Annotated in this window: 39 protein-coding genes and 1 other RNA gene (2 of these 40 running past the window's edge); 20 read left to right on the top strand and 20 right to left on the bottom strand. The window is 62.9% G+C overall.

What is annotated here, in order from left to right; genetic code table 11:
* The 7 genes from HG800_RS13490 to HG800_RS13460 all read left to right on the top strand — a co-directional run.
* Nucleotides 1-1,138, top strand: partial view of an efflux RND transporter periplasmic adaptor subunit gene (locus HG800_RS13490; RefSeq protein WP_169977133.1) — the 3' portion only. The gene continues 377 nt to the left of window position 1, outside the view; the window shows 1,138 of its 1,515 coding nt (coding positions 378-1,515); the start codon falls outside the window, past its left edge; its stop codon occupies nt 1,136-1,138.
* A gap of 9 nt (nt 1,139-1,147) precedes the next feature.
* Complete coding sequence (locus HG800_RS13485; RefSeq protein WP_169977132.1) at nt 1,148-2,476, top strand: tetratricopeptide repeat protein; 1,329 nt, start codon at nt 1,148-1,150, stop codon at nt 2,474-2,476.
* A gap of 18 nt (nt 2,477-2,494) precedes the next feature.
* On the top strand, nt 2,495-5,932 hold the full coding sequence (locus HG800_RS28240) for a glycosyltransferase family 39 protein (RefSeq protein ID WP_169977131.1): 3,438 nt from the start codon (nt 2,495-2,497) through the stop codon (nt 5,930-5,932).
* A 273-nt stretch (nt 5,933-6,205) separates the two neighbouring features.
* On the top strand, nt 6,206-8,746 hold the full coding sequence (locus HG800_RS13475) for a DUF1553 domain-containing protein (protein ID WP_169977130.1): 2,541 nt from the start codon (nt 6,206-6,208) through the stop codon (nt 8,744-8,746).
* 27 nt (nt 8,747-8,773) lie between these two features.
* Nucleotides 8,774-10,087, top strand: a complete 1,314-nt coding sequence (locus HG800_RS13470; protein WP_169977129.1) for a DUF1501 domain-containing protein — start codon at nt 8,774-8,776, stop codon at nt 10,085-10,087.
* Between the two features lie 304 nt (nt 10,088-10,391).
* Complete coding sequence (locus tag HG800_RS13465; protein ID WP_169977128.1) at nt 10,392-12,164, top strand: DUF885 domain-containing protein; 1,773 nt, start codon at nt 10,392-10,394, stop codon at nt 12,162-12,164.
* Nucleotides 12,165-12,562: 398 nt separating this feature from the next.
* On the top strand, nt 12,563-13,363 hold the full coding sequence (locus HG800_RS13460; protein WP_169977127.1) for a hypothetical protein: 801 nt from the start codon (nt 12,563-12,565) through the stop codon (nt 13,361-13,363).
* A gap of 31 nt (nt 13,364-13,394) precedes the next feature.
* Here the strand turns inward: HG800_RS13460 and HG800_RS13455 are convergent, their stop codons facing one another.
* From HG800_RS13455 to HG800_RS28235, 5 genes are all read right to left on the bottom strand, one after another.
* Complete coding sequence (locus HG800_RS13455) at nt 13,395-14,576, bottom strand: tetratricopeptide repeat protein (RefSeq protein WP_169977126.1); 1,182 nt, start codon at nt 14,574-14,576, stop codon at nt 13,395-13,397.
* 316 nt (nt 14,577-14,892) lie between these two features.
* Nucleotides 14,893-15,942, bottom strand: a complete 1,050-nt coding sequence (locus HG800_RS13450; RefSeq protein ID WP_169977125.1) for a DUF1559 domain-containing protein — start codon at nt 15,940-15,942, stop codon at nt 14,893-14,895.
* Nucleotides 15,943-16,101: 159 nt separating this feature from the next.
* On the bottom strand, nt 16,102-16,296 hold the full coding sequence (locus tag HG800_RS13445; RefSeq protein WP_169977124.1) for a hypothetical protein: 195 nt from the start codon (nt 16,294-16,296) through the stop codon (nt 16,102-16,104).
* A 597-nt stretch (nt 16,297-16,893) separates the two neighbouring features.
* Complete coding sequence (locus tag HG800_RS13440) at nt 16,894-18,060, bottom strand: hypothetical protein (RefSeq protein ID WP_169977123.1); 1,167 nt, start codon at nt 18,058-18,060, stop codon at nt 16,894-16,896.
* A gap of 227 nt (nt 18,061-18,287) precedes the next feature.
* Entirely contained in the window at nt 18,288-22,025 is a 3,738-nt protein-coding gene (locus HG800_RS28235; RefSeq protein WP_169977122.1) for a protein kinase domain-containing protein, read from the bottom strand.
* A gap of 259 nt (nt 22,026-22,284) precedes the next feature.
* Between HG800_RS28235 and thrS the strand changes: the two genes are divergently transcribed.
* The gene (gene thrS / locus HG800_RS13430) at nt 22,285-24,459 is read left to right on the top strand and encodes a threonine--tRNA ligase (RefSeq protein ID WP_169977121.1); all 2,175 of its coding nucleotides are present in this window, start codon (nt 22,285-22,287) and stop codon (nt 24,457-24,459) included.
* A gap of 40 nt (nt 24,460-24,499) precedes the next feature.
* Here the strand turns inward: thrS and HG800_RS13425 are convergent, their stop codons facing one another.
* The 6 genes from HG800_RS13425 to plsX all read right to left on the bottom strand — a co-directional run bounded on the left by HG800_RS13425 (nt 24,500) and on the right by plsX (nt 30,745).
* Nucleotides 24,500-25,768 carry a polysaccharide pyruvyl transferase family protein gene (locus HG800_RS13425; protein ID WP_169977120.1) on the bottom strand — a complete coding sequence of 423 codons (1,269 nt, stop codon included), beginning with the start codon at nt 25,766-25,768 and terminating at the stop codon, nt 24,500-24,502.
* A gap of 37 nt (nt 25,769-25,805) precedes the next feature.
* Nucleotides 25,806-27,050, bottom strand: a complete 1,245-nt coding sequence (fabF, locus tag HG800_RS13420; protein WP_169977119.1) for a beta-ketoacyl-ACP synthase II — start codon at nt 27,048-27,050, stop codon at nt 25,806-25,808.
* Nucleotides 27,051-27,147: 97 nt separating this feature from the next.
* Entirely contained in the window at nt 27,148-27,381 is a 234-nt protein-coding gene (gene acpP / locus HG800_RS13415; RefSeq protein ID WP_152053128.1) for an acyl carrier protein, read from the bottom strand.
* A 356-nt stretch (nt 27,382-27,737) separates the two neighbouring features.
* Nucleotides 27,738-28,514 carry a 3-oxoacyl-[acyl-carrier-protein] reductase gene (gene fabG / locus HG800_RS13410; protein WP_169977118.1) on the bottom strand — a complete coding sequence of 259 codons (777 nt, stop codon included), beginning with the start codon at nt 28,512-28,514 and terminating at the stop codon, nt 27,738-27,740.
* Between the two features lie 188 nt (nt 28,515-28,702).
* Nucleotides 28,703-29,623, bottom strand: coding sequence for an ACP S-malonyltransferase (fabD, locus tag HG800_RS13405; RefSeq protein WP_169977171.1), 921 nt, complete (start codon nt 29,621-29,623; stop codon nt 28,703-28,705).
* A 60-nt stretch (nt 29,624-29,683) separates the two neighbouring features.
* The gene (gene plsX / locus HG800_RS13400; protein ID WP_169977117.1) at nt 29,684-30,745 is read right to left on the bottom strand and encodes a phosphate acyltransferase PlsX; all 1,062 of its coding nucleotides are present in this window, start codon (nt 30,743-30,745) and stop codon (nt 29,684-29,686) included.
* A 556-nt stretch (nt 30,746-31,301) separates the two neighbouring features.
* Here plsX and dps point away from each other — a divergent pair.
* On the top strand, nt 31,302-31,808 hold the full coding sequence (dps, locus tag HG800_RS13395) for a DNA starvation/stationary phase protection protein Dps (RefSeq protein ID WP_169977116.1): 507 nt from the start codon (nt 31,302-31,304) through the stop codon (nt 31,806-31,808).
* 165 nt (nt 31,809-31,973) lie between these two features.
* Here dps and HG800_RS13390 read toward each other — a convergent pair whose 3' ends face one another.
* Together HG800_RS13390 and HG800_RS13385 are read right to left on the bottom strand one after the other, a co-directional pair.
* Nucleotides 31,974-34,850, bottom strand: a complete 2,877-nt coding sequence (locus tag HG800_RS13390) for a hypothetical protein (RefSeq protein ID WP_169977115.1) — start codon at nt 34,848-34,850, stop codon at nt 31,974-31,976.
* A 609-nt stretch (nt 34,851-35,459) separates the two neighbouring features.
* Entirely contained in the window at nt 35,460-36,242 is a 783-nt protein-coding gene (locus HG800_RS13385) for an apolipoprotein A1/A4/E family protein (protein ID WP_169977114.1), read from the bottom strand.
* 278 nt (nt 36,243-36,520) lie between these two features.
* On the opposite strand from HG800_RS13385, the gene HG800_RS13380 reads away from it, so the two are divergent.
* Nucleotides 36,521-37,651: a YncE family protein gene (locus HG800_RS13380; protein ID WP_169977113.1), complete on the top strand. Its 1,131-nt coding sequence runs from the start codon at nt 36,521-36,523 to the stop codon at nt 37,649-37,651.
* Between the two features lie 37 nt (nt 37,652-37,688).
* A complete protein-coding gene (locus HG800_RS13375; RefSeq protein WP_169977112.1) occupies nt 37,689-39,056 on the top strand; it encodes a right-handed parallel beta-helix repeat-containing protein in 1,368 nt (455 codons plus the stop codon).
* Nucleotides 39,057-39,144: 88 nt separating this feature from the next.
* On the opposite strand, the gene HG800_RS13370 is transcribed toward HG800_RS13375, so the two are convergent.
* On the bottom strand, nt 39,145-39,324 hold the full coding sequence (locus HG800_RS13370; RefSeq protein ID WP_169977111.1) for a hypothetical protein: 180 nt from the start codon (nt 39,322-39,324) through the stop codon (nt 39,145-39,147).
* 31 nt (nt 39,325-39,355) lie between these two features.
* Nucleotides 39,356-40,498 carry a DUF1559 family PulG-like putative transporter gene (locus tag HG800_RS13365; protein WP_182830370.1) on the bottom strand — a complete coding sequence of 381 codons (1,143 nt, stop codon included), beginning with the start codon at nt 40,496-40,498 and terminating at the stop codon, nt 39,356-39,358.
* Nucleotides 40,499-40,780: 282 nt separating this feature from the next.
* Here HG800_RS13365 and HG800_RS13360 point away from each other — a divergent pair, with 282 nt between their 5' ends.
* The gene (locus tag HG800_RS13360; RefSeq protein ID WP_169977109.1) at nt 40,781-41,332 is read left to right on the top strand and encodes a hypothetical protein; all 552 of its coding nucleotides are present in this window, start codon (nt 40,781-40,783) and stop codon (nt 41,330-41,332) included.
* A gap of 296 nt (nt 41,333-41,628) precedes the next feature.
* Here the strand turns inward: HG800_RS13360 and HG800_RS13355 are convergent, their stop codons facing one another.
* Nucleotides 41,629-44,325, bottom strand: a complete 2,697-nt coding sequence (locus tag HG800_RS13355) for a M16 family metallopeptidase (RefSeq protein ID WP_169977108.1) — start codon at nt 44,323-44,325, stop codon at nt 41,629-41,631.
* A gap of 1,168 nt (nt 44,326-45,493) precedes the next feature.
* On the opposite strand from HG800_RS13355, the gene HG800_RS13350 reads away from it, so the two are divergent.
* From HG800_RS13350 to HG800_RS13315, 8 genes are all read left to right on the top strand, one after another.
* Nucleotides 45,494-46,225, top strand: coding sequence for a YceH family protein (locus HG800_RS13350; protein ID WP_169977107.1), 732 nt, complete (start codon nt 45,494-45,496; stop codon nt 46,223-46,225).
* A gap of 22 nt (nt 46,226-46,247) precedes the next feature.
* Nucleotides 46,248-46,535: a hypothetical protein gene (locus HG800_RS13345; RefSeq protein ID WP_169977106.1), complete on the top strand. Its 288-nt coding sequence runs from the start codon at nt 46,248-46,250 to the stop codon at nt 46,533-46,535.
* 194 nt (nt 46,536-46,729) lie between these two features.
* An RNA gene (gene ffs, locus HG800_RS13340) (signal recognition particle sRNA small type) lies at nt 46,730-46,827 on the top strand.
* Between the two features lie 162 nt (nt 46,828-46,989).
* Nucleotides 46,990-48,945 (top strand): DNA polymerase III subunit gamma/tau, encoded by a 1,956-nt coding sequence (gene dnaX / locus HG800_RS13335; RefSeq protein ID WP_315852032.1) that lies wholly within the window; start codon nt 46,990-46,992, stop codon nt 48,943-48,945.
* 113 nt (nt 48,946-49,058) lie between these two features.
* On the top strand, nt 49,059-49,406 hold the full coding sequence (locus HG800_RS13330; protein ID WP_169977105.1) for a YbaB/EbfC family nucleoid-associated protein: 348 nt from the start codon (nt 49,059-49,061) through the stop codon (nt 49,404-49,406).
* Nucleotides 49,403-50,044: a recombination mediator RecR gene (gene recR, locus HG800_RS13325; protein WP_169977104.1), complete on the top strand. Its 642-nt coding sequence runs from the start codon at nt 49,403-49,405 to the stop codon at nt 50,042-50,044. The genes HG800_RS13330 and recR overlap by 4 nt, the downstream gene beginning before the upstream one ends.
* Nucleotides 50,045-50,326: 282 nt before the next feature.
* Complete coding sequence (gene rpoN, locus HG800_RS13320) at nt 50,327-51,754, top strand: RNA polymerase factor sigma-54 (RefSeq protein WP_169977103.1); 1,428 nt, start codon at nt 50,327-50,329, stop codon at nt 51,752-51,754.
* A 149-nt stretch (nt 51,755-51,903) separates the two neighbouring features.
* Nucleotides 51,904-53,400 (top strand): ATP-binding response regulator, encoded by a 1,497-nt coding sequence (locus HG800_RS13315; protein WP_169977102.1) that lies wholly within the window; start codon nt 51,904-51,906, stop codon nt 53,398-53,400.
* Nucleotides 53,401-53,422: 22 nt separating this feature from the next.
* Here HG800_RS13315 and HG800_RS13310 read toward each other — a convergent pair whose 3' ends face one another.
* From HG800_RS13310 to HG800_RS13295, 4 genes are all read right to left on the bottom strand, one after another.
* A complete protein-coding gene (locus HG800_RS13310) occupies nt 53,423-53,857 on the bottom strand; it encodes a helix-turn-helix domain-containing protein (RefSeq protein ID WP_169977101.1) in 435 nt (144 codons plus the stop codon).
* A 509-nt stretch (nt 53,858-54,366) separates the two neighbouring features.
* Nucleotides 54,367-55,431 (bottom strand): polyprenyl synthetase family protein, encoded by a 1,065-nt coding sequence (locus HG800_RS13305; RefSeq protein WP_169977100.1) that lies wholly within the window; start codon nt 55,429-55,431, stop codon nt 54,367-54,369.
* Between the two features lie 210 nt (nt 55,432-55,641).
* A complete protein-coding gene (gene moaC, locus HG800_RS13300; RefSeq protein ID WP_169977099.1) occupies nt 55,642-56,145 on the bottom strand; it encodes a cyclic pyranopterin monophosphate synthase MoaC in 504 nt (167 codons plus the stop codon).
* 98 nt (nt 56,146-56,243) lie between these two features.
* Nucleotides 56,244-57,671, bottom strand: the 3' portion of a protein-coding gene (locus tag HG800_RS13295; protein WP_169977098.1) for an ArnT family glycosyltransferase. Its footprint extends 225 nt past the window's final position; the window shows 1,428 of its 1,653 coding nt (coding positions 226-1,653); its start codon lies off the right edge, out of view; it ends in the stop codon at nt 56,244-56,246.

Here is a 57,671-nt window from a genome sequence, read left to right as displayed (position 1 = left end):
CCATGCCGATCTGGGGGATCCAGTGACCAAGGGTCAAGTGCTTGTCGAGATCGACCCACGCCGTGCCCAGGTCAAAATCAACGCCGCGCAGGCCGCCATCACCATCGCGCTGGGCGAGCTTGAGCGAACCGAACTCGGTTCCTCCTACATCCTCGCTCAGGAACGCCCAGCGTTGGAACGGATCCGACACAAGTACGCGGAGCTTCGCGCTCAGGTGAACAACGAAATCATGGCCATGAATGTCGAACTGCTCCGTCGCAATGCCTCAAACCGAAAAAATCTCTTACTCGACTCGCTCAGTCAGCTCGAGGCGATGGCCGATCTTGAACTGGAAAACGTTTCACTGGGCATGGCAGAGGCTGGGGCCGAGGCAAGTGTCCGAATCGCCAAGGCGAAAATTGAGGAGGCAAAACTAGCCCTTCAGCATCGCGAACTCGAACTGGAGGACTACACCGTCCGATCGCCTGCCGATGGGGTGGTCGAGCGGCTCCTCGTCCATGAAGGAGAGTACAATCAGGACCCCGGCAAGCCTGCCATGCTGCTGGCCAGTGGTGTCTGGTTCGAGGCCCGGATGGACCAGACCAGCATCGGCCGATTTAGCCCCGGTACCCCGGCTGCGGTCCATCTTGAATCGTATCCTGGACAGCCAATCCCAGGTACGGTCACGAAGATCCTCCCAGTCGTCACTTACGACCTGGGTGGTCCCGAGGCAACCCGTCCCATCCGTCCGCTCGGCACCGGGGCGCCAGAATGGCCCTCAACCTTCGGAGTGCAAATTACCTTGCACACCGAGGAACTGCTGATCGTCCCTGGCCTAACCGGCTTCGCCCGGATCGAGTCGACCCACGCCGGCCCCTCAATTCCCAATGCCGCACTCGTCGCTCGGTCCGGGCGTACGGCATTCGTTTATGTGGCTGACGGCGATCAACGCAAAACGAAAGAGGTCGTCATCGGCGCCTCGGCAGGTGGCTATACCGAGATCCAAGCCGGGCTTGAACCAGGTCAGATCGTCCTCATCGATGGATATCAGATCCTTGAAACCGGAGACAGCGTCCAGATCGAAACGCTCGACGGTGAGCCACTGGATCCCCCTCGTGTCCTCTCCGATGCCGCACCCTCTGAACCAAAGCTCCCCTGAATCGTTGCCATGTTCAAACGCTTTGTACTTTGCTGGGTCGTCCTCGGAAGCCTCGGGCTGCTTGGGCTCGCCTCCCGAGCTCCCTGGTGGCGGATCCCCAACGGTTTCTCCTTCACTGACAATGGTTCACTCAAGGCCCTCCTCGAAGAGCCTTCCATTGTTCGCATCTACCAAAACGGCTGTCTGGCGATCGTCGGATTAATCGTGCTCCTAGGGGCACTCAGGCGGATGGGCGGACGCTCGGTTCGGCGGATCGCCACCACGGCGTTGACGGCCTCGCTCCTGTTCCCCTACGCCGTCACCGTCTGGCAGCCAGGCCCCTCGGCCCGAGCGGCCTGGCTCCACATCCAGCATGAGAATCTCACCTGGCTCGGGGGTGACCTCTACATGAATGGCGAGTTCACCGACACCCCACTGAAGGCCGGCAACTACGCGGTTGACACACCGAGACGTGTCCAGATCTTTGATCTCCCACTGAATGAGCCCTGGAACCTCGACCTGAACCGATTACCCGACATGCTCGACTGGCTCGGTTTCACTGAGCCGTTCTGCCAGTTCATCGGCAAGGGCTGGGTCTTCGCAATGCTCGGTCTGTCGGGCCTGCTCACCGCGACCTGTGTGGCCGATAGGAATGTCCATCGCGAGCGCATCACACACGCTGTCCGTCTCATAGTCTCACAGCTCATTCCCGCCGCGGCCCTCGCCTGGACATTGCCCTTTCTCGCCGGCCACCAGGTCATCGCCGCTCAGGCGGCGTGTCGAAACGCCAATTACGCCGAGGCGCTCCGCCTCCTTGAAGATGCCGGCCAATCATTTCCAATCTTGCGCGAAGATACGTACTACGTCGTTCAGGTCGGAGTGCTCCAGCACCTTCTCGGCAACCGCGATTGTCTTGAGGCCCGTCTTTACCTCGCCAACCTGATGGAACGATCCGGTCGTTTTTTTGAAGCGTCGGAACGCTACACGAGTCTCTTGCGCGATGCCCCTCCTGAATCTCCTTGCTCGCGAGAAGCGGGCCGAGCCTTGCTCCGCTGTGCCATCCACGACCTGAACTCCGGGCAGGTTGAATCTGCAATTCGAGGACTTGAAGCCATCCTCCATCGCGAACCCAACAACCTCAAGGCGAACTTTACCCTCCAGCTCGCCTATCTGCGCACGGGACGAGGCGACGAACTCGCCCGACTTGTCGAGGAATTGACCGCAACCTACTCCTGCTTCCAGTCTCCATCGAAGAAGCCCATTCTGGCCTTCGCTCACCACAACCTCTTCGTCGCCGCGCTCGACGCGGGCCAGCCCGACGACGCCCTACAGCATTACCGCAAATCGCTCCGCCCCTGACTACTCCAGGAATCTCCCGTGCTCAGCCGTCCCCGCTCCTCCCGAGCCGCGATGCTCATGCTGATCCTCATCTGGTCAGCAAGCATGGGGTACGCCCTGGTTCGGCTTCAACTTTCCTGGAAGGAGCCGCTCCGTCCCTTCGAGCCCGAGGGGCTTTGGATCGCGTCTCCCGATCGGGCCGCCTTCACCGGCTATTTCCGCACCGAGTTCATGGTAACCGGCCAGCCGAAGCATGCCTGGATTGTGGTCTCAGCTCGCAATGCCTTTGAAGTCACGGTCAATCGGAACCCAGTCGGCCGCATCTATCTCTGGCGGCCGACACGGCCCTACCAGAACGGCACCAGCGATCCTGGACAGCGAATCACTCACCCCGAACCCGTGATGGCCCTGAACTTTCCTCGCGAGTATCAGTGGTCTGATCACGATAACGCGCGCGTGCCGTTGTTTATCGATCTCAGCGAATACATCCGTCCTGGGCGAAACGTGATTGGGGTCCAGGTCGAGGCCCGACACCCGCAGCCAAGCTTCCAGCTCTCCGGTGCTGTTGAGTTATGGTCAGGTGAGGTGATCCCGATTCAGAGCAACCCCTCCTGGCGTGCCGAACCAGTTCCTCCGGGACTTCAGACTCTCGACTGGACCGAGCCGAATTATGTCGATGCTCAATGGCGAACCGCCATCACGGTCGATCCTCCCCATCGGCCAAGACTCCGAACCCTCCCACCTCGGACCTACTCGACCCCCTTCCGAGGCGATCGTATTGCTGACCCTCGCGTCGATTCCGACCAGGCCGTGGTGTTCGCGACCGACTGGGAACTGCCAAAAGCTCCCGACGAGGCCTTTCTCCGCGTCTTCAGCAATCGACCGTTCGACCTGACCATCAACGGCACCGCACTTGGTCCGACCATCCCTTCCCCCCTCGACCTCGACCGCGGCAACTGGATCATCAACGAACGCCGCGCCTGGGACCCCTTCAGCAAGCCCGAGCTGCTTGATCCGGACGAGATCGGCTCGCTGTTCGTCGGTAAGGACTTCCTCAACCCGAGACACTCCGACCCTACGTACGATCCGGTCGAACAGTACCGGAACATGGTCAACGTCACCCCCGACCAACCTCGGGCGACCAATCGGAGCGATTTACCCGGCACTTACGACCCGAAGACTCCTATCGAGGAAACGCGTCGGACCCCCGAGAAACCCGATCGATTCCCAGAGCCCGTTCCACCCAAATCCTTGACTCGGGATCGTTCGGAGCTTGCCTACTACGCCTATACAATCGGCCCGTTGTTGAAAGCGGGCTCCAATCGTATCGAGATTCGCCTGGCCGAGCCCTGGACCGTCGAGCCCCCCAACTGGGGTCCTCGACTCGCCATCGATGGAGAGGCAACCCTGACCGATGGTCGCCTGATCCCCCTCGAATCAGGGTCTGACTGGTTCAGTCATCCCTGGATGGGACCCGAGAACACTCCCTCCTGGCAATCGGTCCAAACGCTCGGCCCCGCGCTGACTCCCGACACATCACTCCCAAGACTCACGTACCGAGGCAGACAGAACTCGGCTCAATCCTATTTCGGTCCCCTCATCAACGCCTTTCTCGGTGTCCTGCTCGTGACGATCGCGGCCGGAGTACTGGTGAGCCGGAATCCTCGATGGTCTTGCGGGGCCCGTGCAGGATTAATCCTTGCAACCACGATTGTCCTGCTCACGCTCGGCCTCGATCTCTCGTTTTACGAGCGGCACGAACATCTCCAGTTCCTCATGCCCTGGCCCTGGCTCGTCATGTTCGGTGCCGTTGGCACCGCTCTGGCCACCGGATTCTCAGGGGCCTTTGCCAGCGAACCCGGCGCACGATCACGGACAATCCTCCAGAAGTTCCGAAACCTCCCCAGTCAACCTGTCTGGAGCTTTCTGATTTCCTGGATATTGATCGCAAGCGCATTTCTTCGGATCTACAAGCTTGACTATCAACCCCTCGACGATGACGAATACGCCTCGGTTCAGGCCGTCCTGGCAATCGCTCGCACCGGCGTTCCGGAATTCGAGGTTGAGGGGGTCTACTACACACGCAGCCCTCTGTATCACTATCTGGCCGCCATCTTTGTCCTGATCTTTGGAGAGAACCTCTGGGCCCTCAGAGGTCCCGTAGCAATGTTCGGTGTTGGAACCGTCTGGCTGACCTATCGCTATGGGGCCAAGGTTCTAAGAAGTCCCTGGGTGGGCCTCGGCGCGATGGTGCTGATGGCGGTCCATCCCTTCACGCTCTTCACCGGACACGTTTCCCGCTTTTATCAACAACAGCAATTCTTTGCGATCTTGACTGCCTACTGGTTCTGCAAGGGCTTTGTGACCGATCAGGACCAGAGCCGTCGTGAACTAACTGTGCTGGCCTTCCTTTGTGCAGTCCTTAGCCAGGAGATCACGATGGTGGCGGGCCCCCAGCTTGCGCTCGGCTTCCTTCTGTTCGCCCGCGATCTGGGTTTCCGTGCCAACCTGCGCCTCGTCGCCGCTGGCGGGATCGCGATGGCCTGTATCTTTATTGACTGGCTTGCCTTCCAGACGCTCTGTCTTACGCGTACCGAAGGAGTCTCGCCGAATCTTGAGGCCACCGTCAAGCCTCACTTCTGGCAACCGTTAGCCATGCTTTCCCTAATCATCGGATACTCTCGACTCCACATCTTGCTCAGTGTGTTCCCCCTGCTCGATCTCGTCTTGCGCTGGCGAACCCATAACCGAGCCTTCATCGCAACGGTCTTCCTGCTCGTCTCGGGAGTGGTCATGACCGTGGTCCTCGTCACCCATCCTGGGCTTCGCTACCAATATTTTCTACTTCCCCTCTGGATCTTGGTCGGCGTCGAGGGGATCCGACGCGTTGCAGTCCGCCTCAGTTCGCTGGCTGGCAACCCGTCCCAGCGCCGCCATCGACCGGGTCTACTGGCGGTCGTCCTCTCCGCAGTGATGTTTACGGCTGTCTTACTCTCCTGGTCCCTCTGGCGCGTTCCCGGCTCGTATGATTTAAAACTCCTCCCCGATTCCACCGGAGCTTTCCGATACGTCGCCGCTCATCTCCGAGAGGGCGATCATGTCCTTGCCACCGAACCTCACCCACACGCCGGCATCCTTGAAATCGGCCGGATTGATTATGACCTCAGCGTTCCTCGCTTGCTCGACTTCCTCGTTCTCAAGGACGGCCAACTGATCGACCGCAACGGTGGTGCTGTCTCGATCGGAAATCTCGACGAATTGATGGACGCCTGCGAGGCGCACGATCGCCTCTGGCTCCTCATCTACAAGGAAAAATTCCGGACCCGGGGCAAAAACATGCGATGGGAATATCCAGGTGCCAGAATCGAAACCTTCATCCGGCAGAATATGGAGTTAAAACACCAGACTTATCTCTGGCACGTCTACCTCTGGGATCGCTCCCAGGGGCATTTCCGTCCCTTCAGACCCTCGACCTGACCCCTCGTCCATCTGATTCAAAGCAGATCCGCGTAGCCAACCATAGATTAAAATTTTAATTACATGATTAGTAAAACAAAATCTCAAGCTCGCTGCACATCAAGACCTAGATCGTTCGGCTCACTCGCTCGAATCCCACACAAATCTTCCTCGATTGCGGTCCCTCCATCGACATAGAGTCATGGTTGACCTGATTCGGCACCGAGGTTAAGTTGAGTGATTGATGAATTTTTCTCTTTGCCTTTCATCTGCCCTCGATCCGCGAGGTGGACCATGCCTGCAATCCGTTTCTGGTCAATCTCCGGCATCCTGTTGGCATCGCTCGTTTGGGGAGTGAGCCCTTCGGCAGGCGACCTCGTGCAGGTTGAGGTCTGGGAGAACCTTCCCGAATCCTGGGACTGGCAAGCCCCGGCCGACTCCCCGGCCGATCGCTTCGAGGTCCCTGCGTTGGGAATCCCACACGTTCCGGCAAAATACTCGGATCGGGGAATCGAGCTTGATCGATCCGGCCCGTTCGCACTCCGAGCCGAGACAACGCTTCAGGTCCCTCCGGGGGCTTATCGCCTGATCCTCCGATCGCGGTACGCCTCGCAACTGCGGCTCGATCGCGAGCTCGTGGCCGAATGTCAATTCCTCGCCATTCGGAATGATGGTCACGACGTGGTTCGTGGCTTCCCTCCCCACAACGACCCTCCCCGTCGTCCGCTCCGTCCGGGCGACAACGAACAGATTCTCGACTGGACCTCTGACGGTCTGCCACATCAGGTCGAGCTCTGGGCAATTGTCGGCGGAAAGAACCTGCGGCCCGAGACGAGCGAGCTTTCTGTCAGCATCGCTGCCCCCGGCGAGCCACCCGTCCTGATCGGCGGCTCCGATCGTATTGAGCTCACGGACCCTGGCTGGCGGGCCTACGAGGAGTCCGAGGACCTTCGGATCGAAGCCCTGAACACCACTCGACGTCGCCAAGCCGCACGCAGTGAAGACCGATTCTGGCAAAAGCGCCACGAACTCGCACGTCTTCATGCCGAGAAATCCCCCTCTCCCGAATGGCCCGGCGATCCCTCAGAAAACCTCATCGACCGCTACGTCAGGCACACCGGAGTCAAGCTGCCACCCCTCACCGACGACCTCGCCTTCTTCCGCCGCCTCTCGCTCGACTCGACAGGTGTCATTCCCACCCCCGACGAGGTCAAGGCCTTCCTCGCCGACAACCGTCCCGACAAGCGAGCCCGGGCCATCGAGGCCCGACTCGCCGACCCCCGCTGGGCCGATTCCTGGATGGGCTACTGGCAAGACGTCCTGGCCGAGAACCCGGGCATCCTCAAGCCCACCCTCAACAACACAGGCCCCTTCCGCCGTTACCTCCACCAGGCTTTGCTCGACAACACACCGATCGACCGCCTCGTCACCGACCTGGTCCGCATGGAAGGCAGTGTCTACGGTGGCGCTCCGGGTGGCTTCCGACTTGCCACGGAGAACGATGCACCAATGGCCGCCAAGGCCCACGTCCTGGCCCGCGCCTTCCTTGCCGCCGACCTTCAGTGCGCCCGATGCCACGACGCCCCCACCCACCCCTTCTACCAGGAAGATCTGTTCGGCCTGGCCGCCCTGCTCGAAGGAAAGCCCGTCACTATCCCCGCCACTAGCACCGTCCGGCAACAGCCCGGCGGCCGGGTTCCCTCGGTTTCCATTTCGCTCGCCGCGGGCGACGCCGTTGAGCCGCACTGGAACCTCACCACCATTGCCTCCGACGAACTCGCCGACACCTATCTGCCCGAAGGGGCCGACCTCCGCGATCGCCTCGCCGCCTGGATCACCACTCCCGAGAATGGCCGCTTCGCCCCGGTCCTCGCCAATCGCGTCTGGCAGCGCTACCTCGGCTCGGGACTCGTCAATCCCGTGGACGATTGGGACCTGAACACCACCCGACGCCATCCGGAACTGCTCGACGCTCTCTCTCGCGAATTCATGTCCAACGGTTACGACCTGAAACACCTCGCCCGGCTCATCTTCGAGTCGAGCGTCTACCAGGCCCAGGTGCCGCCCCACGCTGACTCCTCCGTCCAGGCCGACCCGCTCTTGCCCGCTCGCCGACGCCTCTCTGCCGAACAAGTGGTCGATTCCCTCTTCCAGATTGCCGGCAAGCCGTTCCACACCGAGGAGTTGAATCACGACATCATCGGCCGTCGACCACCCCGAGACTTCCTCAACTTCGGTCGGCCTCGTCGCGCCTGGCAATTCGTTTCGAATTCGACCGACCGCGACCGCCCCGCATTGATCCTCCCCGTGGCCGAAAGCATCCTCGACGTCCTTGTCACCTTCGGCTGGCGACCCACGCGGCAAGATCCGATCAGCGTCCGGGACGAGGAGAGTACCCCCCTCCAACCGGCCATCCTGGCCAACGGCGTTGTTGTATCCTCACGCATCGCCAGGCTCTCCGACGACAGCGCCCTGACCGACCTCTGCCTCGACGAAGAGACGGCACCCGAGCTCATCCACGCCGTCTCCCTCCGCATCCTCTCCCGACCTCCCATTCCCGCCGAGCGCGATCGCCTGGTCGCGTATCTCGGTGAATCGTTCAACGATCGGATCGTCCCCGGAGCCGAACCTGCGTCCCCGACCCTCCCCCTTCCCCGACTCGTCTCCTGGGCCAATCATCTGAACGCCGAAGCCACAGAGATCCAGCTTGCCAACCAGCGCCTTGCACGGGTCGGCGACCCGCCAACCCCCCGGCTCACCCTCGAGTTCCGCGAACGCATGGAAGATGTTATCTGGGTCATGATCAACAGCCCGGAATTCGTGTTCCTCCCCTGAGCCTCCCCTCAGCCGACGGATGCCGCTATGATCACTTCCCCATCGACACGCCGAGACTTCCTCCGCACCAGTTCCGTCGGCCTCGCCTCGGCCTCCCTGGCCGCCGCCTCGGCCCCTCGCCTTGCCGCCGCAGCCAGCCCACCGCTCCGCGGTTCGGCCAAGGCCTGCATCATGCTCTGGCTCGGCGGCGGCGCGGCCCACATCGACACCTTCGACCCGAAGCGCCGCGGCGACGGGAAAAAGCAACCGGGCTCGTACTACGACGCCATCCCGACGGCCATCCCCGGTGCCTCTGTCTGCGAGCATCTCTCCCGGGTCGCCGACCGACTCGACCGCTGCGTCCTGATCCGTTCGCTCCACCACAGCGTCATCGACGAACACGCTGCGGCCACGAACATCATGCACACCGGAAGGTTGACCAGCGGGACGGTCGTCTATCCGTCGATGGGATCGGTCGTCTCTCACCAGCTTGGTCCTGGCGGCGACGGCGTCCCGTCCTACCTGCTCGTCGGCCATCCCAGCGTCAGCCGAGGGCCGGGCTTTCTCGGAGCAACGCATAGCTATGTCTATTTGACCGACACCGAATCAGGCCCGACCGGCCTGACGCCCCCAGACAACGTTTCCCGGTCCCGTCAGCAGCGGCGTGAAGCCCTGCTTGACACAGCACGCGACGAGTATCACTCCCGCCACCCCGGCGATGCTCGCATCGCCGACTACATTGCCGCCAGTCGAGAGGCCGCCCGGCTGGCCGGTCCCGATTTCGCCCGGGTCTTCCAGCTCGATGAGGAACTCGCCTCCATTCGAGATTCTTACGGCGGCGAGTTCGGCCAACGCTGCCTGCTCGCCCGCCGTCTGGTCGAGGCCGGCTCGCGCTTCGTCGAGGTCTCGCACAACCTGAATTTCATCAACGGCACCGGCTGGGACACCCACAACCAGGGGCAGTTGCGCCAGCATGAGCTGATCGGCGAACTCGACCTGGCCCTCTCGGGACTCCTCGACGACCTTGAACGCCTGGGACGGCTCGACTCGACCCTCGTCATCGTCGCCACCGAGTTCGGCCGGCCGCCCGAATTCGACTCCGGTGGCGGTCGCGGGCACCAGTCACAGGCCTTTAGCGGCCTGCTGGCCGGCGGCGGACTTCGGACAGGGCAGGTCATCGGCGAGACGGACGAGCTGGCCAAGACCATCGTAGATCGACCCGTCTCCGTCCCCGACCTCTTCGCCACCATTTACTCGGCCCTTGGCATCAATCCCGCCCTCGAACTCCACGCCTCCGGCCGACCCGTCCCGGTTACCGACCACGGTCGACCGATCTCGGATCTGTTCAGCAATCCCGTCTGAGAGACTTCTCGAACCCTGCCACTCCTTGCCGGACTCAGCCGACCGCTCCTGGACTCCCCAGACCGTCGTCAGAACGGCCCGGCGGTTCGGTCCCGCCAAAGCCAAGGACCAGGCGGTTGACGCCATCTACGACTGACGCGACGATGCTCGGCAGAGAAGCCCGGAAAGGTAGAAAACGCACCGGCCTCCCCTGGAGCCTGCCCGGGATGACCTTGCCAGGGCAAAGCGAGTCGCGGCACGGCCGCCGTCCTGTCAAGCAGCTCGACCTTGATCCGATCCCCCGATGATGAGGAGTCCCTCGACGATGACCGTGCGCTTCACCTGGATCGTCCTTGCGACTCTGGCCCTGGCACCGTCCCCCGCTCGGGCTCAAGAGCAGGCAGATGCCGCCCTGGAATCACTCTTCCAGGAGTATCTCGACGCCTGGTTCGCCGACGAACCGCTGACAGCGACCCGGCTGGGCGATCATCGCTTCGACGATCGGCTTGAGGATCTGTCGGCCGACTCGAGGGCCAGATGGGTCGAGCGTGACCGCCGGTTCCTGACCGAATTGCCCAAGCGCGTTCCTTACGACGCTCTCAGTCGTGACGGTCAAATCGATTTCGAAATCTTCCGGCATCACCTGGATTACTCCCTTTGGCTCTCCGAGCACTTCCAGCCGTTCGAGGATGACCCGAGGATCTATGTCGGCTATACGACCGAAGGGGTTTATCTGCTACTCACGCAATCCACCCTTCCCGAAGCCGAGAATCTGGCCAACGCCATCGAGCGGATCAAGGCAGTCCCTCGAATTGTCGAGACGGCCCGTGCCACACTCTCCGGAGCCCCTCGCGTGAAGGTCGAGACGGCCATTCTGCAGACCCGAGGCGCGATCGGCTTCTACACCGATGATCTCTTCCTCTTCGCCAATCGTCCTCGTGATGAGGGCGAACTGGCTAAGGTCGCTGCCGAGGCCGCCAAAGCCTTGCAAGACTATCTTGATTTCCTCACCAACGAGCTCCTTCCAAAGGCTGGCGACGACTGGCGGATCGGTCCCGAGATCTTCGCCGAGAAGGTGGCTCGGGAGCTGAATTCCGGCCTGACCTCCGCTGAGGTCCTTGCCGAGGCGAACGCCGAAGCCGAGCGGGTCGAGCAAGAAATGGCCATCATCGCCCGGCAACTCTGGTGGGACATGTTCCCTGGCATCCCCGTGCCGCCGGACGACCCGCAAGGACGCCGTTTCCTAATCCGGAAGGTGCTGGAGCAGATCGGCCTGGAACACGGATCACCCGAAACCCTTGTCTCCGACGCGAAGTCCACCGTCGAATCCATAAAGACATTTATCAATGACCGAGGTATCCTTGAACTCCCGGAACCGGATCGTTGTGAACTGATCGAGATGCCCGAATTCATGCGAGGCAACTCGGTCGCCTATCTCAACCCCGCTCCCCCGCTCGACCCCGATGGCCGCAGTGAATACGCGATCAGCCCCCCGCCAAGCGACTGGGACGAGGATCGCGTCGCCAGCTTCCTCCGCGAGTACAACGCGCGGATGCTTCAAATTCTCACCATTCACGAGGCGTACCCCGGCCACTACGTCCAGCTCGAATACTCGAATCGATGCCCCTCGCTGATCCGACGGGTCCTCTCCTCCGGCACCTTCGCCGAAGGTTGGGCCGTGTACACCGAACGGATGATGCTTGACGAAGGGTTTGGCCTCGGCGACTTAAAATTGCGCATGCAACAACTCAAGTTTTATTTGCGAGCTGTTGTTAATGCAATCCTTGACCACGAAATGCACGCCCACTCCATGACCGACGACGAAGCCATGACCTTACTCATGGACCGTGCCTTCCAGACCGAAGGGGAAGCCGCCGGAAAGGTCATCCGATCCAAACAGTCGTCGGCACAACTCTCCACCTACTTCGTCGGTCGCGTCGCCTTCCACCGACTTCGCCAGGACATTCAGCGCGAACAGGGAGACGCCTTTGACCTCGCTCGCTTTCACGAGGCCACCCTCTCGCACGGCACCTTGCCGGTCAAGTATCTTCCGGAACTCGTCCGGCAGTCCCTTGGCATCGTTCCTGCCGCCGAGTGAACCGCACCAATAATGAATCCCGAATTCGAGAACTGGGATCAGGTCGCTCTCGATCCCAGCTCTCGTCTCGCACATCCATGGCAAACGCCATCCACAAGAAATGAAAAAATCACACATTGTAATTTCCGCGATCGAATTCCGTAGCCAAGAGATGCTTGCCCACCCGATGATTGCCGGATAATCTCAAGATTTCAATCACTGGGTTGCGCCCACTCAAGGTCACGATCCAGCGTGATTGCGTTGCGTTTCTTTGTATCGGACTCCCAGCTCATCGCATCACGCGATCCTTTCGTGTTCGCGAGTTGACCAGGAATCGAACCGCCGAATTTCCTCGCGTCACCTGCATTTCACTCCTTTTCACCACTCGTGTGCCCAGCATCAATGCTGGGGAGGGCTTCATGTCCACGCCAGAGATGACCCAATCCGACGAGGGGGCCCCCGAAGTCGGCAGCCGAATCCCGGAATCAGGACTGCCCGCGCATTCCCGAGAGTCGTCCCGGGTGTCGGTGGCACTCGCCGCAGGCTTGGTCGCCGGGCTCCTGGCATGGCTGGGTGGGGAAGCCATCGTCGCCTTGAAAACCGCAGACCAGACCTTCGTCCCGGCCAATCAGGGACAAATCGCACAGCATGATGCATTGATCCAGCAGGCAACCATCTTCAAGAGCACCGCGTCATTTGCCATTCTCGGGGCTGCCGTCGGCCTGGCGATGGGGATTGCAGGCGGTTGGCTTCGACACTCAAGCAGCTCGTCGCTGACAACCGGCATTGCCGCGGCGATCCTCGGAGCCCTGGTCACGGCGGGGGTCGCCTGGGTTTCGCTACCGATGTTTCTCAAAGACACCGAGCAACTGGGCGAGAGTATGCTCGCGCCGATTCTCATGCATGGCCTGCTCTGGGCGCCCGTCGGACTTGTGGGTGGCCTGGCCTTCGCGATCGGTCTTGGTCGCCCCCCGGCCATGCTCCTCCAGGGGGCTATTGCAGGAGTGATCGGGGCTGTCTTTGGTGCGACAATCTATGACATCGTGGGAGCGCTCGTTCTCACCTCCGAGAATACCGCCATGCCACTCTCCGAGGGCTGGGGATCTCGATTACTGGCGCGGATGTGCGTCGCCGTCTTGGTAGGGCTCATCACCGCGGCGGTGCTTGATCCGCGATCGAACGCAACGTCGCGTGCGACGCCTATCCCCACACCAGACTAATCCGTTCGGGCAATCGTCAATCCGCCTCCCTTCACTCCGTCGCGGCATCTTTCTCCACGGTTGAGGCGAGAGCGTCCTCAATCTGCCTGAGCTTGTTCTGAATCTCGGTGTCGAACGGATCATCAGCCAGGACGAGTTCGTACCATGCAACAGCCTCCCGTAACCGACCGGCATCGAGACAGGCTTCGGCCAGCTTGCGAAGCATTTCAGGATCGCTCTTCCCAGACGGAGTGACGGCTCGGGCAAGGATGCCAGAGAGAACATCCATTGCTCGAGCCTGGTCCAGAAACGGCTGGGCTTCCTCCTTTCGACCCGCGGCCCGAAGGGCCTGTCCCAGGCCCACGATCGTTTCGCGACGGTTCGGGTCGATTTCGTACGCAGTGCGAAAATACGGCAAGGAGGCCTCGGGTCCCTCTCGTTGCATCACAAGACCACCCCGAAGCCGAGCGAGGGTGACATGGTCTGCAGGACCCAGATCAAGCAGACGCTCTGCCTCCTCGATTGCTCCACGATCCAAAGCCATCTGAGCCATCAGGGCGATGGCATCGGGGTCGTCAGCCATCGGTTCGAGCAATTCGTTGATTTCCTTGAGGGACGCTCCCTTGTCGAGCAGAACCTCGACCATCGCCAGTCGCGCCCAGCCGTCACCTGGATCGGCCTCCAGGACCTTCGACAGAACGTCCTGGTTTTCATCCACTTCCCAGCGCAGCTGATCTCTTGCAATGCACCAGTACCAGACATCCCGAAAGGTCAGGGGAATGAGATCGGCAAGGGCGATCAACTGGCCCTCGATCGCTTCGGCACGCTGCTGGACTCCATAGAGATACAGCAGTTCGCGACGAACATCGACCAGTGTCGGGTCGATGTTCAGTGCCTTGAGAAAATGAGCCTCCGCCGCCCGAAGCCGATGTCGACGAACCTCCACCTGACCCGCCCGGTAGTGTGCCCAGCGAGCCATCCGATGATCGTCCGGAACATGCTCGATCGCCCGCAAGGCTTCGTCAAGCTCGTCGCGAGCAAAGGCGACCTGAGCGCGTAAGACCCAATCGTCGGCTGTAGGAGTCCTGAGGCGTGTCAACCGCTGCAGAAGCCGTTCTGCACGATCGATCTGATTCGCCTCGATCGCTTCGGCAAGCTGCAACGACAATCGCTCCGGATCGCGATCCTGGGTGAGCTTCCATGCAACTCCAGCGATCAGGATGACGGCGGCCACCAGGATACCTCGGCTCAGAACCGGTAGCCACAGTTGGAATCGACTCATAACAAAACGTCACGAGATCAAGGAGACTGAATTCATTCCTGTCTTGCTTCCGTGCACCAACCACGAGCAAAAGGTCCGAAAACCGGCACGGCTAGCCGATCTCCAGACCCCTTGCATGAGTATCCCACCGTGTGCGGTTGGAAACCAGTATCCCCCCCTTGGGCCGGCTTGAATAGGTCAAGAACTTAAAGAACGCCCCGCCACCGTCACACCGTGGCGGAGCAGTCTGATGGTCCTCCGAGTCCCGTCAAACCCCTTCACAAGGAGGTTAGAACTGGTCGCTGCTAAGCACCTCGTTGCCGTCCTTCGTGCCCAGCGCCCACCAGGTGTTCAGATTAACCGTATCCTTGATGAAACGGACCGAGCCGTCGCCGAGCAGAGCATTGATCCCGCCAGGATGCAGGCTGCTCGAATTCATTATCTGGGTGTTATCAATCCCGCATCCGGGGCAGCCGTTGCGGCACGCACCCCACTCCTTCCCGTTGGGAGGAACAGCCGTCGAGGCAAGAGTCCACCCGGTCACCCCCATGACCCAGCGGGTTCCGGGGCTGCTGGTATAGTGACCCAAGGGAGCACCGCTCTTCCAGTAAAGGTCGCAGGCTTGCATCGTCTCGAAGTAGACCTGAGGATTTTCCTGCACGTTGTACTGCTGGACAAACGACACACCCGTCATCCCGTTCCGACGCGTGTGCGTACCGTTTCGGGTATCTCCGACCAGGGCCTCGACAAAAGCGAGCGTGTTCGAAGTACCATCGGTTGCATCCGCAATCGAGTAGGAACGCTGATACGTGAACAGACCTGGACTATTTCCGCCGTTACCAGCCTGGCTTGACCCTTGGGTGTTCGGTCCGCAACTGGCGTAATAGTTGTTCAAGCGTCCCTGACCGGCCTTTCCGTCCGAAGGGCACAGGAACGACGCAATCCGGGTATTGAACACCGTAAGGTTGGATGCGTACCCCTGGGGGGTCCGCCCACTGTGCCAGACCGCCCAGTCGAAATTGCACGCCTGATAAACCGGGCCCTGCTCCAGATATGGCAGGATCAGGGCGTGGATGGCCCAGTTGTTCCAGGTGTGCGAGGTAAACGGATCGATCGTACTGATGTTGCGAGACATCCCCATCGGAAATGTCTCATGCGTGGAATGATAATTATGCAACGCCAACCCGATCTGCTTCATGTTGTTCGTGCACTGGGCACGACGTGCCGCTTCCCGCGCCGATTGCACTGCCGGCAGTAGCAGCGCGATCAAGACGCCGATGATGGCAATGACGACCAGCAATTCAATCAGGGTAAAACCCCGACGAGAAAATCGATTCATGACTCGGAATCCTCTTGGGAGAAGGGAACAACGGACCGACGACATGAAAACGCACGACGCATCGAACGATTAGAAAATCAAAGCAATCTCATCCCTGAAAATCCGAAATCACTGGCTGACACCGCACAGTGGCACCCCATCCCGAACCATGCGAGTCGCTCAAAGCGCCCCGCTCGCTTCCTGCTCCATCATGTACTGATCCGAAAGCTCGGCTTCCTGCTCCATGATCGGATCAATTTCTGCCGGTTGATCCATATCGACCCCACCCCCACAACCGACCATCGGTACGGCCGAAATGATGAGGGCGAGCGCTAAATCCAACCGCGCATGCATGCCGCGAGACACGAATGACATTTGATGACCTCCTCAGAATCACGTTGCGACAACCTGGAACGATCACAGCGCGACAGGCGAATGACCAAACATCCGAAAGGATCATTCGGGGCAAGAAATGATGAGCGACCCTGTGGAGGTGTGATGCGTTCCAGGTTTGGCAATCTACCCGCCTTGAGATTCCGAGTAAAGTTGCCAATTCGGGAATTGTATGGAGTTTTTTCCTGAAATTCGAACATCCCTCTCGTTCGGATTCTTTCTCCACTTCGATCCTGCTTCACGCTGCCAAGCTCACACGCGACCCAACTCCCTACACCGTTTCCACTTCTGTTCGGAATTACACGACTCCGAATCCACTCGCCAAAGCATGCCACTCCTTACAAGCTCGTCTCAAGAACGCTGCTGAGAATCCGAGAATAAATCCTCACAATGAAGCGATTTTTCATCAGAATCGCGGCCGTCAATCATGTTGAGCTTCTCCCTCGCATCAACCCGTGTTTCCTTTATGAAACATGCCCGGCGGGGTCGAAAGACCCCGCCGGGCGGAACCCTTGACTTCGCGTTCTCGAACCATTTGAAGCGACGACTGGGTTGACACTCCGTCCTGAATCCGGGAACTCAGGCCGCGCGGAGCCAGTCCCGAATTCGGCCCAGTTCGCCATTCCAGGACGGATCGAGACGACGGCGTACGTAGCAGCCGTAGAGGAGGTCGAGCGTTTCGGTCAGATGACGGAGCAGGTCGATCCGGCCGTCGATCGCCTCACGACCAGACACGCCGTCTTCCTTGGGCAAGGCGGCGCCGGAAACGGCCATCGTTTCGGCCTGGATCGTCAGTTCGTAGGTCGCCCCTTGGCGTTCGAGGAGCAGACCGGCTTTGCGAGGAAGCTTCCCCGATTGTAAGGCCCGCAGGGCCTCCGGCATCCGGGTCGGGCCTTCATATGAGAGACTATCGCGGCCCGTCTCACCTCGAGGGCAGTCGAGTTGCAGGGTCTTGGAGATCATGACTGAGCATTCCGAGCCGTCGTCCAGTGTCAGCACGTCCCCTTCGTTCTGGAGGGTATGCCAGAGCCAGAGGAGAAACTCGTTGCCCCAGTAGTCTCGGCTGGTCGGGTCAGCCTCGGCCCAGGCGATCGAGGAATAAAGCGCCGAGTCGCCGTCGCCAAACAGGGCGAGCGGGGCAGAGTCGTAGAGCGCGTCGCCGTGCCCCATTTCGGCAGCAATTGACGAGGCGAGTACCCCGGCGGTCACGGGTTCGAGTGTTCGATCGAACGTCTCTCGGAACAAGGGGAGCAGGCGGTCGAGCACAGCGTTGGACGTGGCGCCAGCGTAGAGCGTGTTGGTGCGGGCGTCCCAGAGGATCGGATGCATTTTCCGACGCCGATAGCGACCGTCGGCGGCCTCGGCCTCGGCGCGGACCTTCGCGGCTTCCTTCGCCTCTTCACGTTGGGCCTTGGTGGGTCGGCCGCTGGCATTTTGCGCGGCTCGAGCATCAAGTTCGATCTGGGTGTAGGCCTTCAGCAGATCGCCCGGAATCTTGTCGGCGTCGATCCTCATCCCAAGATGCAAAGCGTCGTTGATCGCGTTCTTGCCCAGCTCGAACGTCATGTCGAGTACATGGTTGCCGCCCGACCAGCCAAAATGCACCCCGTCGGTCGGGTCGGCATCGCCGTGTCGGCCGATGGCGTGATTCGCGGCCAGTTCCAGGATTTCCTCGTCGAACGGCAAGGGTGACTCACCGCTGACCCGGAACCGCACATAGCTGACGCGCCCGTTCAGGAAGCCCATGGGTCGGCGCTCCTCCGAGTGACCAGGCCCCGAGGCGACCATCGCCGAGCGGGGACAAAAGACCATCCTGTCGCCGAACCATCATCGGCCGCGCCGACCTCCCCTCCGAACCAAGCCGAGCGATCGTCAGGCTTCGAAGGGCCGCTCGTACCGATCGGCCGCGCCCTGGCCAACGAGGCAATTTCTGCGGCCTGCGAAGCCATTGCCGAGACCAACCCTCATGCGTCTCAGCGTTCAATCCCGATGCCCCCCGCATCCCAGGACGATTCGAGCCGGTCGAGCCGCCAAAGCCGCATCGCTTGCTCTCCTTCGACCGCAACGGCCAGCGATCGGCCGTCGGGAGCGAAGTCGAGCCCAATAATGGGGCCTGTCGCTTCGCCAAGCGTCGCCACGAGCCGGAGCGTCGATGCGTCAATCCGCCAGAGTCGAACGACCTGATCAACCCCTCCCGAGGCCAGGGTTCGTCCATCAGGAGCGATCGCCAGAGACGAAACCCCACCCGGATGAGCGTCCCCGATCGTGGCGGATGGCACGCCGTCGGGTAACGGAATCAAGACCAGAGCTCCCCCCGAGGTTCCCGAAACAACCAGACTGCCATCCTCTCGGAGCGCCAGGGCGTGGATTGGGCCGTCCTTGTGATCCCACTGACGAACCAGAACCGGATCGTCCGCGTCGAGCCGGAGCAGACGGGTCAGGCCGTCGCGGCCCCCGGCGGCAATCCAGGGCTCGGCGAGGGTCAGGCTGGGAAGGGTGAGCATTCCCCGAACAATCTCCGCCCCCCGATCACGCCAGCCGACGATCTGGGCCTGACGCTCGAGATCCCAGCAACCGATCTCCCGCTGATCATCGAACAGGAACCACAGCCGTCGGCCGTCGGTCGAGAATTGCAAGGCCGACGGATTGATTCGCCCGATCACTTCCGGAGGCGCTTCCGAGCCAATCTTCCAAAGAAGCACGCCGGCACCTGTTCCACTGAATGCGACGTAATCCCCTTTCGGAGACACGGCCAGTGACAGGGGCCCGCCATTGTCTGATCCCTCGGCCGGTAGGTCGAGTCCTGCCAGTCGTTTCGGCCCATCAAAGCTCCAAAGCTCCACTCGGATCAAATCCTCTGATCGACCGAGCCGGGCCACGCTCTGACCATCGGGCATGTAGGCCACCGCCTTGACCAGGGTTTCATCGAGCCCGATGGCCTCATAGGCCGGATGGTCCGTGAGCTCCCTCTGGGTTGCCCTCCCCTTGCCGGTCGTAACGATCTGGTCCCCGTCGGGGTCGAAGGCCACGTCGATCAGCCCGTAGCCGGTCCCTTCGGCCTCGTGAATGGAACCGACCATCTGCCCGGTGCTTGCGTCCCAGAACTTGATGCACCGATCGTCATCATGTGAACAGGCGGACGCCAGCAGCGAGCCGGATGGGTGGAAGTCCAGGTCGCTCAGATCGTAACGATGGGCCGCCGTGGAAAGTTCCGGGTCGGTCAGAAGGTCAACAACCTGCATCCGATCGCTCGAAACCAAGGTGATTGCCTCGGAGCCTCCGGCGGCAATCATCCGGCCGTCGGGGCTCCAGGCCAGGCGATTGCTTCCGACCTCCGGTCCTTGCTCGATCGACTCCAGCGTGTTCGGGTCGTGCCGATGCAAGCGACCTCCCACCACACACGCCAGAGCTCCCGATCGGCTGATCGCCAGGGTTTGCACCGGCCCCTCGCCACGAAACTCGGCGGCCGGAGCCCGAGGAGCACGCCGAGGCGCGTCGAGTTCCCAGCGACGGAGGGCACCATCCTCGCCGCAGGAAACAATCGCCGGAGCGTCACCCCCGGCCGCGAAGGCCAGGCCGAGCAGATTCCCCTCATGGGCCGACCAAACCAGACGGTGCGGATCGTCCTGTTGAAGGTCCCAGAGCTGAATCCGACCGCTCCGCGTGCCGGCAGCCAGCCACCGGCCCTCGGCATCAAAGGTCATCCGACGGACACCATCCTGCCCCCCGTCTCGAATCTGGTCTTTGAACGACGCCGGAAACGAGAGCCGACGCTGAATCGTCCCGGACGGCCAATCGACGAGCACGACCGAGCAGACCAGAAACCCTTGAGCCTTGAACTCGCCCAGCGCCAGGGTTTGGCCATTGGGGGCGAAGGCGACGCAGCTTGGATTCAGTCCCAGCAGCAGATCCTCGGCGTCCTTGTAATCGAACGTCGCCAGCCGCTCGGCGGCGATGGTTCGGAGCAAGGCAGCCCCATCCACGTCCTCTCGGGGGCGAAGCCTCGCAGCTTCGGCCAGCTCGTCGCGAGCCTGCCAGGTCCAGCCGGGCCGAGGGTCGGCTGATCGCTGGCGAAGCCGGTCGAAGAGGGCATAGTATCGTTGCAACCGCTCGGCGTCGCGAGCGACCTGTGCTTCTCGATCGGCCTCACGGGCCTCGGCCAGCGCCACCTCGCGATCGAGCCGTGCCTGCTGACGATCCAGCACGACCTGTCCGATGAATCCCAGGCTCCCCAGGGCCACCAGCAGAGCCGCCAGGACCCCGGCCACCCAGGTCTGATGTCGTCTCGACCAGCGGCCGAGCCGGATTACGAACGGATCGCGACGAGCAGAGACCGGCTCATCGGCCAGCCACCGTTCCAGGTCATCGGCCAGCGCCCGGGCGGTCGGGTAGCGGTCGGCCGGCTCAAACGCCATCGCCTTCGAGCAGATCGCGTCAAGGCACGGGTCGATGGTCCGATCACGGGACCGGGCCGCCACCACCTCACCCGTCTTCACCCGATTCAAGATCGACTTCGGGTCCGACCCCTCAATGGGCGGATGGCCCGTTAAGAGGGTGGAAAGCGTCGCGCCGAGACTGTAAACATCGCTCGCCGGACCAATGCGCTCCGAATCGCCGATCGCCTGTTCCGGGGCCATGTAGTGAGGCGTTCCTACGGCCACGCCGGGCACGGTTTGCTCGGTCGATCCCGATCCGGCGCCGAGCAACACACTGGGCTGAGGACCAATGGCAACCGTCGCCTCGATCCCCTTCGATTCCGGTTCGAAATTCTGGATCATCCCTTCGGCGTCAGCCTCAGCCGCATCGAGTTCGTCAAGCGGCCGGGCCAACCCCCAGTCGACGACCAAGGTTTCTCCGTGAGGCCCGAGCAGAATGTTCGACGGCTTCAGATCGCGGTGGATCACCCCTCGGCTGTGCGCATAGTCCACCGCATCACAGACGGCAAGGAACCGGACAATGAACTTCCGCAGCCGCAAGGCCCGGTCTCTCCGGGTCCTTGGCCGTCCCTCGCTTCGGTGAAAACGATCAATCGCATCGCGGAGCGACTCGCCTCGAACAAACCGCATCGTGTAATACGGCCGTCCATCCTCATGCTGCCCCAGGGCATAGACTGGCACAATTCCTGGATGCTCCAGATTACCCGTGATTCTTGCCTCAAGCAGAAATCGGGTTCGACTGGCCAGATCATCGGCGTACTGAGCCTGGATTTCCTTCAACGCCACGTCGCGATCCAGCTCACGATCGTAAGCGACGTGGACCTCACCCAGCCCCCCCTTCGCGTGCAACCGGATGACCTGGAATCGGGCATCGCCCACCGCACCCGCGGCCCCCACCGACCGACTCCGGCCAGCGTTTCCCGGAATCAGGGTGACATCCGGGTCGCCGGGAAAACCAGTCAGTTCTATCAGATACGAACACGCGTTGTCCTGGTCAGGTGCTGAAGCGTCTTGGACCGACACGGTCGACAAGGCCCGAAGGCTTTGCGAGGGATCGTTCCCATGCTGCGAGAGATGCAGACGCATCAACTGCTCGACCGCGGCCTTCTTCTGAGCGTCGAGCGAACCGAGGTCATCGAGCACCTCGGCGATGAACCGGGAACGGTCGGCCGCCCAACGCTTCAGCGCCTCGTCCAGCTCGGAGATCGAGATCAGACCCGATCGCGCCGCGAGCGTCGCAAAGAGGAGCGATCGGTCATCATCGGCGATCGACATGTGAAGGCCGGGGGTCCGGGACTGCCGCTTTGGGAGAAGCGATCGACCGATCACAATGACTCGGACACGCCAGCGAGTCGCGTTGGAGTCCGGAAGACGACCTTCCGTCGCTGGACGCCACGCGATTCCTGATGATAGTCTATCACCTCAGACCAGATGATTCGAGTTGACGGAGCCGCGCCGGGCCGGCGTTGTGGGTCGGAGGGGGCGGCTCTGTCGTCTCAAGGGCCGGTCGCATCCCGACCGGGCACACACTCCGATGGTTCAGATTCAATTGCCGGACGGTTCGGTTAAGGACTTTTCCGAGGGGGTCCGCCCCCGAGAGGTGGCCGCCTCCATCGGCAAACGGCTGGCCGATGCCGCCGTCGCCGCCGTGGCCAACGGGACAATCGTCGATCTCGATCGCCCACTGGAGGTCACGACCGAGGGACCAATCTCCTTCCGCGTCCTGACCCCGAAAGACTCCGAATCGCTCGACGTCCTGCGCCACTCAACCGCGCACGTCATGGCCCGAGCGATCCTCCGAATCTTCCCCGGTGCTCGGCTCGCGTTCGGGCCGACAACCGCCAACGGTTTCTATTACGACATCGACCTGCCCGATTCCCGAACCATCTCCGAAGATGACTTCGAGGCCATCGAAGCCGAGATGCGGGCGATCATCCAGCAGGCCGAGCCCTTCGAACGCTTCACCCTGCCCGTCCCCGACGCCCGGCAGTTCTGCGAAGACCTCGGCCAACAGTTGAAGGTCGAGCACATCGATCAGGAATTGCACACCTTCGGCACTCTCTCGTTCTACCGACAGGGAGAGTTTGTCGACCTCTGCCGCGGACCTCACATTCCCCACGCCGGGAAGGTCGGGGCCTTCAAGCTGCTCTCGATCGCCGCGGCCTACTGGAAAGGCCGAACCGACGGCCCGATGCTTCAGAGGCTCTACGGCACGGCCTTCTTCGACCGCAAGGACCTGGAAGCGTATCTCACCCAGATCGAGGAGGCTAAGAAGCGAGACCACCGCAAGCTCGGCAAGGAACTCGGCTTGTTTACCCTCTCTGAGAAGGTCGGTTCGGGCTTGATCCTCTGGATGCCCAAGGGGGCGATCGTCCGCGGCATCCTCGAACAGTTCTTGAAAGAAGAACTGCTCAAGCGAGGCTATGAGCCGGTTTACACCCCTCACATCGGCAAGGTGGAACTCTACAAGACGAGCGGCCATTACCCGTACTACCGCGATTCGCAGTTCCCAACCCTCAAAATGCTGAGCGACCCGGCCATGGCTCTGGTCGCCGGCCTGGAACGGAACGAGCTGGACGACGACACCCAGAAGATCCTCCTGGCCGAGGCCCGGATCGACGACGCCGAGTACTGGAAGCTCGACGCCGCCGGACGCATCGGTTACGTCATGGAACATGGCGTGAGCGAGGAATACCTGCTCAAGCCAATGAACTGCCCCCATCACATCCAGATCTATGCCGCCCAGCCGCGCAGCTACCGCGACCTGCCCGTGCGGCTGGCCGAGTTCGGCACCGTCTACCGCTACGAGCAGTCGGGCCAGCTCGCCGGCCTGACCCGTGTCCGCGGCTTCACCCAGGACGACGCCCACCTGTTCTGCACCCCGGATCAGGTCCGCGGCGAGTTCCGCGAGACAATGGAGCTAACGCAGTACATCCTCGGCAGCCTCGGCCTGAACGATTACCGCGTCCGCCTCTCCAAGAGCGACCGCAACGACCCGAAGTTCCAGGGGGCCGACTTCGACGTCTGGGAGCGTGCCGAGGCCGACATCCGCGCCGTGCTCGACGAGATGGGACTCGCCTACGAGGAAGCCGAGGGCGAGGCCGCCTTCTACGGCCCGAAGGCCGATTTCGTCGTCCGAGACTGCCTCGGCCGTCAGTGGCAGCTCGGCACCGTGCAGCTTGATTACGTCTTGCCCGAGCGTTTTGAACTCGAATACACCGGAGCCGACAACAAGCCGCATCGCCCGGTGATGATCCATCGCGCCCCATTCGGCTCGATGGAGCGGTTCATGGGCATCCTCATCGAGCACTTCGCCGGAGCCTTTCCCCTCTGGCTCGCCCCGGAACAGGTTCGCGTCTTGCCGATCTCCGACAAGGTCGCCGACTATGCCAACGAGGTCCTCGACGAGTTGAAGGCCGTAGGTCTCCGCGCTTCGATCGACCGCCGACCCGAGAAGATTGGCGCGAAGATCCGAGACGCCCAGCTCGAAAAAATCCCCGTCATGCTCGTTGTCGGAGCCAAGGAGGCCGAGGCCCGCCTCGTCGCCTACCGCGACCGGATCGACGGCGACCAGGGTGCCCTCCCCCTGGCCGACGCCATCGCCCGCCTCCGCGCCGAATCCGACGCCCGCACCATCCGCCAGAGCATCGCCCCCTCGGCCCCTGAGCCCGTCACCCCGGAGAGCGAGAGCGAGAAGCACGCCTATTGAGCCGTGCTCGACAATCTCGACCTCAAGGCCTGAGAGACGGTCACGACTGCTGGATCGCCTCTCGGGCCGTTGCAACACCCAGCCGAAATCGTTCTGCGGCCGACTCAATTGCCCTCGCTCGGAGGGTCTCGGCAGCGTCGGGATCGGAGTGAATGGCGAGCAAGCGGTCGGCAACCTGAGCTCCCGTCACCTCCTCGACGTTCATCATCCAATCGCCTAGCCCGAGGTCGGGATACATCTGCCCCTTCCAGGTGTCAGTCGGCTGGCGGAGGTAAATGGCTGGGGTGCCGCCGGCCAGCGCAATGATCGGCGAATGGCACTCGTGACTCACCACCGCAGCGGCCTGGCGATAGACGGAAGCAGCCTCGTCGGTCAGCCAGTAGCGGTCCAGGGGAACGGCCTTGGCCTTCACGTCGTCGGGCAGCGGGTCGAAGACGAGGGGACGGATGATCTCCACCTGATAGGTCATCTCGGGGACGATCAGTGCCTTGCCGCCGGTCTCGCGGACCCAGGCGATCAGTGCCTGTCGGAGCTTCGCGTGGTCCTGATCGGCGAACTCCTCGTTGATGGCCGAACGCTCGGCGATCCGATCCTCCGGAACCGATCCCGGTCTCAGCTCCCAGTAAGGCGTGTACCGCAGCCGCGGTACGAAGCAGGCGAATCGGCCCGGCGAGAGGCCATGCTCAGTCATCAGGCGTTTGGCCGATTCCTCGTCGCGCAGATCGAGCGCAAAGGTCGCATCGGGAACGAACCGGACGTTTGGACCGGCGATCCCGGCCTCGTTCACCAGCGCCAGCGACCGCGTCTCTCTCGTGAAAACGAAGGAAGCCGCCGCAAGAAGGTCGAGCGATGCCTCGTTGACCTCGCTGATCGTCACGCCGAACAGACCGAAGGGCGTGTCGGTGGCCGCTCGCCACTGACGGATCGACGCAGCACCGACGATCGACGGGCCAGAGCCGTGCAGCAAGAGATCAGCCGAGCCGATCGCCTCGTCGAGCGTCGGGTCGTGGTCCCGGGGCTCACCTACCTGCAGCTCCCGAATCAACCGCAAGCCCGGGAAGCGCCTGCGGAGCATCGGCTCGACCCCTCGTTCGAGCGGGCGGCTTGGCCAGAGGATGACCCTGGCCTCGGGCCAGTGGTGCTCCAGAAGTGCGATCAGGCCCGGTGTATGGGCGATGTCCCCGATATTCTCGGTCTGCCAGCTCGACCGGAGCAGGATGGTCGGCGCATTGAGACGCCCCGGCCTGGCGGCGGCAGCCAGCACCGGGGCGATCACACTGAACAGAGCTTCGCGACGGGTGTAGCTCATGCGTGGCTCCCAATCGCGTCGAAGGAAGGGGCCAGGCTCACGGACGACCGATTACCAGGCTCGCATTGTGGCCGCCGAAGCCGAAGCTATTCGACATCACTCGATCGACGCGGACCTCTCGGGCGGTGTGGGGAATGTAGTCGAGGTCGCAGCCTTCGCCCGGCTCGTCGAGGTTGATCGTCGGCGGCAGGACACCTCGGTGGATCGCCAGGGCCGAGGCGACCAGTTCCACCCCTCCCGAGGCTCCCAGCAGGTGCCCAAGGTGGCTCTTGGTGCTGGACACCATCAAACCGTTCTTGGCATGATCACCGAAGATTGTTTTCATGGCCTTCGTCTCGGCCAGGTCTCCCAGACCAGTGCTCGTGCCGTGGGCGTTGATGTAGCCGACGGTCGAGGGGTCGCACTTCGCGTCGTCGAGGCACATCCGCATGGCGCGGGCGGCCCCTCGGCCTTCCTCGTCGGGAGCAGTAATGTGCGAGCCGTCGGCCGACATGCCGTAGCCGAGAATCTCAGCATAGAGGCGGGCCCCTCGGGCTCGGGCGACTTCTTCGGCCTCGATGATGAGCACGCCGGCCCCTTCAGCCAGCACGAAGCCGTCGCGATCCTTATCAAACGGGCGGCTGGCCCGTTGCGGGTCGTCGTTGCGGGTGGAAAGCGCCCGCATCGAGGCAAACCCGCCGAGTCCCATATGGGTAATCGCCGCCTCACTGCCTCCGGTTACCATCAGGTCGGCCCAACCCGACTGAATCGCCTTGAAGGCATCTCCAATCGCGTTGGCGGCACTGGCGCATGCAGTGGCCATGGCCGAGGTCGGGCCTTTCAGACCGTATCTGATCGAGATTTGGCCGCTGGCGGCGTTGACCATCAGCTTCGGGATGGTGAACGCGCTGATTTGCCGGGGGCCTTTCTCGATCAGGTTGCGGTGCTGTTCCTCGAACTCGTTCAGCCCGCCGATGCCCGATCCGATGTACACCCCACAACGCTCATGAGGGATGGGCGGTGCGTTGAAGTCGAGCCCGGAGTCTTGCACTGCCGCTTCGGCGGCCACCAGCGCAAACTGGGCAAAGCGATCGAGCCGACGGGCTTCCTTGTGGCCGAATCGGGCATCGGGGTCCCAATCGCGGACCTGGCCCCCGAAGTGGACCTTGAACGGGGTTGTGTCAAAGAGCGTCAGCGGGCCAACACCGCTCCGCCCTTCGAGCAATCCGGCCCAGAAGTCGTTGAGGGTTTCGCCCAGACCGGTGACGACACCCATGCCCGTAATAAAAACGCGACGCGACATGACGATCGATCTCGGTTCGCCCCGGCGTGGCCTCGGCGGGGAAACCCCCGCCGGGTGACTCGCCTGCCGCCATTGCAAGGGCGAGGAGCGGTTGCGGTTACTTACTATGTTCCTGGATGTAATCCACCGCCTGGCCGACGGTCTGGATCTTCTCGGCTTCCTCGTCTGGAATTTGGATGTCGAACTCTTCTTCGAATTCCATCACCAGTTCGACGGTGTCCAGCGAGTCGGCGCCCAGGTCCTTGATGAACTCGGTCTCGCGAGTGATCTGGTCCTTGGCGACGCCCATTTGCTCGCTGACGATCTCCACGACACGTTCTTCGATCGACACGGGCGGACCTCCTTGGTCACGGGGGCAACGGCCGGCCCCCGCCCGTCCGTGGACGATCGGCAGCGGCCCGGATGCCGGCGGGTCAGATTACAGAATGAGTGCGATGCAAATGCGGATGGTGGGGTGAACCGGCCCGATCCTGGCAGGCATTCTCATGCGTGCCGCTGGATCGTCAGTCCTTGTCCGAAAGGGCCTCCGTCCACCGATCGGAGGCACATGGCCGGCCGACATTCGGGTCGATCAAGACCCCGAGGGCAACACCTTATCAGCCCGCCCCCGGATTGTCCAGACTGCCGATGCGACGACCGACCCTCGCGGTCAGGCTCGGGTCGGGTTCGATCGCTCAACGCGTCCCATCAGGCGGTCATTCCGCCATCGACGGCAATGACCTGACCGGTCAGGTAGCGTGCTCCGGGACCGGAAAGATAACAGACCAGATCGGCAATATCGTCCACCTGGCCGAACTTTTTCATCGGGACGTGATCCTTGACCGCGTCCTTGACCTTGTCGGGCAAGACGTCGGTCATGTCCGTCTCGATAAAGCCGGGGGCCACGGCATTGACGGTAATGTTCCTCGTCGCCAGCTCCCGGGCCACTGTCCGGGTAAACCCGATCAGACCGGCCTTGCTGGCCGAGTAGTTCGCCTGGCCCGGGTTCCCCATCAGTCCGGCCACGCTGGAGATATTGACAATCCGCCCGTAACGCTGGCGCATCATCAACGCTCCCACGGCCCGGGTGAAGTAAAAGGCCCCGAACAGGTTGGTTTCCAGCACGTCGCGGAACGCCTCATCCTCCATCCGGAGCATCAGGCCGTCTTTCGTGATCCCGGCATTGTTGACCAGGACATGAACCTTCTCGAATTTCGCCTCGACCTCGCTCACGATCCGGTTCACGTCCTCAGAGCTGGCAACGCTGCCGGCAAAGGCCTCGGCCGTGCCGCCGGCCGATCGAATCGCCTCAAGGGTTCCTGCGAGCCCCTCGACCGATCGTGCCACCACGGCCACGGTGGCCCCACAGGACGCCAGCCGTTCCGCGATCGCGCGGCCAATCCCTCGCGAGGCTCCCGTCACCAGGGCCACCTGACCCGACAATTCGACTGTACAACCAGAATGCGGAATCGCGTCGGCGGGCATGATGCTGAAGATCCTTCACGCGGCCAGGGTTCGATCGAGTGCCCAAACCGTTCGCTCGGGCAATTCGAGCGGTTATATCCCCCCCGATTGCGGCCGATCAAGGCCAATTCAGCGGTAAGAACCCGGCCTTGTCCGCCCCGGAGCCTCTCCGCAAACCGTTTGCACGCCGGACGAATCGGCCCATCGCCTCACCGAGCCGGCACGCTCGTGCAGGGAACCTTGCGATTGATCCGCTTCAACAGCCCGGTCAAGACCCGGCCCGGCCCGATCTCATAAAAGGTGTCGAACCCGTCGTCGAGCATCCGTCGCATCGAGGCTTCCCACAAGACCCCCCGCGTCACCTGCGTGGCGAGCGTCTGGCGGATTGCATCCGGGTCGTCACCATGCGGACCGGCCGTCACGTTCGAGTAAACCGGAATCCGCGGAGGCTTCAGATCCGCCAACGCCAGCACCTCGGCCAGTTGCGCATCAGCAGGCTTCATCAGGTCGGTGTGAAAGGCTCCAGCGACGGCCAGGGGGATGACCTTCATCGCCCCCAGCTCGGTGGCGATCGGCTCGACGTGCGTCAGCGCCTCTTTCGACCCCGAGACGACGATGTTTCCCGGGCAAAGCATGTTCGCCTTCCAGATTGTTCCGCCACCGATCGTCGCCACGCGGGCGATGAGTTCATCGACCTTCGCCTCATCCAGGCCGAGCACGCTGGTCATCCCGCTCGGCGAGGCGTTCGAGGCCGCCTGCATCGCCTCTCCCCGGCGTCGAACCGTCCGCAAGCCGGCCTCAAAGTCGAGCGCCCCGGCAAAGACGAGGGCCGTGTACTCTCCCAGGCTCAGGCCCGCCGCCCCGGCCACCGAGGCAACCAGATCCGGCTCCCTCGCCTTCAGGTCTTCCAGGGCCGCCAGGCTTGCCACAAAGATCGCCGGCTGGCTGACGTCAGTGGCCTCCAACGCCTCGGCCGGCCCCTCGAAACAGAGTTTCGACAGCGGAAATCCGAGAATCGCATCGGCCCGATCAAACAGCTCGCGAGCCGCCGGAACCTCCTCGTACAGCTCCTTGCCCATACCGACCGCCTGGGCGCCCTGGCCGGGGAACAGAAACGCGACCTTCATCAGTGCATTCGTCCGTGTTCGGGGTGTCGATCAATCCAGGGCATTCGATCCGATCGCTCGAGGTTACGGGGCCACGTCCCCTTCGGCCTTCGGCGGCGCGACTTCCTCGATCTTCGGGGCGGCTTCCAGCTCTCGGATAATCTGGTCGTTGACCTGATCGGTGGCCAGAGTCGAGGCAACCCGCAGGGCGTTCTTGATGGCTCGGGCGTCGCTCGAACCGTGGCAGATGATGCACGAGCCTCGGATACCCAGCAGCGGGCCGCCGCCGTACTCGTGGTATTCGTAGCGTCGCTTCAGACCCCGGAGCGAGGTAATAATCTTGCCGCCGGCCTCCTCGGGAATCTCGGGCAGCAAGCGGGCAATCTCCTGCTTCAGCTCCGAAAAGAGGAACTCGACCGCCCCCTCGCCCGCCTTGAGCAAGACATTGCCCACAAACCCCTCACAGACGACCACGCGGGCGTCCCCTTCGTAAATGTCTCGCCCTTCGATGTTGCCTCGGAAGCGGTTCGACATCTGACTCGCGCGGAACAAGGCAGCGGTGGCTCGGGTCAGCTCGGTCCCCTTCGCCTCCTCGCTGCCGACGTTGAGCAAACCAATATGGGGCTTATCGACCCCAAGAATCTGCTCCGCGTACACCGCTCCCATCACGCCGTATTGATAAAGATCTTCAGGCCGGGCGTTCATGTTCGCCCCCACGTCCACAATCACCACCGGCCCGTGGTGCGAGGGGAAAATCGCGGCGATCCCCGGCCGTCGAACGCCGGGGAGGAACATCTTGGCGTTGAACAGGGCCGAGGCGACCATCGCGCCAGTACTTCCCGCCGAAACGATTCCGCCCACCTCTCCGGCGGACATCAAGGCCCAGCTCTTGGAGATGGAATTGTCGCGTTTCTTTCGCAGGGCTTCGACCGGCTTCTCATCCATGCCAATGACTTCCGAGGCATGAACGATCGGCAAGCGATCGCGGGGGGCATCGGGGTAATGGGCCAGTTCCGCCGCCACGCGGGCCTCGTCTCCGACCAGGACCACCGTCAGGCCAGGCTCTCCTCGAACGGCCTCAACTGCTCCCTCAACGATCGGCCCGGGAGCCAGGTCCCCCCCCATCGCGTCCAGCACGATCCGCATCGGTGATCCACTCCAGCAAGGAAGCGACAGAATCCGCTTCCGATCCGTCGGAAAAGAACGCCCCAGCCGGAGCTCGGCCCATCCGTCCCAAGGGCTCCGAATCCGATCCGTGCTCGTCCGGCTCGACCGGGCCGGTATCGCGCATTCCGGTTGGGTGTGCTCAAGAGCAATGGTCCAGACCGCACCGGATGGCGTCGTCGAGGCGTTGCGAAGTGCGACATCCTAGAAAAACCGGCTCGGCCATGTCAAGCACCGCTGCATTGCCCTAAGCTGCGACAATTTCAGCGGATCGGCCCGCCCATCCGGCAGCGTTTCCACCTCAATTCTCCCGACTCGACCACCTCTCACACCACTGGCATGAGAGTTGCCCAATGAGACTCCCGAGGTGCGAGAAATCCCGGATGGTCGAGGTCCTAAACCGACACGACCTGGACTCAATCGCCCCCTCTCTTTTTTCCCCAGCATTGTGTCACTCGCGTGGCCCCGATGCGCGGCGACCGCGTCTCCCCGGAGGCCACTCCGCCCTGTGGCTCGTTCCTTGAAGGACCTGAACGTTATGGCGACCAGTCAGACCCACCGCATGTTCCGGACTCGAGTCGATTTACCCACCGAACAACGCGAGAAGCTGGTCGATCTCCTTAACCAGCACGTTGCCGATTCGATGGATCTGTACACCCAGGTGAAACACGCCCACTGGAACGTCAAGGGCCGCAACTTCTACTCGATCCACGAATTGACCGACACCTTCGCCGGCGAACTGATTCCCTTCATCGACGAGATTGCCGAGCGAGCCACTGCCCTTGGCGGACACGTTTCAGGAACCCTCCGCATGGCGGCCGAATCGACCAGCCTTCCGGAATATCCGAACGACCTGGTCGATGCAATCGATCACGTCCATGCCCTTGTCGAGCGCATCGGCATTTACGCCAACAGCGTCCGGGCCGCGATCGACCAGGCCGAGGAACTCCGCGACAAGGATACCGCCGACCTGTTCACCGAAATCAGTCGGTTGGTCGACAAGCGCCTTTGGTTCTTCGAAGCCCATCTCCAGGGCAATGATTGACCATTCGATGATTCGACCCGTTCACCGAACGGGTCGGCCTCCTGCGCCGCAACCGCTTCCAAGCAACCAGGCGTCTCGAACGCAACCCGGCACAAATTCCCCGGGTGTTCGCGACGCCTGGTTACGTGTTGATCCCAGCGTTGCAAATTTTCCGTGTTGCGTCGATCAGGGTTGCTCGTCCTTTCGACCTGATCCCCCGCCGATCACGTCGCGGAGCAAGCCTCGTCCAACGTCGCGCAGCAGATCTTCCGCCGGAGGAGCCACCTGAGGTGGGTTGACGGGGCCTTCCTGGTCATTGCCGGATCGACCGTCCTCATCACCGAGCATGCGAAGCAACTGACCGGCCCCCACGGCCGCTCCTCGGCCGATCAATCGGCCTCCCTGCTGGCGAAGCCCGATCCGGAAGGCCTCCTGGTCCAGTCGCGGCTGGCCAAGCGTCCCGCCGATCGGCACGCCGACGCGGGTTCCTCCCAGCACGTCGTTCAGGACCTGCTGACCTCCGAGCAATCGCTCGCTCAAGGGCACGCCCACGCGCATCGCCAGGGTCTGATCGAGCCCGACCGACCCTTCAAATTGCAGAGCCACCCCTTCGGCCGCCACAATCTCCAGGCCGCTCTGATGCACCCGGCCCTCGGCAATCGCCACGTCCACCACCTGATTGATCGTCAGGTTCGGCACGTCCTGCTGCGAGAGGCCCGAGAGGCCCAGAATTTTCTGCATCATCGGGCCAGGACCATACGTCACTTGCTGGAAGGCAACCCGAGCCGCCATTTCGACCTCGGCCCCACCGTCCTCTGGTGTCGGCCCAGCCAGTGGCACACGCAACTGATCGACCCTGGCCGAGAGCCGTCCGTCGACCTGCGTCGCTTCGCGAAGCACCGGAGCAATGTAGGCAAGCACCCGCCGGGAAACGTCATCGGTGATCTCAATCTGGTCGATCCCCGAGCCCTCGGCAATCGTCAGGATCATCGAGCCGTCCTCTCCCAGATCGACCGCCGGTGTCACCACGAGTTGACCACCGTTGAGCGTCGTCGCGATCGGATCAATCAGGATCTCCCCTCGATCGACCCGAACCAGTAACGGAGCCGGCCCGACCTGCAAGCCGAAAACCACCGCCTCGGTCAAATCCACACCCAATTCGGCGTCGATTCCGTTGAGGATCTCCTTCGTTGAGCCACCCGACAGCGGACCATTCAGGCGGAACGGCCGAGGGGTCCCGACCAGTCGGGCCTGCGGCTCGGTTGCCTCGGCCACACGATGGCTGATGGCCTCCCAATCCGGCTCGAACGCCCCCGTGAGCGACGCCACCCGAGCCGTCGAGACCGCGTCGATCCGTCCCGAGGCCCGCACTCGTCCCATCGCGTGTTCGACCAGAAGTTCGGCCAGATCGAGCCGGTCGTCGGAGGATCGGTAGACGGCATCGAAGGCCAGGGACGGCGGATCGACCACCGGGTCTCCTTCCTCTGGAGCCGCCTCATCCATCGCCAGTCGCCCGCGAACGGCCAGCGCGTCCTCGGTCGGCGAGACGTCCACCACCGCATCAACGCCTTCGGTCTTTGCGGCGGCATGCACCCGGTTCCACCCGGTCGGCAACCCTGGAGTCGCGGCCGGGCCTTGTACAATCAGGTCAAACCGGGCCGCTTCCCGAACGATCGGTTCCTCGGTCACGCCGGCGACCCGCAACGCCTGGCCTTCGACCGCCAGGCGAGCCGTGTAGGAACTGCCCGCCTCATCGCGCCGGTAATCGCCACCGAACCGGCCCGAGCCCCCCAACGCCACCGCTCCCAGATCCACCCATTGACGCAGTTGGGTATCGAGCGCATTCAGGTCGATGGCACCGCCGAACGTGACTCCCTGGTCCAGGTCCCCCTGCCCTTCGGCATTCAGGAAGCTTGAGACAACCGTAATCGTCTCGACCTCGACCGCAGCGCCTGTACCCTGCTGAAGCCGAGCCGACACGGTGATCGGCTCGTCCATCGCCACCACCCGCGTCCCTTCCCGGGCAGAGAGCTCGGCAATCCGGGCCGTGACCTCGGCGGGTGAGGCACCATCCTCCCCCTCCGGCCCGAGGATTGCCACCACATCGACCGCCCCTTGCTCCAGGGTCAAGCCCTCTCGCAAGGCGAGTGTGTTCGGCATTTGCGTCGCCAGGGCAGCCAGATCGACCCGGCCGACCCACTTCGACCCACCTTCCGGCCCATCCGGGTCAAGTCCAACGGTCACAACGGGTGCCTTCAGGTCAAGCTGTCGAATGGCCACGCCTTCGGCTTCCAGATCAAGATCCCAGGCAGCCTCGATCCGATCAAACTCCGGTTGATCACCCTTGAGCGTCGGCCCTCCGGCCGAAACGTTGGTCAAGACCGTGTCCCCGGTCAGTTGCAAGTCCGTCCCGACCATCCGTACGCCAACCTCTCCCCCGAAAATCCCTTCGGCCACGACTCCCGCCTGCTCGACCGCCAGAGGCCAGCGCGATCCGGCAATCGCCACGACCGCCTCGGCCGCTTCCGGATTCCGAGCATCATAGTGCCCCGAGACCGCCAGGCTCCGGGCATCGGGATTGGTCAGCGCGATCTCCCAGCTCAAAGGGGCAGGCAAGCAAACCAACGTCATGTCGAGCCGATCGGCTGTGACGGGCGCGGCCAGTTCAGGGCTGGTCAGTTTCAGGGTTCCGGCGTCGATCGCCAGGGTAAACCGCGTGGACGGGCCTTCGTCGTCCCCTAAAGTTTCATCATCGTCGTCGCCACCGGCCAGAATCGGCTCGAGCGCCTCGGCCAGGTCAATCGACCCGTCGGCCCGACGTTCGATATCCACCGCGGCTCCGTGCAAGGTCAGGGTGCCGAAGTCCGGCTGCATTGTCGCCAACTGCCAGAGCGACCGATCGAGCGTCGCCGTCGGGCTGGTGACGACCGCCTTGCCGTTGCCGTCGCGAAGCACCACGCCCCTGAGCCGAACCGGGTTGCTCCACGAAACGGAAACCCCCTCCAGCTCGATCACGGTCGGAGCATACATGACATTGACCTGCGCGACGATTGCACGTCGCACGATCGGAGTCCCGATCAACCACGGCAGGCCCACGATGCCACCGATCAGTACAACCAATCCAACCACCGCGATCCATCGCAGACGACGCCTCCACCGAGGGCGGGGGCTCTGGGGCGTTTGTGACACGGATTCAGACTCCTTGGAGATCGAGCCCCTTCCGAGGCGGAACGGTCGAGGATCGGTCAAAGTCCACCGCAGCAATCATACCGAATACAGAGCGTGTCCGGCGAATCGACGGCGAGTCGGCCCCCCCTCATGAACCCTCAGGCCGCTTGAGTGGTGACATGTGCGATCATCGCGGCATCCCATCGCCCATCCTTCGGCAACCCTCCCCGGTGCGATCGAAGGCACAGATGACCTATCTGGCTCTCTCTCGCCACGCCCGCAGGGAGAGAGGTCTCAGACCCAGATGCCGGACTCTTCGTCTTGACCGACAGCCCCCTTACCCGGCTTGGCCACCGTCTCCCCCGCAAGCAGGGGCGAGGGTTGTGTGTCTTGCTCCCTCTCCCCACGCTGGGGAGAGGGACGGGGTGAGGGCTCCCCGATCTTCATCGCATCGCCCTGCCCGGCCTCGATTCCCGGGCAAGCGACGTTCCACCGCATCGCGGATCACGGCTGCTGAGGCTGGGGAGCCGGGGCGGGGGCCGGGCCGACCAAATCATTGAGCAATTGACCCGTCAGTTCTTGGGCTGACTGCCGCAGACCTTCCCGGGCACGCTGGGCCTCGCCGGTCACTTGCTCCCGGACACCGCCGACCACCTGACGGACCCCCTGGCGGGCACCTTCCACCTTCTGATTGACCTGCCCCTTGACCACGCCAAGGGTCGACTCGACCTCGCCGCGCAGCTCATCAGCCGCCTGACGGGCTTCGCCCTTGACCTCATCAATTGTGAGCTCGACCTCTGATCGGATCTCGCCGACGGTCTGATTGACCTCGCCACGCAACTCGTTGGCCGCGCCGGTCGCCATCGCGCCAACCGCCTGACGCACCCCACCGACCACCCCGTCAATCACCTGCTCCGCCTCGGCCCGAGCCTTCGGGGCCAGCTCGCTGGGCGGGGGCAACTGCGGCAATTCAGGCAATGCGGGGGGAGTCAGGGCTTCAACCGAAGCAGAGGAATCGAAGCGAGAAGGAGTCACCGAATCGTCGAAGAAGAACGGCGCGGGCATGTTCGGGTCATCGAGCGGAGGGAGCGTTTCCGGGTTGGCGCGGCGGGCGGTCGAGGCCTCCGGATTCGGGGCAGACTCAGTCTCGACCGGGGCTGATGCGACCGGCGTCGCCCCGTTCTCAGAACCCGACCCGCAGCCAGTCAGCAGCAGGGCCATCCCGGCGGCCATTCCCATCGAGCCGATCACGGTTCGGACAGCAATCGGACGAATCTTCGTGAGCATCTTCCATGACTCCCCAGCAAGGTCCAGGGCGAGGCCCGACCGGGGACCATCCCCTCGGGGCATCCTCGGCAGGGCGAACGATCGCTCGGAGGATACACGGCTTCCTTCAATCGACAAGGCCACTTCCGGGGTGTCGGGGCGTTGCTCCCACCAATCCGGCCTTGTAGCCTGACCTTATGTCATTGGGACCGCCCCCGTCTTCGGCGGTCTCCCGTTCGTGTTCGTGCGTGTTTGCCCTCGACGACTGATCGATCGGCCGACTTCAGGAGGAGGGGCCCATGCTCCCGACCCGCCGCACCCTTGTCTTGCTCGTCCTCGCTCTGATTGCGGTCGTGCCCGCCCGACCGGCGCTCGCCGATGATCCCGCCGACGAGCCCATCCGACGCCTGCTTTACGTCGCCGTACCCGGCATTCGCAACTATCTTGAATACGGCGGCCACGGCCTGCTCGTCTTTGACATCGATAACGGTCACCGCCTCCTCAAACGCATACCGACCGGCGGCCTCAACCCCGAAGGCGTCCCCATCAATGTCAAGGGGATCTGTGCCAGTGCCATCACCAATCGTCTTTACATCAGCACTATCACCACCCTCCAATGCCTTGACCTGAAGACCGAACAGCTTCTCTGGGAGATTCCCTACGAAGGGGGATGCGACCGCATGTCTCTTTCCCCCGATGGCAAGACGCTCTATCTCCCCTCGTTCGAGAAGGCCCACTGGCACGTCGTCGATGCGATCTCCGGTGACGTAATCGCCAGAATCGTTCCCGATTCCGGCGCTCACAATACCGTGTATGGACTGGACGGCCGCTTCGCCTACCTCGCCGGATTACGATCGAACGAGCTGACCGTCGCCGACACCTCGACTCATACCATCGCCAGGACCGTCGGCCCCTTCTCCCACTCGATTCGCCCGTTCACGGTCAACGGATCGCAAACACGATGCTATGTCAATGTGAACGAGCTGCTCGGTTTCGAGATCGGCGACATTACCACCGGCGAGAAGCTCGCCCGCGTCGAGGTCCGGGGCTTCAACCGCGGCCCGGTCAAGCGCCACGGCTGCCCGAGTCACGGCGTCGGCCTGACGCCGGACGAGTCGGAGGTCTGGGTCGTCGACGCCTACAACCAGCGCCTCCACATCTTCGACAACACGACCATGCCCCCCACCCAACGCGAGAGCATCGCCGTCCGCGACGAGCCCGGCTGGATCACCTTCAGCCTCGACGGCTCGATCGCCTGGCCCTCGACCGGCGACGTCATCGACGTCCCTTCGAGGCAGATCATCGCCACCCTGGCCGACGAGCACGGCAACCCGGTCATGAGCGAGAAGGTCGTCGAGATCCACTGGCAAGGGGACGAGCCGATCCGCAACGGCGACCAGTTCGGCCTCGGTCGCGTCACGAACGACTGATCACTGGACCGTTCCACTCGACAGGAGCCACGTGCTCATGGCATCCGTCCGCGATTATGGCGCCGTCGGCGACGGCCAATCCGACGACACCGAGGCCCTTCGCCACGCCGTCGAGGCCGGGGACGGCTCGCTCGTCTTCGACCGAGGAACCTACCGAATCTCGGGGACCATCGAGGTCCCGCTCGACGCCCACGGCCCCGTCGCCATCCGGGGCGACGGCACCGCCCGGATCGTCATGACCGCGGCGGGTCCGGCGTTCCGGATCGTCGGCACCCATCGGGGCACCGCCGATCCGGGGTCGCTCACCGACTCCGTCTCCACCCGAGAGCGCCTGCCGATCGTCTCCGGGATCGAGATCGCCGGCGAGCACGACGGGGCCGTCGGCCTTGAGCTGACGGGCACGATGGAGGCGACGCTTCACGCCGTCTTGATCCGTCAATGTCTCATCGGAGTGCATCTGACGAATCGGAACCGCAACGTCCTGATCGACGCCTGCCACATCTACCACGGCCGGGGCCCGAAGGCGATCGGCGTCTCCTTCGACGGGGTGAACCTGCACCAGGCGATCATCGTCGGCAGCCACATCAGCTACCACCGCCACGCGGGCATCAAGATCGCCCGGAGCGAGATCCGGAACCTTCAGATCACCGGCAACGACATCGAGTACAACCACGACGACCAGGACAACAGCCCGGATTCGGCTGACGTCTGGATCGACTCCCGAGAAGGAACCGTCCGCGAGGGGACGATCGCCTCGAACACGATCCAGGCCAAGCCGAGCCCCAACGGCTCGAACGTTCGCATCGAAGGCCCCGAGCGCGACGATTCGGCCGGGGCCGGCCTCTGGACGATCGTCGGCAACATCCTTCAGAGCCAGGAACGAAACCTCTGGCTCCGACACTGCCGGGCCGTCACCGTCTCTGGAAACTCGTTCGCCTCGGCCGAGCGGCACTCGATTGACATCGACGCATGTCGCATCATCAGCCTCGCATCGAACACGATCGACCACAATCCCGACTACCGAGGGTCCTTCCTCGACGGCATTGTCATCCGCCGATCCTCGGCGATCAATCTCACCGGCCTGATCCTCGAAGGAGTTCGCGTCGGTCGACCCGACCGGGGCGCGGCGATCTCGGTGAGCGACTCGGAAGCGATCACGCTTGGTCATTGTCAAGTGCTCGACCCCACCGCCAGGGCGATCGAGTTGACCAATGTCCGATCCACACTCGTTCACGGATGCACGTTGATCGACCGACGATCGGAACCCTCGATGACCGAGGCCATTCGCCTTCGCGGCCGATGCTCCGGCGTGGCCATCCGGGGGAACCTTGTCACTGGAGGCCCGCCGGCCATCATTGCCGAGGCGGGCGACTCCGTGGTGGTCGAGGGAAACTTCAACGCCTAATCACGACCTGGAGAACGAAACGAACGGGGATCAATCTCGGGATCGATCCCCGTTCTGCGAGAGTCCTGGCCCAGACACTACGGCTGCGTCAGGGAGCCATTCCTCCGCCGGTCTTCTCTTCATCTTCGACCATTTCGTCGTACTGCTGGATTTCCTGCTTCTGCTCCTCGGTCAGCGGGGGAAGCTGTGAGGGGTCGGTAATCGGCGCCTCACCTCCGCTACACCCGGAAAGTCCGATCATCAGAACAAAATATGTGAGCAATCGCATTTAAAAACGTCCCAAGAAAATTGTGTGATGGTCAGAACTCGTCGGCGCTGAGCGGCTCGCCGTCGTCGATCACGCAGAGCTTGCGGAAGGTGGACGGATTCACCGTGAACTTGATGAAACGGACCGAACCGTCACCCAACAGGGCATTCATGCCGCCCGGGTGCGAGGCACCGAACATGCGCCGCCAGAGCGTGCCGCCGGTGTTGCCTCCGGCCGGATCGCTGCAGAAGCCATTGAGGGCCGGGGCTTGCGAGTCCGGAATCGGCGGGAAGTGCCAGCGGATGTTGTCCTCGTCCCAGCCGGAGTTGTTCCAGCGCTCGTTATCGCCGCCATCGGAGCCCCATCGGGTATCGGGCAAGCTCTTCTCAGCCACAAGGATCGAATTCGAGGTACCGTCGCGGAAGTCGGCCAGCTTGCGGGTCGCACCTCGGCCGCTCCAGACGATCGCACCTTTCCGACGCGCGGTGTTTCCCTGGTTCGGGGTGGCTCGCTCGTCACCAATCGGCGTAAGACCGTTGGGCGGGGGAGGAACGAACTGAGAATCGCTGGCTCCGGAGAAGCCGTTGCACTCGTAGGTTTCACCCTGGAAGAAACCCGCGTTGCCAGCATAGTCATTTCGGGTGAAGCCAGACGTTCCGTTGTAGCGTTCTAACGGGCGGCGACTCGGGCAGTTGTAAATGGCGATTGAGACGCGGGCCACGTCGTTCTCGCCGTTCAGGTCGCCCGGCCGGCCACCGTGGATCGGGGGAGCATCGAAGTTCGCCAGGTTGTAGACCTGCTGCATTTCAATATACGGGGTGATCTTGAAGAAGTGGTTCCAGCCATCCGGGTGAGCCGCGTTGCAGCAGGTGGTTCCACCGTAGGTGTCGACTCCTGGCCGCTCGTCATAGTTGTAGCCGGCAGGGTTCGGGGTCACACCATCAGAGGTCACGGCCTGAGGGTGGCCGTCATGAGGCCCCTGGGGCAGGAAGCCGTTGGCACTCTCGAAGTTCATGAAGCCAAGACCAATCTGCTTCAGGTTGTTGGTGCACTGGGCGCGGCGGGCCGCTTCTCGGGCACTTTGGACCGCCGGCAAGAGCAACGCGATGAGAACGCCGATGATCGCGATGACCACCAGCAGCTCAATCAGGGTGAAGGCATCTCGCTGAGGGGAACGTCGATGAAGGCAACGCACGAGTGAACGCTCCAAAGGAGGGAGGGAATGCCTTTGCAGGCCGAAGTTCGGGAGGAGTTCCCGTTATAGGCCAGATCTATTTCAACTCGATGTGCCAGCCATGAACTTTTCATTAAACTTGGCTTTTCTTCCCCATCCCGGGAACCGCCCCCTTCTTGCCACAAAAATTTGATATGAAGTTTCGTTGAACTTGCTGGACAAGAACGTTTTCCCTGGTATTCTCCCTGGATTCACGATCAATCCCTTCCAGAACCTCTCCTCCATACGATCGGAGTTCTTGCCGTGATCAACCTGCGAGTTGTGGTGTCTTCCGTCCTCATCAGTGCCTTGATTGGTGCGGCATCCCAGGCCCAGACGGCCGAATCGCCGGTTTACAATAGCTGGGCTCAGGTGCCGGTCGGGACGCGAATGATCCAGAAAACCGTTTCGGTTGGCTCGGATGGGAGTTCGGTGGAATCGCGAACGATCCTGACCTTGCAGTCGATCGACGACGACGTGGCCCGCGTGGAGCAAACCTATGTCGACTCTGAAGGGGAGGAGTTCATCCAGGTCTTCCGCTATCGGCGCTGGGTGGCCTTGCGTCCGGGGGTGAAGGCGGAAGACCTCGGCATCCCGGCCGACGCGACCGATCAGGGGGAGGAGACGCTCCAGCTTGCCGGCCGGGAGTTCAAGACCCGTTGGTACGACACCGTCGGGCAGGCCGAGGCCGGTCCGATGCTCCTTCGGACCTGGTACTCCAGCGAGGTCCCCGGTCTGCTCGTCAAGTCGATCAAACGGATCGAGGGCTTCCCGTCGACCAGCACGGTGGAACTGGTCGATCTCGTGCTCCCCTGACCGACGATCGCGCTCTGAGATCTCGAACTCCGAGAGATGACAGGCAGCCAGAGCGCGGATCGGTTCCTCACGCGATCCCCCTCGCGTGGAGCGGTCGATTGGATACCACCAAACCTTACCCCCTTGCCCTCCGATCTGATCCTCGGCGGGCAAGGCGGGAATTGCTTGCCGAACGGAAGGGTTCATGGATTCGCTGACTTTGAAAATTTGAATTTTAAAACGTTTGATTGAAACTTTTTAACAAGCGAGCGCGTCTGAATTTTGATTTTGCGTTTTGGATTCGGACGTCTGTTCGTTCAGGCACATTCAGAGCGATCGGATCGGCCTCGCCCGCGGATGGGACCGTACTCCACCCGGGTCAGGGCGGTCGGGTCGATGTGGGAGCGAGCGGCGCGGCGGACGGCATCGGGTGTGATTCGAGCCAGGCGGGCGGGGAGGCGAATCGGAGTGTCGAGCGGCAAGCCGTAGTAGGCCAGATCGACAAGGCGTTCGGAGCGTTGGTTGACGGACTGGTAGTCAAAGACCCACGAGCCGCGAAGGTAGTGAATGGCCTGAGCCACCTCGTCGTCGCTGAAAGCCCCGGTGTGGAGGGCTCGGATCTGATCGAGGACGGCAGCAGTGGCCAGGTCGGCCTCGGCCGGACCGGTGCCGACGTAGACCCGGAACAATCCGGGGGCGCGATCGGCCGAGTCGGTCATGCCTCCCGAGACGTGGTAGGCCAGGCCCAAATCGTCGCGCAGGGTCGCATTCAAACGGTCGGTAAAGCCGGGACCGGAGCCGAAAATATGGTCGAGCACCGCCAGGGTCTCGAAATCGGGGTGGCACCGTTGCACGCCCAGGTGACCGATCATCAAATGCACCTGTTCTCCCGGATGGTCGACCCGACGCAGCCGGGGGCGGTGGGATCGGACCGGGAATGGGACCGACGCCGCCGGGATTCCGGTCGGCGTCCAGTCGCCGAAATGGCGAGCCAGCAACGTTCGAAGGGCTCGGGGATCATAATCCCCCACCACCACCATCACAGCGTTGTCCGGCGCGAAGAACTGGCGATGATGCGCCAGCACGTCGGCACGCGTGAGCGCGGAGAGCTGCCGAGGGGTGCCTCGAGGATCTCGGGCGTAGGGGTGATCGCCGTAGACGAGGCCCCGAAAAATCAAGTCGGCGCGGAACGCCGGGTCGTCGCGGTCGCCCCTCAGTTCGGCAATGGTTCGGCGTCGGGCCCAATCCACGGCGTCGTCGGGGAAGGTCGGGCGGCGGACAAGGTCGGCCAGGACCTCAACGCCGAGGGCAAGATCCTCGGCTCGAATCTGAAGCGAGGCCCCGGTGGAGCCGGCGTCGAGGACCGCGCCGACGTCCTCAACCGCTTCGGCCAGTTGTTCGGCCGAGTGGCGGGCGGTTCCTTCTTCGAGCAATCGGCCGGTCAGATAGGCCGCGCCGGGGACGGCTTCGCGGGTGGAATCGGCATCAATGAACAGTTCCAGGGCGACGACCCCCGCGCCGGGATGTCGTTCCGTGATGATCCGAAGCCCGTTGTCGAGGAACCGGGATCGCGGCCGATAGTTCGGCAAGGTCGGGGCCGATCCGGCCGCTACGGCGAGTGGAAGCTCGGAGATCGGGCATGAGCACCTGTCGGCCGCGGGAGAGGCGATCGGAGGAGACGCCGGCGTCATCGGAGGGGGCGAAGGGAGCATGGCAAGGGTCGATCGGCCCGCTCGCGGAAGTGCCCAGCCGACCGTCTCGCGTGTTTCCGCAAGGTAGGTCGAAGCCACGCGGCGGATGTCGTCGGCTGAGACGGCCAGGGCAGCGCGATGCGCTTCGAGCCAGTCGGTCCAGCGTCCCCAGAGAGCCGTCACTCCCAGGCCGACGACCAGACCGGGAAGGTCGTCCTGCTGCCATCGCCAGGCGGCTTCAAGGCGGCGTCGGGAACGGAGTAGCTCCTCCGGGGTCGGCCCTTCGGTGGTCAGTCGGTCGAGTTCGCGGCGGACGACGCCCTCGATGCGCTTCGGATCGACACCGGGAACCGCCTCGATTTGCACCACCAGTTGCCCGGCCAGGTGGGCCGGGTCGTGCATCGCATCGACATAGGTGGACATCTGGCCGGTCTCGACCAGCGTATCCCAGAGTCGGGAGCGGCGCCCACAGGTCAGGAGGTCGGCCAGGACCCCCAGGGCTGGGGCGTCCGCGTGGCCTCGGGGAACGGTGTGCCAGCCGATCAGGCCTCGGGCGATGGCATCAGGCTCGACCAGTTCGAAGCGTCGTCGATCGACCTGTGAGGACTGGACCTCGGGAACATTCGGGCGGATCAGGCGGCCGGCGGGAATCGACCCAAAACAGCGGAGCACGGCGTCGAAGACGCGATCAGGCTTCAGGTCGCCGGCCAGGACGAGTACGGCCCCATCGGGCCGATAGTGCTGGTCGTAGAAGGAGCGAAGGTCGTCGATCGAGATCGCCGCCAGGTCTTCGGGCCAGCCAAGGATGGGGTTGCGGTAGGGGTGATCGTGGTAGCAGTGGAGGAGGAACTGCTCGTCGAGCCTCCCCGAGGGGGAATCCAACTCTCGGGCGCGTTCCTCCTGGATAACGTGGCGTTCCGATTCGATCTCGGACGGATCGAACAGGGCCCCTCGCATGCGGTCGGCTTCAAGTTCGAGGGCCAGTTCCCAGCGGTCTCTCGGGAAGCGGAACCAGTAGTGAGTGCAATCCTCGTCGGTCTCGGCGTTGACCTCACCGGCCGAAACGAACGTAAGGCGGTCGAGCAGTCCTTTGGGGAATCGCTCGGTCCCTTTGAACAGCATGTGCTCGACAAAGTGAGCGAGGCCGGATTTGCCCGTCGGTTCATCGACCGAGCCGACCGGGTAGTACAGGTCGCAGACGACGACCGCCGCGCTGGGACGGGGAAGCACGAGCACGCGCATCCCATTCTCAAGCACCCGCTCGACGACGGGAAGCTGACCATGAGGAACCGGGAGGGCCTCGGCGGTCCGACGTCGGGCCATGACTGCCCCCCTCCTGCTCAGTGCTGTCGCGTGGCGGCGCGGCGGACGGAATCGAAGACCCAACCGGAGCGATCCCAGCCGGCCCGAATCCCGCGTAGAGAAACCGATACCCTGCCAGTTTATCATCCCAGCCGCCACTCGGCGATGGCACTCGTGATGCTTCTTGGCCGCGTGTCGCCTCCGAGCCAACTTCGTTCTTGATGCGAGCGCGAACTCCTTGTCGAAGGCTCCGGGAGCGCCGGGTGCGCCGCGGGGGATCGACCGAGGAGGTTTGACATAACCTTCTGCTGCAAATGGCAGTTGGACACCACTCTGCCGATGGCGTTCCGGCCAGAAATGGGTTCGTTCCGTTGCGGAGCGCTCCCGAGCGAAAGGGCTCGGGAACGCCCCTCGCCCAATGCCGGCCGACCAGAGCGTGGAGGACGGGAGAAGAGCAGCGTTCTGATTCGGAATCGCTGCAACTCGGGATCGGTGCGCGCGCACTCGGGCGCAAACTTCGCGGGAGACGCCAAGACACAAACCCATCTGCAACAACGTGTTGCTGCATCACCAGGCCCAAGCCGATCGGACGAAAATGGGTTCGCTCCGTCGAGGTGCGCGCGATGGTTGGGGAAACACGCGACGATCGAGAGCCGGAACCGGTGCGCAAGATCAGATCGCGAGCGAATCGGGGCCGGTGCGCGGGCCATGGTCGGGATCGAGGACTGAGCGAGATCGACGGAAACCGTTTCATGGCAATGAGTTTTATGGAATTCGCAGCAATCCGTTCCGGACGCAAATGGGTTCGCTCCGTCAGGGTGCGCTGCAAGGGACTGGTTGGCGAAGGAGGTCATCTTTTTTTTCTCTCTCGAGCGACCGGGAACACGAGGAGCGGGAGGTGAATGGTCAGGTCACAGGGGGAATGCCATGGGAAGCCGGTCAGGAGTTGCACGACCAGGGGAAAGATCCTCGCTGAAGTGAATTGGGGAACCCGTCGGAACGACCGACACTGATATCATCGAAGGATTGGGGAGGCTCAGTCACATTTTGAATTGGGGAAATCGAACGTTGTGGAGGCCGGCGCGGGGGGAACGGATCGGGAGCGAGGGATTGCCGGTCAGGACGGGGGTCGGAACAATAAGACCTTTCCTGCCCTTGATGATGGTCGGACCGAGGCGATCGAACGGAAATGAGTGACGCAAGCAACCCTCCCGAACGGCGATGGAGCCCGTTGTCCCTCCGAGAGCGGAGGGTGCTGGGCGTGCTGGTCGAGAAGCAGAAGACGACGCCGGATGTCTATCCGATGTCAATTGCGGGCATCGTGACCGGGTGCAACCAGAAGTCGAACCGCGACCCGGTGACGAGCTACGACGCCGACGACGTGGAGGAGATCCTCATCGGCCTCCGGAAAAAAGGGGCCGCGATTCAGGTCGAAGGCAGCGGCCGGGTCGAGAAGTGGCGGCATAACCTGTATGAGTGGCTCGACCTGAAGGGGCAAGGCGTGGCGATGGCGGTGCTGGCCGAGCTGATGCTCCGAGGCGCCCAGACCGTCGGCGAACTGCGCGGGAGGGCCGCCCGGATGGACCCGATCCCGGACCTGGAGACGTTGCAGCCGATTCTGGAAAAACTGGCCGAGCTTGGGCTGGTCGTTTTTCTCACTCCTCCCGGACAGCGCAGGGGGGTGACGGTCACGCATGGTCTGATGCCGCCCGAAGAGCTGGAACGGGTCCGCCAGAGTGTCGCCTCGGCGAGCGACCGGGACGACGACGAGCCGAGGCCGACGCGGTCGAGCAGCGGCGGTTCGTCGGCCGGCCTTGCGGCCGAGGTGGCCAGTCTGAGAGCCGAGGTGGAGGGTCTTCGAGGGATCGTGGAGACGCTCTCGGCAGAGATGAAGACGTTGAAAGCCTCATTGGGGGAGTAAACGGGAGGGAGGAGGACCGCCGATGTGGATCGAGCGATGGAAGCACTATCGCCAGAGGGTGTTCGCCGTCCTGGGCACGGCGTTGATCGTGGTCGGCGGGCTGGTCAAGTGGGTCGGGTTTGCGGAGGCAGGCCAAGGCTTGCTGGTTGTTCTTTCGGGGCTCGGGGGGTTGCTGGGCGTGCTGATCGTGGCCGATGTGACGGTTCATGCGCGGCTCGGGAAGGGCCAGGCCTGCATGAGTTGCGGCCATGTTCGCCCCCTCAGGTCGTTCCGATGGGCAGGCCCCTGTCCCAAGTGTGGTGAGCCTTGAGCGGGCGAGGGAGCGTTCCCGGTGCTGACGACGAACTGTTGTCGATCCTGTACGTAAGAATAGAAGAAATGGGCAGCGGCGCCCGGCTCTGACTTGCGAGTCTGGGGGTGTTGAGGCATAATGATTTCTTCTGCTCAACCCGACATGGAGCGGCACCACGGGCTCGCAATTTCTTGAGGGGGTCCGGGTGAGTCGGGGGGGACCCGAGCAATTGAGGCGCGTGAACCTGGTCAGGGCGGGAACGCAGCAGCCATAAGCGTGACCTCGATGTGCCCGGGAGCACCTCCCCGGCTCTCCCGGCCTCCTTCGGGACGAGTGTGGACCCGACGCCAACGCGATCCACGCACGGGGCAATGCCTTGCGGACGTGATCGAAGGGGGGATCGGATCGGGTTTGGAGTAATAAGACGACGCCCCCCGTCTGGGTTTCTTCGGCACGACGGAGCGCCTTATCCGTGGCACGGACCAAAGCCAGCGCCCCGGACCCTTCGACCGACTCTCCGAGCGTGGAAACGCTCTCCGCAAGCCCGAGGTGGGAGGGAGAGGCGTACACGGTCGTGGCGCGTCGCTACCGACCACAACGGTTCGAGGATGTGGTCGGGCAAGACCATGTCGTCCGGGCCTTGCGCAACGCGATCCGGATGGATCGAGTGGCCCAGGCGTATCTGTTCAGCGGGACCCGAGGGGTCGGGAAGACCTCGATGGCCCGGATCTTCGCCAAGGCCCTGAATTGCGAGCGGGGCGGGCCGACGGAAACCCCATGCAATGAATGCGACACCTGCCGGGCGATCGCCCTGGGGCAGGATGTGGACGTGATCGAGATCGACGGAGCAAGCAACAACGGCGTCGAGGCGGTGCGCGAACTTCGCCAGAACGCCGGCCTGCGGCCCAGCCGATCGCGGTTCAAGATTTACTATATTGACGAAGTACACATGCTTTCAACTAGTGCCTTCAACGCATTGTTGAAGACGCTGGAGGAGCCGCCGAGCCACGTTAAGTTCGTCTTTGCAACGACCGAGCCGAACAAGATTCCGATCACGGTGCTATCGCGCTGTCAGCGGTTTGACTTTGCCGGGATCGGGCCGGAGCAGATCGTTGATCAACTGGCGAGCATTTGTGAGCGCGAGGGGATCAAGGCGGATCGCGAAGCGCTGCACGTGGTTGCCCGCCGCGCGGCGGGTTCGATGCGGGATGCGCAGTCGTTGCTCGAACAGTTGCTCTCGTCGGGGGCCGAGCATCTGACGGCCGATCGGGTGCATGAGCTGCTGGGGATTGCCGGGGATGACCGAGTCTTGACCTTGCTCGATGCGCTGGCGGATCGATCGCCAGGCCGGGCGCTGGAGGTCCTCGATCAGGCGGTCAACGACGGCGTGCAGCCGACGGACGTCCTGAATGCGTCGATCGAGTTTTTGAGAGACGTGATGGTTGTCTCAGCCGGTGCTGAGGTGGCCCCTCTGGCGGCCCTGCCGGGTCAGCGGGAGCAACTGGAAGGCTTGGCCGGCCGCTGGACGCTCGACACGGTGATCGCCGCGCAGCAGATCTTGGCCGAGACGCGAGGGAGGCTCCGGGGAAGCCCGTTTCCGAGGCTTATGGTCGAGCTGGCCTTTTGCCGGGTCGCCCGTTTGGAGAACCTGACCGAGCTGAGCGAGGTGATTGCGAGGCTCTCGGGGCAGGAGGCCGGGGCGCCCCCTCCCGGACCGGATGGTGCTGTAAAAAAAAAGTCCGTTGAGCCGCTGAGCCAGGCAGCCCCCGCACCTCGGCCGTCAATGGCGTCGGTTTCGGCTCCAACACCGGCTCCGGAGGCTGAGGTTCCGCCGCATCTCGGCAATGGCAATGGCCACGGAACGGGTCAAGGGCGGGCCGAGGCGGTGATCGAGAGGCCCCCCCCTGCTCCCTTGGGACGAGATGAGCAGACGAGCAGGCCGTCGGCCTCGGTGTCCGAGGAGCAGGACGGTTCGGTGCTGCAGCGGGCGCGATCGGCCTGGCAATCACTGATTGATCGGGCCGAGGAGCTGAAGCTGCCGGCGCACTTCAAGCGGCTGGAGCCGTCGGAGGTTTCGGAATCGGGACTCGTGGTCGTGGCCGTGCCGGCGGCGTACAACTATCTGGCCGATCGTTGCAATGCGCCCGAGCTGCGATCGAAGATCGAAGGGCATCTGGCTGAGGCGCTTGGCCGGGGCGTCTCGGTGCGGTTCGATCGGGAAGCGTCGACAGCCCCGGAGCCGAGCGTCATTGAGCCGGGATCGTCGGCGCATCAGGCGGTACTGGAGGATGATCTGGCCCAGCAACTGGTCGCCCGGTTCGAAGCCCAGTTGCGTCGGGTCGAGGTGGAACCGGAACGCCGAGCCGGATCGGATGCCGACGCCTCGGCTGATTCCGAATCCGATCCCGGAGCCGAGGCAGACGACTGACGCGACGGCTCGGAGGCTCATGGAGCGACGCACCGGGTCGTCTCTTGTGTCCGCTTCCTGGCTTCTCTCAACGATTTCGCCATGAACTCAATGACCTGCGAGGGGGAGACACCATGTTCGGGAACCTTGGCAATCTTGCCGACCTGATGCGCAACGCCGGGAAGATCCGGGAGCAGATGGAACAGGCCGCCGAGCAGCTTGGCAATGTTCAGGTTGAGGGCTCGGCCGGTGGAGGAGCGGTCAAGGCAACCGTCAACGGCCGGATGGAGCTGGTGTCGGTACGCATCGACCCGAAGCTGACCACCGACGGCGATGTGGAGTTGCTCGAAGATCTGGTGACCGGAGCGGTGAACCAGGCCATGAATCGGGCTCGGGAAGAAGCCGCCAAGACGATGACCGGCGGCATGGGGCTGAACATGCCCGGCCTCGACTCGCTGTTCCCTGGAGGAGGCCGACCGTGAGCGCCGGCCGCTACGGAGGTCCGTCTCCGGTCGATCCGAGCGCCTCGGGAACGGTCGATCGGCTGGTCCAGGCACTCGGGAGGTTGCCGGGGATCGGGGCCAAAAGCGCCGAGCGGCTGGCTCACCATTTAATCCGATGTCCGGTTGAGGATGCCGTCGCGTTGGCCGAGGCCATTCGGGCGGCTCGCGATCAGATTCATCACTGCGCGCTCTGCGGGCACCTGACCGAGTCGGGACAGGAGCGCTGCACGATCTGCCGAGATCCGAGGCGAGACGAAGCCCTGGTTTGCGTGGTCGAACACTCTCGTGATTTGATGGCGCTGGAAAAAGCCGGAACCTACAATGGAAGGTATCACGTCTTGCACGGTCGATTGGCGCCGTTGCAAGGAGTGTTCGAAGATCAGTTGAATCTGGGTCGGCTGGAAGAACGGGTGCGCCAAGGAGGCATCCGAGAGGTGATTCTGGCCACTAACCCGACGCTCGAAGGAGACGCAACCGCCCGGCTGGTGGCCGATCGCCTCGGACCATTCGGCGTGCCCATCACGCGACTCGCGCGCGGGCTTGCTTCGGGCGGGTCGCTGGAATTCGCCAATAAAGAGATGCTGGCCGACGCGTTCCAGGGTCGTCAGCAGTATTGATCGTGGTTATCGAAGAGGGCGTTCCGACGCTCCCGGTCGTCGCAACCGCTTCGAAATGCTCCCGAATTCCCCGCATGATCCGGGATCGAGGAGAACTGCTCTCCCCTTTTGCGTGACGCGGTGGTATGATTTTTGCTGATCGATGTTCCTGAACGCCAGAGAAGCTGGTCGTCGGCGGTTCGGTCATCGGAGCGGGTGGTGCTCGCGGCCATTCGATCGATCAGATCAGGAACCGGATCAGGGACGATTTGCCCCGGGACACTTCGCGGAAGCAGAACGCGTATGCGGCTCGATACCTCTCAACAAATGCGGACCGACATGCGAATGCGCATGGCGCCCCGCATGATCCAATCCATGGAAATCTTGCAACTGCCGTGGCTTGCCCTGCAGGAGCGGATTGACCAGGAATTGATCGAGAATCCGCTCCTCGAAGACCTTCGCGAGTCGGTGGCTCCGGAAGGTCAGGTTGAGGAACCCTCGACCGATGACGACGCGAAGATTGACGAGACGGAAATTTACGACGACTGGGACAACTGGGACACCTCGGGCGAGCAACACCGGCCGAGCCGAGCGGCGTTGGTCGAGGAATCGGATCGCAAGCACGACGCGATGCAGAACATGGCCTCGCGTCCGCCGTCGTTGCACGACTCGTTGAGCGAGCAATTGTCGTTTCCGGATATCGACCCGAAGGTCCGGGGGCTGGCCGAGTACATTATTTCCAATTTGGACGAGAACGGTTACTTCACCGGGATCGACATTCCCGACCTGGTCCGGGACGCCGGCGGGGCCGTGACGTTTGAGCAGGCCGAGCAGGCGCTGGCCCTCGTGCAGAAACTCGATCCTCCGGGTATCGGGGCACGGAACCTGCGCGAATGCCTTTTATTGCAGCTCACGCCCGAGACACCGCACGTCGAGGTGCTTCGCCTGCTCGTGAGCAACCATCTGGACGACATTCAGCAGAACCGCTTGCCGGTGATCGAGAAAAAGACGGGTCTGTCGCTGGCCGAGATCAAAGAAGGCCTGGAACAGCTTCGCCGGCTCGACCCGAAGCCCGGAGCGCGGTTCAATCCGGGATCGGCCCAGTATGTGGTGCCCGACCTGATTGTCGAGCCTGATGAACACGGTGAATATCAGGTCCGGCTGGTCGATGAGCACGCGCCCCAGTTGACCATCTCGCGGCGCTATCAGCGGATGCTGAAGGATCGCGGAGGGGACCCGGAGGCCCGGGCGTTCATCCAGAAAAAGATACAGTCGGCCCGGTGGCTGATTGAGTCGATCGAGCAACGTCGGAGCACCTTGCTCAAGGTGGCCAAGGCGATCATCGCCCATCAGCGCGACTTTCTCGACAAGGGGCCCGAGGCGATCCAGCCGCTCAAGATGCAGCAGATTGCCGATCAGGTCGGCGTGCATGTGACGACCGTGAGCCGGGCCGTCGATGACAAGTGGGTCCAGACTCCTCGGGGAATCTTCGCCTTGAAACGGTTCTTCGGTGGCGGCACGCTTAGCGCCGACGGTGAGGAAATCGCCTGGGACACGATCAAGCAGAAGCTCACTGAGATCATTGCCAAGGAAGACAAGAGCAAGCCCCTCTCAGACGAGGAAATCGTCGATGAGCTGGGTCGCCAAGGCCTGACCGTCGCTCGACGAACGGTCACGAAGTACCGCAAGGCGATGCGAATTCCTTCCAGCCGTCATCGGAAAGAATTCTGATTAGGTCGCCTGATCTCCGGATGAACCACCTTCGCAACGCTTTATCCTGCAAGACACAGGCCCGACCTTGCCAAAGATAGCCTGCATGCTATAATCAATCTGTTCAGGAGGTCATTTTTCGACCAAGGGACCATCAGGGAGTGATGACCATGACCGTGTCGCTTCGATTGACTGAACTCCAGGTTGATCCTGACGAGCTTTGCGTCATCAAGCACGCGGTGGAGGAGGAAGGGGGATCGATTACCTTCCGTCACCTGGATTGTCCGACAGGATTGAAGACCATCGGGCCGGACGATGCGGATGTGATTGTGGCCTTGCACCGCACCGGGCTTTCGGATGCTCGGCGTTGGCTCCCGCGGAGGAGGGTTGGCGCGGGGCCTCCGGTGATCGTGATTACGGAAGAGGATTCGCTCGAGCATTACAAACAATTACGGCGACTCGGGGCGTTTGCGGTGGTTCCTCGGGGCCATCCTGCGTGCTTGATTCAGGCGGTTCGGCTGGCGGCGGACTCCTCGATCCTGGACCCGTCGCCCGGTCGGGCTTCGGAGCCTCCTTCGGAATCGGAGCATCGCCGGATGGCCGGCTTGATGCGGGTGATCGGCCACAACCTGAGGGACCTGCTCGGGGTGATCACCAACGCGGTGGAGGTGCTGTCGTTCCAGAATGTGCCGGGATCGTTGAGCCAGCAGCGGACGATCGAACTGCTCGATCGCCAATGTCAACGGATGGCCGGGTTGCTGGATGACTACTCGGAGATCGCCCGGATTGAGTCGGGAGAGGCTCCGGAAGTGGTCGAGGTGGTTGAGCTGGGCGGGCTGCTGGGGCGGGCGATTCGACGGGCGCAACAGGAGGCTCGGGACGAGCAGGTGGACTTCGATCGCGTGGCCCGAGCCGACCCGCTCTGGTTACGAACCGATGCCAAGCGGCTCGAACACCTCGTTCGCCACAGCCTGCATTACTGTCGGCGCGCCTGCAAGGATTGTGAGTTGATCCGGGTTGACTGGCGGCAAGCGTCGGACAGGCTCGAACTGGTCTTCGAACTCTTGCCCGAGGCTACCAACTTCGAGGTGCCGCGCTCCGAGAAGTCGATCGACCTGGATTTGTTCCTTGCGTCAATTTTCGCCGACCGGCTTGGAGGCCTGCTCAGGCCTGGCCCATCATTCGTGATCGAATTGCCCCAAACGATCGTCGCGGAACTCGGGCCGAGCGAAGTCAACGCCCCCCCGTTGCGGACCCGAACACCCCAACGCCCCGGGTCGGCCGGTCATGTGTTGCTCGTCGATGACAATCTGGAGTCGATCCAGGCCCTTGGCCTCTTGATCGGCCGGCTGGGCTGGCATGTCCGGGCCACACCCCGGATCGACGAGGCCCGGGAGATGATTCAGGCGTTCCGGCCTCAGGTCGTGCTGATTGGCTTGCACATGCCGTTCATCGAGGGACACACGCTCGCCCGGAGAATCCGGCACGACGTGGTCATGGATGCTCCGCTCTTGATTGGAATTAGCAGCTCATCCTCCCCTCCTGTAACAGACCCGGAAGGGGAACGCGCATTCGACCACATTGTCACCAAACCGGTCCGGCTAGCGGAACTGGCCGCCCTGCTCGGTCCGGCGGGGCCGCAAGCGCAGGAGGCCTCGTCCGGTTGATCGATCGGGCCGAAAGGCAGGGTCATTCGCCCGTCGCGCCGGAGTGCGAAGGAGACGAGGGAAAGGGCCGAAATTCGACGCCGTAGAGCCGACGGATCGCGGTCTCGAAGCCGAGAATGCGGGTCGCGTCGAGGATCATTTCCACCTCCCGAGAGCCGATGGTCCGTGCGAGCTCAAGCAACGCCTGCTCCTGTGAGGGAAGTGAGACGGGCTCGGTATGAGGATCATCTTGCAGGCTGTCATCGGCCAGGAAGTCGACAGAGACCTCAAGCGCTCGGGCCAGCCGCAGGATATTGGGTAATCCGGGCCGCTTTGATTGCCCTTTGAGCAGCCGGGAAACCTCGGAGTCGCTGACCCCCGATTTCTGGGCCAGTGCCTGCTGGGACAACCCGAGCTGAAGCATCCGGCGATCCAGTTTCCGGGCGAGCGTCATTGCGGAAGTGTTCTGGGCAGACACGTCTCGGGATGCTCGGGTCAGAGACTGCCTCGAACGATCGAGGACGGACCTCGGGGGCGAGGAAGGAATCATGCGGGACGGTTCCACCGTGGCGGGGAACCGCTCATTGTGGGTGTGTGGTGGTGACATACGTTGAATCAGCGTCCCAAGGCTGGCATCTGGGCCAACAAATTTTGAAGATTACCCCTCGGTGCCGATCTTTCGTGGTGTCTCTCCAACCTGAGTCGAACCATGCTCTGAGAAAAGGTGTACAAGACTGGTGTTTCCTGGAAACGCAGTCCGAAGGGAGGCAAGTGCGGAGCGTGCCCGGCACTCGTGCGAGGCCCTTTGAGTACGTTGGTTTTCAGGTCCCTTCCCTGGCCCACCCGTTTCGGAACCAGGCGTGGTCGGAATTCCACCGGCTTATAAGAACGACAGAGCGAGAGGGAGGAGGATTGGGCGCAGGCAGTTCAAGGGTCGAAGGGGCTAACGCCCCCTGACCGAATTGCGAGACCGATGCAGCGATCGCGTCAGAAGCTGCGCCGGGCGACGAGTTGCGCCAGGCCGTCGAGGATGTCTCGGGCTGGCGAGGGAGGAAGGATCCGGAGCTGTTGACGGGCGGAGTCGATGAACGACCGAGCTCGATCCCAGGCTTCGTCGAGCGCCCCGGAGGCTTCAAGCATCGGCCGCAAGGTGCGGCGGGTCTGGTGGGATGGGGTCGCCAGCAGGTTCCGAACGGTCGCGGCATCGGTCGGGTCGGCCGATCGCAGGAGGAGGATGATCGGCAAGGTGAGCTTTTGCTTATCGAGGTCGGTGCCGAGGGTCTTGCCGGTATCGTCCTCGTCTCCCCAGAGGTCGAGCAGATCGTCGGCGATCTGGAAGGCGACGCCGAGGTCTCGGCCGTAGTGGTCGAGGGCGTCACAGGTTTCGGGGTTTGCACCGGCGTAGTGAGCGCCGAGGCGGCAGGAGACGGCGGTCAGCTCCGCAGTCTTGCCGCGGACGATCTCGTAATACGAGGTTTCGTCGAGGTCGAGGTCGCCGCGGTGGTGGACCTGCTGGAGTTCTCCCTCGCAAACGAGATTGGTGGCTCGGCCGATCACGCGGCAGGCGTAGGTGGATTCCAGCGAGGCAGCGAGGTGGAAGGCATGAGTAAACAGGTAATCACCGAGCAGGACGGCGGCCTCGGCCCCCCACTCGGCATTGATGGTCGCGGCGTGGCGGCGGACGGTGGCCTCGTCGAGAATATCATCGTGGACGAGGGTGGCGGTGTGGATCATCTCGACGACGGCGGCGACGACCGGGTGAGCGGGTCGGATGCCACCGCAGGCCTGAGCCGTGAGCAGGACGAGGGCCGGGCGAAGCTGCTTGCCCCGGAACCGGGCCGAGTGCTCAACCAGGCGCTGGACGTAATCGCTCCGGCTATTCAGTTCGTCTCGAAAGATTTGTTCGGCTTCGACCAGGTGGGGAGCGATCGGGGCGTAGGCGTCTCGCAAGCGTCGGGCGAGTTCATCAGGCCCGATCCACGACGAGGTCCGTTCCCCGAGTCGAGATCGGCCGGTGAGCGGGTTGTGATGGAGGGTATCGACTTCGGCCATCAGCACGGGTCCCGTCGGCTCAAGCGGGGGCGAGGCCCCCGGGGAATGGGGATCGGGAGTCAGGTCGTGTTTACCAGTGGGGAAATCGACCTGCAACCCCCGATGGATTCGGTCTCGCTTCCGGGGTGGGGAAGGAGGGAGATGCAGAGGGATTGATCAACAGGGGCTCCGGAATCGCCTGAGCGTGGTGGAGCCGCTCCCATCAAGGTCTCAGGGCTCTGGGTTCAGGTGAGGGAGTGACTCAAGACGCTGGTAGGTTCCGCTCCGGCCGCCCGCCTTGGCCTCCAGGACGATCTGTTCAATGACCATGCCGCGATCGACCGCCTTGCACATATCGTAAATGGTCAGGGCGGCAACTGAGACGGCGGTCATCGCCTCCATCTCGACCCCGGTTCGACCGACCAGTCGGGCCGTGGCCTCGATCCGAACGGCGTCGTCTCCGAGTGGCTCGAAACGGAGTTCCACCGCATCGAGCCCCAGGGGATGACACAGGGGGATCAACTCTCCCGTGCGCTTGGCCGCCATGATGCCGGCGAGCCGGGCGACCTCGAAGACATCTCCCTTGGACAGCTTGCGGTCGCGGATCAGGGCCAGTGTTTCCGGCTTCATCCGAACGAGTCCGCTCGCCGTCGCCGATCGAAGCGTTTCAGCCTTTCCTGAAACATCGACCATTCGACCGGCTCCCGACTCGTCAAAGTGGGTCAGGCCGGACACAGGGGCACTCCTCCGATCCGTCGAACTCCACAGACGAAAGCCCTCGATGGGGTTGCCGTCCGTTCTTGCCAGGATTGTAGACGAGCCGCCCGCAAAGTTCAATTCGTTCTGAACGAATCTTCGCGATTGTCAGGGACGAATGTCGGCGGGGGTGGATCGAACCGATAGAGGCGGGAGAGCCAGACCCCTGCTCGGGATTGCTCACGCACGGGCTTGCCGCGTGTCTGGGCGGCTTCGATCGTGGGAGACCAGTAGGCGGAGCGCCGGAAGACGAGTAGCCAGCGTGATTCGGCGATCCCCTGTTCCGGGAGCAGGCGAATCTCCTTTTCGAAGAGGCCAGGGGTGAGCAACGCGGTGGGGTAAAGGTGGTGGAAGGTCGGGGCGATGGCAACCGATTCTCCTTCCGGGACAAGTCGCTGAACCTCGTCGAGCAATGAGGGGTCAAGGGTGTCTCCCCAGTAGGTCAGCTCCATGCCGAGGCGATCGGCCCCGGCCAGGCCACCGATCAACAGGTTGTAATAGCTCAACTGATACGGGTGCATCCGGACCACCCCGACCCCTTGCGCGACGACCAGGGCCATGAGCAAGGTCTGAAGTCCTCGCCGTGTGCCGACCCGATTCCAGAGCCACTGGAAGCCGAGGCCGATGAGCAAGGCCCAGCTGGGGAAGACATGGAGAAAGAGGCGTTCGCCGTCGTAGACCGGGGCTCGGGTGCTGAAGAGGACAAGGAACAGGAGGATCGACGCGGCGAGAAAGGCAGGAAAGGGGTTCGTTCGAGCCTGTCGAACCCCTTGAACCAGGCCGATCAGGCCGAGTAGGAGAAGACCGATCGGCATGGTCAGGGCGAAAAAGACCCAAGGGTAATGCCAGGGCAAGGCGACGTCCTCGATCACCTGGCCGAAGTAGAGGACCCGGATCGGCTGACGATCGACACTGGTGGAAAGAAACCGGACGAGACGCTCGGCCGAATCGTTCCAGAGCCACGGCCAGCCGACCACGAAAACGAGCAACCCGACCAGCCCCCAGAGGATCGCGCCGGGAATCGCCTTGCGAATCGGCAGCCGGACCAGGGCATAGCCAACGACCAAAGGCGGCAAGAGCCAGGCGTGGATCTTTGTCAGAAGGGCCAGGCCCCAGAGAGCACCGGCGATCGTCAGGCCAAGGACAGGCCGACGGGCCTCGATCCCCCGAGCCGCCGCGAGCAAAGCGAGGCTCCAGAACAGGGCGAGGACCGTGTCGAGTGTCGCAAAGTGTGCATGAGCGAAGACGCGAGGCATGAAGATGAGGGAAACACCGGCGACGATCCCGGCCGGGAGACCGAAGCGTCGGGCCGCCTCCCGGGTAATGAGGCCGACCAGGACGGCAAAGGCAAGCATCGGGGCCATGCGGGCCGGATGGACCGACATCGGATCGGTGCCGCCGAGCAGGCCCTCGACCGGCTCGAAAACGACCGAGGCCAGGCCGACGAGCCATCGGCCGAGCGGAGGATGCTGGGCATTGTCGGCAAAGAAGGCGTCGAGATTGGC

It is taken from the genome of Tautonia rosea (assembly GCF_012958305.1).
Taxonomy (GTDB): domain Bacteria; phylum Planctomycetota; class Planctomycetia; order Isosphaerales; family Isosphaeraceae; genus Tautonia; species Tautonia rosea.
The sequence above is the reverse complement of the archived record's forward strand: the minus strand, read 5'-3'. Positions and strand labels throughout refer to the sequence as shown.

Bases quoted from the DNA above. Each gene is read 5' to 3' on its own strand.
- HG800_RS13485 (WP_169977132.1), top strand. From the start codon at position 1,148: ATGTTCAAACGCTTTGTACTTTGCTGGGTCGTCCTCGGAAGCCTCGGG.
- HG800_RS13475 (WP_169977130.1), top strand. From the start codon at position 6,206: ATGCCTGCAATCCGTTTCTGGTCAATCTCCGGCATCCTGTTGGCATCG.
- HG800_RS13470 (WP_169977129.1), top strand. From the start codon at position 8,774: ATGATCACTTCCCCATCGACACGCCGAGACTTCCTCCGCACCAGTTCC.
- HG800_RS13465 (WP_169977128.1), top strand. From the start codon at position 10,392: ATGACCGTGCGCTTCACCTGGATCGTCCTTGCGACTCTGGCCCTGGCA.
- HG800_RS13460 (WP_169977127.1), top strand. From the start codon at position 12,563: ATGTCCACGCCAGAGATGACCCAATCCGACGAGGGGGCCCCCGAAGTC.
- HG800_RS13450 (WP_169977125.1), bottom strand. From the start codon at position 15,942: ATGAATCGATTTTCTCGTCGGGGTTTTACCCTGATTGAATTGCTGGTC.
- HG800_RS13445 (WP_169977124.1), bottom strand. From the start codon at position 16,296: ATGTCATTCGTGTCTCGCGGCATGCATGCGCGGTTGGATTTAGCGCTC.
- HG800_RS13440 (WP_169977123.1), bottom strand. From the start codon at position 18,060: ATGGGCTTCCTGAACGGGCGCGTCAGCTATGTGCGGTTCCGGGTCAGC.
- HG800_RS28235 (WP_169977122.1), bottom strand. From the start codon at position 22,025: ATGTCGATCGCCGATGATGACCGATCGCTCCTCTTTGCGACGCTCGCG.
- thrS (WP_169977121.1), top strand. From the start codon at position 22,285: ATGGTTCAGATTCAATTGCCGGACGGTTCGGTTAAGGACTTTTCCGAG.
- HG800_RS13425 (WP_169977120.1), bottom strand. From the start codon at position 25,768: ATGAGCTACACCCGTCGCGAAGCTCTGTTCAGTGTGATCGCCCCGGTG.
- fabF (WP_169977119.1), bottom strand. From the start codon at position 27,050: ATGTCGCGTCGCGTTTTTATTACGGGCATGGGTGTCGTCACCGGTCTG.
- fabG (WP_169977118.1), bottom strand. From the start codon at position 28,514: ATGCCCGCCGACGCGATTCCGCATTCTGGTTGTACAGTCGAATTGTCG.
- plsX (WP_169977117.1), bottom strand. From the start codon at position 30,745: ATGCGGATCGTGCTGGACGCGATGGGGGGGGACCTGGCTCCCGGGCCG.
- dps (WP_169977116.1), top strand. From the start codon at position 31,302: ATGGCGACCAGTCAGACCCACCGCATGTTCCGGACTCGAGTCGATTTA.
- HG800_RS13385 (WP_169977114.1), bottom strand. From the start codon at position 36,242: ATGCTCACGAAGATTCGTCCGATTGCTGTCCGAACCGTGATCGGCTCG.
- HG800_RS13380 (WP_169977113.1), top strand. From the start codon at position 36,521: ATGCTCCCGACCCGCCGCACCCTTGTCTTGCTCGTCCTCGCTCTGATT.
- HG800_RS13375 (WP_169977112.1), top strand. From the start codon at position 37,689: ATGGCATCCGTCCGCGATTATGGCGCCGTCGGCGACGGCCAATCCGAC.
- HG800_RS13370 (WP_169977111.1), bottom strand. From the start codon at position 39,324: ATGCGATTGCTCACATATTTTGTTCTGATGATCGGACTTTCCGGGTGT.
- HG800_RS13355 (WP_169977108.1), bottom strand. From the start codon at position 44,325: ATGGCCCGACGTCGGACCGCCGAGGCCCTCCCGGTTCCTCATGGTCAG.
- HG800_RS13350 (WP_169977107.1), top strand. From the start codon at position 45,494: ATGAGTGACGCAAGCAACCCTCCCGAACGGCGATGGAGCCCGTTGTCC.
- HG800_RS13345 (WP_169977106.1), top strand. From the start codon at position 46,248: ATGTGGATCGAGCGATGGAAGCACTATCGCCAGAGGGTGTTCGCCGTC.
- HG800_RS13330 (WP_169977105.1), top strand. From the start codon at position 49,059: ATGTTCGGGAACCTTGGCAATCTTGCCGACCTGATGCGCAACGCCGGG.
- rpoN (WP_169977103.1), top strand. From the start codon at position 50,327: ATGCGGCTCGATACCTCTCAACAAATGCGGACCGACATGCGAATGCGC.
- HG800_RS13315 (WP_169977102.1), top strand. From the start codon at position 51,904: ATGACCGTGTCGCTTCGATTGACTGAACTCCAGGTTGATCCTGACGAG.
- HG800_RS13305 (WP_169977100.1), bottom strand. From the start codon at position 55,431: ATGGCCGAAGTCGATACCCTCCATCACAACCCGCTCACCGGCCGATCT.